Source organism: Halobaculum roseum, from assembly GCF_019880245.1.
Lineage (GTDB): Archaea > Halobacteriota > Halobacteria > Halobacteriales > Haloferacaceae > Halobaculum > Halobaculum roseum.
The window spans coordinates 169,698-221,797 of record NZ_CP082286.1 but is presented as its reverse complement, the minus strand read 5'-3'; the positions used below and the strand labels follow the sequence as shown (position 1 = coordinate 221,797).

Genomic DNA, 52,100 nt, shown 5'->3' with positions numbered 1-52,100 from the left:
GCTTACCGCAGTTCCTCGACCTTCCCGGCGATGTCGTCGATGTCCTCCTCGGCGTCGCCCGTCTCGGTGACGGCGGCGGCCGCGGAGCCGACCTCGAGGCCGGCGGCGTGGCCGACATCGTCCTGCGTCTCGATGAAGACGTAGGCGATGCCCTTCTCCTCGCACAGCTCGGGGAGGTGCATGACGATCTCTTCGGGCTCGACGTCCTCGGCGATGTACACGAGCTTGGCGTTGCCGCGCTCGACCGCCTTGGTCGTCTCGTTGGTTCCTTTCTTCACGATGCCGGTGTCGCGGGCGACCTCGAGCGCGTCGAGGCTTCGTTCCGCGAGGTCCGCAGGGGTCTCGTAGTCGACGTAGACTGACATTGTTGTGTGGCTTCCCGCTCGGTGGCTCGACACCTCCGCCGGTCGTAAGTTCCCTGACGACGGAGCGGGTCACGACCCCGAGCAGGTCGTACTCCATCGGTAGTCGGGATGGCGGTATAAACGTGTTCAATGCTTCGCGCCCGTGTGAGCCCCCACCACGACACTTCCCGGCAGCGTCCGATCGGCGGACGGGACGGCTTCCGCGCCGGCTCAGTGGGCTCGCGATGGTCACTCGGCGACCGTCCGAACCGGTGCGCCGTCGGCGTCGACGCGGAGGGGGTACGCGCGCAGCGTGAACCGCTCGGGCAGGTCCGCCGAGAGATTCAGGTTCTCGACGATGAACGTCCCCGCGCCGAGGAGTTCGTGGTGCGCCGGCACGCCCTCGGGCTCCGCGTTCGCCTCCCCGGCACGCTCGGTCGGCGTCGGGTCCGGGTTGATCGTGTCGAGCCCGACGGCGCAGTCGAGATCCGCGATGTGGCGCGCGGCCTCCGGGCGCAGGTACGGGTGGTCGAAGTAGCGCTCGTCGCCCCAGTACGCGCCCCAGCCGGTTCGGAGGACGAGCATGTCGACCTCGGCGTCGAGGTCCTCCCCGTCCGGGAGCATCGCGGGCGTGACGGGGTCGCGCGCGCCGAGCCCAGGGTCGTCAGCTGAGTCGCCGCCGGAGTCGCGGTCCCCGCCCGCGAGGTCGACCAACCGCGCGTCGAACCGGAAGTCCGCGATCCCGTACTCGTCGAGCGTCGCCCCCTCGGGCTCCATGTGCGCCGGCGCGTCGATGTGCGTCCCGACGTGGGTGGTGAACGAGAGGTGCGTGACGCGGAAGCCGTCCGAGCCCATCGTCGCGCTCGCGTCGGCCGAGACGCCGGGGTCGCCAGGGTAGACGGGCATCCCCGGCTCGATCGGTCGCGTGAGGTCCACGGGTTCCATACCCGAACGCCGCGGCCCGGTACCCTGAACGTGGCGACAGCGACTCCCGGACGGAGTCGGGACCGCCGATGGCGTGGATCCGCGGAACACCTCGATCCGGCGATGGAGTAAACCCGACTGACCGCTAACCCTGGACCGAGATGGCCGAGTCCGCGGGCGACGGGGGCGACGAGAAACAGTGCGCCGAGGACGGCTGCACGCGGGAGGCCGCCGTACGGCTGTACGTCCCGTGGGAGGCCGACCGCGACGTGTGCGCCGCCCACGGGCGGGTGCTCGTCCAGCGCGACGGCGTCGTCGCGGAACCGCTTCCCGACGGCGGGAACGGGTGGGGCTGATCAGTCGATCCGCTTGGCGAGCATGAGCTCGTCCACGTACTCGCCGTCGATCTTGTAGTGCCGCTCCCGGACGGCCTCCCGCTCCCACCCGTGGGCCACGAGGAACTCGACGGCGTCCGCGTTCGTCGCGGGCACGCTGTTGTACAGCTTCTCGAAGCCGTTGTCGGCGGCCCACGACTCGCCGCGCGCCAGGAGCGTCGACCCGATCCCCTTGCCCCTGTACTCCGGAAGGAGCCCGACGGTCAACACCGCGGTGTGGCTCAGCTTCTCCGCCTCGGGCAACTCGAGGTGGACCCACCCGATGACGTCGTCGTCGACGGCGGCGACGAAGAACAGCCGCGACCCGAGCTCGTTGTGTCGCAGGACGACCTCGTCGTGCTCGATGATGTCCGCCACCGTCTCCGCCTCGATGTAGGTCCCCTCCTCGGCGACCTCGCGGATGGCGCCGACGAGCCCGCCGAGGTCGCGCTGTGCGGCCATCCGGACCGTGTACGTGAACCCGTTCGTCTCGTGGTCGCTCGTGTCCTCCTCCTCGTAGGCGACGCTCAGGCGGTCGTCCTCCCAGGTGAGGTAGCCGTCGCGGACCAGCACGGTCGCGTGGTGGCCGAACGCCGTCGGGTCCATGTTGAGCGCCCGCCGCGCCTCGCGCTCGTGGACCGTCCCGTGCTCCTCGACGTACTCGTACAGGTCCCGCCGGTCGTCGTGGCTGAACGACAACTGCTCGGTCAGTTCCATGGCTCCTGTTAACACACCACTATACTTAATGATAGTCCGTCGGGGTCGGGGGACAGACACGTCCACCCGGCGACGGGCCGGTCCGTCGTGACCGAAGGCCCACCCGGCAGCCGGCGTTCTCCCCGGGCGTCGTCACTCGTCGCGCTCACCCGTCGCCGGGGGCGGGAACGCCCGTGAGCACCCGCGCCGTCGCGACGATGTCGTGGGTGTCGAGCAGCGCCTCCGCGGCGGTACGAACCGGAACGCCGGGGTCGCACTCGACGCCGTAGCGCCGCGCGTACACGACGAGCCAGTCGTTGCAGGCGCGGTCGAGATCGCCGAGTCCCTCCGACGAGAGGCGCTCGACGCTCCCGGTTCGCGCCTCGATGTACCGCGCGACCACGGGACCGAGCCCGTCGCGGGCGGCGTCCGCGGCCGCGGCCTCGTCCGGCTCGGCTCGCTCCCGGGCCGCCGCCGCACGGGCGGCGAGCGCGGCGATGTCCGACTCGCGGCCCGCGTCGCCGCCAGTCTCGCCGTCCCACTCGCCGCCCGTCTCGCCGTCCACCTCGCCGTCGTTCATCCGTCCGTCACCCCTGGCGGAAGTCCACGCCCTTGCCGCCGCGGGGGTGCGTCCACTCCGTGTCGGCGACGACGGCGCAGGTGCCGCACTCGACGCACGGCTGGGTGTCGAGGCTCACGACGCGCTCCTCGTCGCCGTTCGCGCGGACGGTCTCCTCGCGGTAGCAGCCGCCGCCGAAGCCCTCGGCGCTCACGGGGCACGCGGTCACTGCCGTGCCGCTGGCCTCGAATGAGTTGTCGATCAGCTCGATGTGCGGGTTGCCCACGTCCGTGTCGTAGGTGAGGTCGCCGATGCGCTCCTCCAGCGACGGCGGGTCGGCGTCGTTGTCGCCCCGAACCGGCTCGCCGAGTTCCTCCGCGAGCACCCGCGGGACGGTCGCGTAGGCGGTCCGCGTGTCGGGCAGCGCCCCCAGCAGGAACGGGGAGTTGAACGCGCGCTCGACGACGCCGCCGGCGACCCGGACGCCGAGGCGACCCAGTCGCGAACCCGCGAGGTCGTCGACCGCGTCGGCGACGGCCTCGCGCTCGCCGAACCGCCCAAGCGCCTCGTACCGCCGGGGTCTGAGCTTCCCGTACAGGCCGGAGTCGTGGAGCCGTCGCTCGTATCGCTCGCCCGCGCTCTCGGGCTGTCGGCGGTTGCGGGCCTCGATGTACGCCTCGGCGGCGAGCCCGCCCGCGGAGACGGCGTGGTTCATCCCCTTGATGATCGGCCCCTGCGCCTGCATCTGGCCGGCGGCGTCGCCGACGAGCAGCAGGCCCCCCTCGTGGGGCGAGGGATGGGCGACCTTCTTCGAGTCGGGGACGAGCTTCGCCGAGTACTCGCGCTCGTCGTACTCGTCGGGCAGCCACTGTCCGAGGTGGGGGTGGGTCAGCAGCGCGTCGAGGAGCTCCTGGGGCTCGGCGCGCTCGGCCGCGAGGCTGTCGAGGTGGAACACCGTCCCGATCGACAGCGAGTCGCGGTTCGTGTAGAGGAAGCCGCCGCCGCGGACGCCCTCGAACAGGTCGCCGGCGAACAGGCGGGCGACGCCCTCGTCGTCGTCGATGCCGAACCGGTCGTTCACCTCCTCGGGGGGAACGTCGACGACGGCTTTCACGCCCTGGAACCACTCCTCGGGCTCGTCCCAGTCCATCAGCCCCGCGTCGCGGGCGAGTTCGCTGTTCACGCCGTCGGCCGCGACGATCAGGTCCGCGCGGATCGGGTCGAGCTCGTCGCAGGTGACGCCGACGATCTCGCCGCCCTCGCGCAGGAGGCCGTTCACGCGGACACCCGTCAGGAGGCCGCCGCCGGCCTCGACGGTTCGCTCGTGGACGCGCTCTGCGACCCACGAGTCCATGGGTCGCCGGAGCACCGAGTCGCACCACGCGGTGTCGTGGTGGTGAACGCCGCCGAGGTCGACGGTGTGGACCTTCCCGTCGGCGAGGTTGTCCATGTAGTTGCGGGTGACGGGCCGTTCGGTCGCCTCGTCGCGAAAGCCCGGGAACAGCCCGTCGAGGGTGTAGGGGGCGGACTCCTCGGCGTACAGCAGGCCGCCCGAGACGTTCTTCGAGCCGGACTCGACGCCCCGCTCAAGGACGAGCGTCTCGACGCCGTTCTCGGCGAGGACCGCCGCGGCGGCCGCGCCGCCCGGACCGCCCCCGACGACGACCGCCTCGAACGACTCCCCGCCGTCGACGGCGGCCGCGGAGTCGAACCCGATCTCGTCCATGTTACTCATCGACCTCACCTCCGGTGTCGCCGGCGACGGTCCCGCCGTCGGTCGCGGGCTCCCCGGCCCCGCCGTCGGCGAGCGCCTCGGCGTCGACGCTCCCCGTCTTCACCGCCTCCGTCAGCCGCGGGAGCACCTCGAAGAGGTCGCCCTCGACGAAGTAGTCGCACCAGTCGTGGATCCGGGCGTCCGGGTCGGTGTTCACCGCGACGATGGTGTCGGACTCGTCACATCCGACCTTGTGCTGGACGGCCCCGGAGATGCCCGCGGCGATGTAGACGGACGGCTCGACGACCTGTCCGGTCTCGCCGATCTGGCGCTCCTCGGCCGTGTACTCCTCGACGTGGCCGTCGAAGCTGTACGAGCCGGTGACGATGCCGCGGGAGACGCCCACGGCGGCGTCGTCGAACGCGTCGGCCAGTTCGAGCGCGAGTTCCATCCCGCGCGTCGGGTCGTCGCCGATGCCCCTGCCGACGGCGACGACCACGTCGTGACCCGAGAGGTCGACGCCGCCGTCGAGGCGGTCGAACTCCGTCACCTCGACGCGGAACCAGCCGTCGTCCAGGTCGCCCTCGTGTTCGATCACCTCGCCCTCGCGCTCGGGGTCCGGGTCGGGAACCTCGAAGCTGCCGGGGATGACCGAACCGCCCTGCGGGTGGAACTCCCGGTCGGGGTTGTCGAGACAGAGGATGGTCGAGTACTCGAACCCGGAGAAGTCCGGCCGCTTCATGTGCAGGACGCGCTCGAACGTCCGGGTGGTCCCCGGCGCCCCGGTCTTCACCGGGTTGGAGATACCCACGTCGTCGATGAACAACCCCGAGCAGTCGGAGGCGAGCCCGGAGTCGAGTTCCGCCTGCACCTGTGCGGAGAGGTCGCGGCCGTTGTGCGTCGCCGGGAACAGCACGTATCTCGGCTCGTCGTAGTCGCGCCAGTCGGCGTCCTCGGGGGGCGAAGCCTCGCGGTCCTCGTCGCGGGCCGGCGGGTCCGCGCCCCACCGGGCCATGTCCGCGAACACTTCGCTGTACGGCTTGTGCTGGAACCGCGCGAGGCGGTCGTCCTCGTGGTAGACGACCACGTCGGCGCCGAGCGCGATGCACTCGTCGGCGTGGCCGGCCACGTCGTCGCCGATCAGGACCGCGACGACGCGCTCGTCGTCCTCGTCGTCGCCGACGTAGTCGTCGTTGTAGCCGTCCATCAGCTCCCGCGCCTTCCCGAGCATCTCGCGGGACACGTCGAGCAGGTCGCCCGCCTGCGTCTCGCAGTACACCCACATGTCGCGGTACGTGCCGTCCTCCAGCGCCCGGACGTGGCGTTTGTCCGCCGTCGGGTGGTCCAACTCGGGGTGGCGCTCCTCCGGCGGCTCGCGGTCTGTCTCCGCGCCCCCGGTCTCGCCCTCCTCTCCCCCTTCGACGGAGTCGAGGCGACGGTCGATCAGTCGGAGGACGGTGTCTCTGTCCTCGCCGTCGACCTCGCGCTCGCGGAGGTCGCGCAGGCGCTCGGGGTCGTCGACGTTCTGCAGCGCGTTGCCGATGTCCGCCACCGACATCGCGTCGAGGTCGATCTCGCCATCGTCGCCGCCGTCGTCCTCGGACACCTGCTCCAGCCTGCTCTCGATGACGGTGATCACGGCGTCGCGGTTGTCGCCGTCGCGCTCGGCCTCAAGGATCGCGCGGAGTTCCGCCGGGTCGTCGATCGACTGGACCTTCGGGCCGAGCTCGGAGACGTCGAACTCGGCGGGGTCGAACTCTGGCACGCTCAGTCACCCCCCGCGTGCGGCGTCAGTTCCTCGACGACCTCGCCCAGCGCCTCCGGGTCCGCAGGGTCGACCTCGGTGGCCTCCCGCTCGGCCGGCGCCCGCGGGATCGGGTCGACCGAGGAGACGATCGTCGGCGACCCGTCCAGGCCGACGTAGTCGGGGTCGAGGTTCAGTTCCTCGTGGTCCCAGTAGGTGACGTGCTCGTCGATGTCGGCCGCCCGCTCGCGCGCCTCCTCGCGGAGTCGCTTCCGTTCGAGGCGGTGTCGGGCGGTCCGATACGACGGCTCGAACTCGGGGTCGGCGACGACGAACGCCGGCAGCGACGTCTCCACCGTCTCGATCTCCTCGATGTCCCCCTCGACGAGTCGCTTCGCGCGCAGCGTCCGGTCCTCGGGGTCGATGTCGAGCGCGACGACGTGGGTGACGATCGGCATATCGAGGCCCCAGCACGTCTGCGGGCCGGTGTGGCCCGTCTCCCCGTCGGCCGTCTTGAACCCCGCGAACACCAGGTCCGGCTCGCCGAGGTGCTCGATGGCCGTCGCGAGCGTGATCGCCGTCGCCCACGTGTCGGCGGCGGCGAACTGCTTGTCCGAGACGAGATAGCAGTCGTCGGCGTACACCGACTCCATCGCCTCCCGGAGCACGTCCTCGTACCCCGGGGGGCCCATACTCATCACGCTCACGCGTCCGCCGTGTCGAACGCGGGTCTGGAGCGCCGCGCGCAACGCGTGCTCGTCGTTCGGGTTCATCACCGTCGGGGTGTTCCCCCGCTCTAAGTGTCCGTCCTCGTCGAAGGCGACCTTCCCCTCGCGGAAGTCGGGGACCCCCTTCGTCATCACGACTGTGTGCATTGGTACCACTAATCTATCTAATGTCACGAGTCGAAAGTAAACGTTTCTCCGCCGTCGCCCCCGCCGGCCCCCAGCGGCGCCGCTCTCGGTCCGCGTCGATCGCGGCTCCGACCTCACGCTCGGCGTCCGCCCCGGTCGCGAGTCAGATCCGCCCCGCCCGCCCCGCGTCCACGTCGATGGCGTCCACCGGACACACGTCGACGCATATCATGCAGTCGATGCACTGGTCCTCGTTGGCGGGGTCCGCCTTCAGCTCGCTCTCCGGATGGCCGGGGCTGTCCACCCACTCGAACACGTCGACCGGACAGTCCTCCAGACAGGCGCCGTCGGCGAGACAGATGTCGAAGTCGACGGCGACGTGGGTCCCGTGGATCCCCAGCTCCTCCGGCTCGTCGACCGGCCCCCAGACGGCGTGGCCCTCGTGCTCGTCGACCTGCTCGCGGTTCTCCTCGAAGCTCGGGTCTATGGGCATCGCTACCTATGCACACTCTCACACGAGTAGTTAAACATGGGTGTCGGTCCCGGCGACGGAAAGACCCAACTCGGGACGCGGGAAACCGGAGGTATGGACATCGCCGCCCTCGCCTCCCTCGCCGCCGACCTCGGGGCGGAGGCGCGTCGGACGAACCAGCGGCGCCTGCTCGTCCTCCACGGCGACCGGGACGCCTGCTTCGACGCCGCCTTCACCGCCGTCGAGTCCGCCGACATCGCGGACGAGGAGACGACGCTGTTGTCGACCCGCGAGGGGTTCCGCTTCGAGCGCCACCGGCCGAAACACGCCAAGCGACTGCTCGGGACCACCCGAGAGGCGGTGATCCTCGACGCGTTCGCGGAGTTCTCGCCCGACGTCGTCGGCCAGTCGGTCGGCGCCGTCGACGGCGGCGGCCTCTACGTTCTCCTCGCGCCGCCGCTCGACGACTGGCCCGACCGCCGCGACGACTTCGACGAGTCGCTCGCCGTCCCGCCGTTCGGCCTCGACGACGTGTCCGGTCGCTTCCGCACGCGGCTGGTCGAGACGCTCCGGACGCACCCCGGCGTCGCGATCGTCGGGGTCGGCGACGACGCCGCTGACGGCGCTGACGACGACGCTCTCGACGCCGGCGGCAACGCCGGCGACGCGGCGGATGGCACCGTCGCCGATGACACCGCCGCGGATATCGAACGGGACGGGCTCACCGGCGACGACGCGCCCCCGGCCGAACCGGGACCGACCGTCCCCGACGCCGCGGCGTTCCCGGCCGTCGCGTACGAGTCGTGTCTCACTCGGGACCAGTCGCGCGTGCTGTCGTCGCTGGAGCGGCTTCGAACCGGAACCCCCGAGCAAGCCGAGGCGGTCGTGGTCGAGGCCGACCGCGGCCGCGGGAAATCCAGCGCCGCGGGCCTCGCCGCCGCGAGCCTCGCGCTCGACGGCCGCGACGTGCTCGTCACCGCGCCCTCGTTCGGCGGCGCCGCGGCGCTGTTCGAGCGCGCCCGCGCCCTGCTCGCGGATCTCGACGCGACGTTCGCGGTCGACGAGGAGCGCCGGATCGAGGTCGGGGCGTCCGCCGACGAACCGACGGCAGATCCGACCGGACGCGGCCGGATCCGCTACCTCCCGCCAGCGGAGGCGGCCGAGGCCGCCGGCGACGCCGACGTGGCGATCGCCGACGAGGCGGCCGCGCTCCCGGTGCGCCTGCTCGCGGACCTGCTCGCGGCGCCCGCCGCGGCGTTCGTCACGACCGTCCACGGCTACGAGGGCGCCGGCCGGGGGTTCTCGGTCCGCTTTCGCGACCGGCTCGACGGGTCGGACCGCCGCGTCACCGACGTACGGATGGACGACCCCATCCGCTACGCCCGCGGCGACCCGGTCGAGGGGTGGGCGTTCCGCGCGCTCATGCTCGACGCCCGACCCCCGGTCGACGAGGCGGTCGCCGACGCGGATCCCGAGACCGTCGACTACCGCGCGCTCGACGGGGACGACCTCCTCGCCGACGAGCACCTGCTCTCGGAGGCGTTCGGCCTGCTGGTGCTCGCGCACTACCGTACCGAACCCGACGACCTCGCGCGCCTGCTGGACGCGCCGAACCTCACGGTTCGCGCGCTGACGTACGAGGGGCACGTCGTCTCGGTCGCGCTGCTGGCGCGGGAGGGCGGCCTGGACGCCGGGACCCGCGAGGCGATGTACGACGGCGAGCGCGTCCGCGGCAACATGCTCCCGGACGTGTTGACCAGCCAGCTTCGCGACCCCGAGGCGGCCGCGCCGACCGGCCTGCGCGTCATGCGCATCGCGACCCACCACGCCGTCCGGAGCCGCGGGCTCGGGTCGCGGCTGCTCCGGGAGATCGAGCGGGAGACCGGCGACGACGTGGACTACCTCGGCACGGGGTTCGGCGCGACGCCCGGCCTGCTCGACTTCTGGGCCGAGAACGGCTACCGGACGGTCCACCTCGCGACCACGCGCAACGCCGCGAGCGGCGAGCACTCGGCGCTCATGATGGCCCCGGCGAGCGACGACGGACGGGCGCTCGCGCGCCGACACGCCCGGTGGTTCCGAGAGCGGATCGGCGGGGTCCTCTCTGACGCCCTGCGCGATCTCGACCCGGACGTGGTCCGCGCCGCGCTCGCCGCCTGCGACGCCGACGGCGAGGCCGTCGTCGACGTGTCCGAGTACGAGTGGCGGCTAACCGTCGCTGCGGCGTACGGCCCCGGGCTCGCGGACGCGGCGCCGCGACCGTTCCGGCGGCTCGCGCTCGCGCACCTGCTCGACCGCGAGGCGGACCTCTCCGCCCGGGAGGAGCGCCTGCTCGTTCGGAAAGTGTTGCAGGCGCGCGAGTGGGAGCGCGTCGCCCAGGAACTCGACTACGTCTCGACGGCCGAGTGCATGCGGAGCCTCGGTCGCGCGCTCCAACCCCTCGTGGACCGCTACGGCGACGAGGCGGCGTTCGCCGAGCGCGATCGATACGAGTAGCGAGGGAGCCGGGAGGGAGCTGGGAGGGACCCCGCGGGGAGCGAGGGTGGACCAGTCGGAACCGCGCCCGAACTTATCCCCGTCGCCCGCCAACCCCGGTCCATGGTCGATCTCGTCGTCCTCGCCGCGCTCGCCCTCCTCGTCGCCGGCGTCGTCGGGAGCGTCGTCCCGCTGGTGCCGGCCGGCCCGCTCTCGGTCGCGGGCGTCCTCGTCTACTACGTCCTCGCGCCGCCGTCGGCGCCGACGCTTGGGCTCGGTTGGGTCGTCGTCTTCACGCTCGTCGGTTTGACCGCCTTCGCCGTCGAGCACCTCGGCGGTCCACTCGCCTCGAAGGCCGGCGGCGCAGAGCCCGCGACGATGGTGGCGGCCGGACTGGCGTCGCTCGTGCTGTTGTTCGTCGTCGGCCCGCTCGGCATCCTCGTCGGCACCGTCGGCGTCGTGTTCGCGGCGGAACTGCGCACGGGGAAGGCGTCCGACGAGGCAGTCCGGGCCGCCGCCTTCACCGTCGCCGGGATGCTCGCGTCGTCGGTCGCGCAACTCGCGTTGACGCTGTCGATACTCGCCGGGTTCGTCGTGGCGGTCTTCGTGCTCTGAGCGCGCGATCGGTCACCGCCCTCGCCGAGCCGCATCCGCGGCGTGGCCGGCGACGCGACCCCCCGCCCCCGAACGTCAGCGCCGCGACTCGACCCCGAGCAGGTCGCGTGCGTCCGCGGGCGACGCGACCGGTCGACCGAGTTCCTCGGCGATCCGGGCCGCCCGCGCGACGAGCGCCTCGTTCGTCGCCATTTCCCCCTTCCGGAGGTAGCTGTTGTCCTCCAGTCCGACGCGGACGTGCCCCCCGAGGATCATCGACTGGGTCGTCAGCGGAAGCTGGTGGGGACCGAAGCCGATGACGTTGAACTCCGCGCGGTCCGGGAGCTGGTCGACCGTCCGCTGGAGGTTCGCGGGCGAGGGCGGCGCGAGCGTCCCCGGCCCGAAGATGAGGTTCAGGTACGGCGGCTCCTCCAGGTCGTCGAGGATCCGGAACGCCTCGTTGAGGTGGCCGTTGTTGAACACCTCAAGCTCCGGCTTGATCCCCCGATCGCGCATCTCCGCGTGCAGGCCGTCGATCGTGTCGCGGGTGTTCTCGCTGGTGAGGCGGCGCCCGCGGTTCATCGGCCCCATGTCGAGGCTCGCCATCTCCGGAGCGGGATCCGTCCGGAGCGGCTCCGCGCGGAGGGCGTCGGGCGCGGCGGTGCCGCCCGTCGAGTGCTGGATCACGATGTCGTCGGTCGCCTCGCGCACGGCGTCGGTCACTTCCTGAAACCGCTCGGTCGAGAACGCCCGCTCGCCGTTGTCGCGGCGGGCGTGCAGGTGGACGACCGCGGCCCCGGCGTCCTCGACCGCCGCGGCCGCCTCGGCGATCTCCGCGGGCGTCTCGGGGAGCTCGGGGTGCGCCTCCTTCCCCTGGATCCCGCCCGTGAGCGCCGCGGTGATGACGACGGGCTTGCCGTCGAGGTACTCGTCGTAGGTCATTCGTCCCAGTCGAGCCCCGCGTGGTCGCGGAAGATCTCGCAGTCGGACTCCGGGTCCAGCCCGTAGCGCTCGGTGCAGATGTCGGCGTGGACCGGCTGGACGAACTCGTCGGCGACGGTGCAGAAGGCGCGGGCGGTGTCGAACGCCCGGTCGCCGTCCGACTCCCGGTATTCGAGGTGTGGACAGGCCATGTGAGCGGCAACGGCGTCCGACGCCATCAAAGCGTGCGTCGGTGACGCCGACGTTACCGGGCGGTCCGCGACGGCTCGACGGACCCGGCCGCCCGGGCGCTCACCCCAACACGACGCCCTCGAACCCGCCGGTGAGGACGACCTCGTCGCCGTCGCGGTGACAGACGACGTCGGCTTCGACCTCCGCGCGGTCGCCGTCGCCGCCGCGGTCGACGGCCTCGACGGTGACCTCGCAGACGATCCGCTGGTCAGTGTAGACGGGCCTGTGGAAGTCGAACTCCATCGTTCGCGCGAGCACGTCGAGGTCGCCGCCGATCTTCGTCGGCATCGTCGCCGTCAACAGGCCGTGAACAAGCAGCCGGCCGTCCTCGTCGGGCACCTCGTGGTGCTCGCCGCTGTCGCCCGAGAGGTCGGCGAACGCCTCGACCTCCTCCACGGTGAAGGTTCGCTCGTGGCGCAGCGTCGTCCCCGGCGACGGGAGCTCGTCGAGATCCATGCGCGTCGCGTCGGGGGCCCGAACCGTGAACGTGTTGCTACGGTCGAACCGTCTTCACGTCGCCCTCGCCGGCGCGGCGCACGACCGCGCGGACGGGGTCGCGGACGCCCGCGAGGTTGTCGGTGTCGCCGTCGAGCACGAGCAGCTTGGCGGGGCGCCCCTCCTCGATGACGCCGCAGTCGAGCCCCGCGACCGCGGCACCGTTGACGGTCGCCATCCGCAGCACCTCGACGGCGGTGGCGTCGGTGAGCTTCGCCGCGAACTCCATCTCGCGGAACATCGAGGGGCTGTTGAGCATCACGTTGTCCGTCCCGAGCGCGACCGTCGTCCGGTCGAGCAGCTCGCGCAGCGGCGCCACGCCGACGCCGGTGACGAGGTTCGAGCGCGGACAGACGACGACCGGCCATTGTGCGTCGGCGAGCCGGTCGAGGTGTGTCTCGTCGGGGTGGACCATGTGAACGATGTGGTCCGGATCGAGGTCCATCGCCGCCTCGACGTCCAGCGAGTCGCGCTCGCCGGCGTGGATGCCGAACAGCTTCCCCGCTCGGCGGGTCGCGTTGCGCTCGGCGCCGAAGTCGGCGTCGCGGGCGCCGCTGGCGCCGAAGCCGGCGGCGAAGGGGTGCTCCATCGCCTCGACCGTCTCGCGGCCGAGCACGACCGACTCGACCGGCAGGCCGTCGACGGCGGCCTCGATCCCCTCGACGCCGGCGACGCCGCCCTCCCGGAACTCCACGTGCGCGGTCGTCCCCGTCGCGTGCATGTACCGCAGCGAGCGGCGCATCGCCGCCACCTTCTCCTCGGTGCTCGTGTCCCGGAGGATCCGGTGTTTCAGTCCGTCCGGCGGCGCGACGAGGTCGTCGAGGTCGAGCCCCCGGCCGGCCTCCTTCGCGACGGAGTCGCCGATGTGGGTGTGGGCGTTGACGAACGCCGGGCAGACGATGTCGTCGCTGGCGACGGCGGCCTCCTCGATCGCCGCGATCGTCCCGTCCTCGACGACGAGGCGACCCTCGACGGCTTCGAAGTCGCCGCCGACGAGGATCGTCCCCTCGTAGGTGGTGACTCCCGGAGCGTCGTCGTCGCTCATTCGTCCACCCCCGCGGCGTCGGCCTCGAACTCGTCGAGCGTCGCGTGGACGCGCTGGCGCACGTCCGAGACGAGCGTCCCCTCGATGTCGAGCCCGAGCACGTCGACGGCCGCCTTCCCGACGCGGTCGGTCGCGTCGGCGACGGTGTACACGCCCATGCGCCACTGCCGTGCCTGGGCGGTCCGCAGGGCGGTCACGAGCGGCGAGTGGTCGCCCAGCCGGCGGACCTCGCCGCCGCCGAGCACTTCGGAGGTCGACTCGGCCATCGACGGTTCGGCCGGCACGTCGAGAACGATCTCCGACGGCGACACCGACGCGCGCTCGGCGATGTCCGCCTCCAGCTCCCGGATCGCCTCGTGGTCCGCCTCGCGCAGCGAGGCCGGGGTGTCGTCGTACTCGGCCCAGACGGCGCGCTTGAACAGGTCACGCCGGTCGTAGCGGTCGGCGAACGCCTCGGTCTCAGGGGTCATCCGTAACGCGGAGATCAGGTCGTAGTCGTCCATCCGGCGCACCGAGCGGGCGTCGATGTCAGGCGTCGCGATCAATCGCTCGGTCGCCCGGCGGAGCATCGCCTTCGAGATGCGCGCGACGGGGTGGGCGTACACGGTCGGCGTCATCAGCGCGCGCGCCATCAACAGCGACTCGGCGGTCTGGACGTTCCCCTCGTCGAGCACGAGGTCGCCGTCGGCGAACGTCAGCTCACGGACGAGGCGCTCGTGGTCGATGGTGCCGTAGGGGACGCCGGTGTGGTGGGCGTCGCGCACCAGGTAGTCCATCCGGTCCACGTCCAGCTCCCCCGACACGAGCTGGCCGTACTGTCCCTCGCCGGCGATGAGGCCCGCGATCCGTTCGGGATCCAGGTCGTGTTCGAGGAGCACGTCGCCGATCTCGGTGTCGACGAGCAGGTCCGTCACGTCGTCGTGGTACAGGCCCGTGTGACGGTGGAGCAGTTCCTCGACGTTGTGGGAGAAGGGCGCGTGGCCGATGTCGTGGAGGAGGGCGGCCGCACGGACGCGCTCGGCCTCCGTGCCCTCGATCCCCAGCGAGTCGAGCGCGCGGTCGGCGAGGTGGTACACGCCGAGCGAGTGCTCGAACCGCGTGTGGTTCGCGGACGGGTACACCAGCTTCACCGTCCCGAGCTGCGCGACCCGGCGCAACCGCTGGACCGGCCCCGTGTCGAGGAGGTCCTCGGCGACCCCGCCCACGGAGATGTGGTCGTGGACGGAGTCCTTGATCGTCGTCATTGGCCCGCGCTTCGCCGGCATCGTGTATAAACTGTGGGCGACGCGGTCGGCGCGTAGGGCGTCCGACCTGTTTGTTCCGTCACGGGTGGCCCGAAAGCACATCACCCGTCGGGCCGGAGCGGCGGACCATGGGAGCAGGCACGCGACGGTCCCTCTGGATAGCTGCCGGAGTCGCCCTCCTCGTCGTCCTCGCCGGCTGTACTGGCGGCGGCGCGCCCTACGACGGTCCGCCCTCCGCGGAGGACGTCGAGGACGGCCACGAGGAGGCGATCCGCGACGCGGGCAGCTACACCTACAACCAGACGGTGTCCGTGAACGGGAGCGTCATCGACGTCACGAGCAACACGACCGCGGCCGTCGAGTTGGACCCCGAGACGTACGTGTGGGAACAGGAAACGGGAGACGGGAGCCTCTCGGTCTACGCGCCGGCCGACGACCGGCCGTACGTCCGGACGCAGGCCGGGAACACGATCCGCTACGACCGCCCTGAGAACGAGTCGGTGCCGAACGTCAGCGGCTTCACGACGCCGCCGATGGCCGAGTTGGCGGGGGCGTTCGACTTCTCGGCCAACGGCACCGCGCAGGTCGACGGCACGCGGACGTACGTGTACGAGGCGAACGTCTCGACGCTGAACGAGTCGGCGGTCGGCCCCGTCGGCGAGGCGCTCGCGGACGCGGAGGCGACCGACGCGACCGTCCAGGTGTACGTCCGTTCCGACGGGCTGGTGAAGCGGGTCGACTGGCAGGTAGTCGTCGAAGGGGTCGGCGAGCCGACCCGGCTCTCGGTGACGATCACCTACGAGAACGTGGGATCGACGACGGTCGAGGAGCCGTCGTGGCTGGAGGAGGCCGAGTCGGCGACGAGCTGATCTGAACCGCCCGGAGCGGGGGCCGCGGACGCCGTCCGGGTTCAGTCCCGGATCGAACTCGCCCGCACGCCGAGCACGTCCTCCGCCGCGGCGGCGACGGCGTCGGTGTGTTCCGCGGGCGCGTACACGCCCATCCGCCAGCCGGCGCGCTGGGCGGCGCGCAGCCCGGAGACGAGTTCGGAGGCGTCCTCGAGCCGCTGGGGGACGCCGTCGACGACGACGCGGCTGCCGGCCTCCGTGAACGTCGGCCGGCCGGGCACGTCGACGATCACCTCGCGGTCGGCGACGCCGGCGAGGTCGGCGATCTCCCGTTCGGCGTCGCGCTCGTCCCCGTGAGCGAGTTCGACCACGTCCGCGGGCGTCGCCGACAGGTCGGCCCAGATCGCCCGCTTGTACAGGTCGCGGTACTCGATGCGCTCGCCCAGCGCGGGCACGTGCTCGCGCAGCGAGACGAGCAGGTCGTGGTCGGCCATCCGGCGGAACCGCTCCACGTCGACCCCGGCGTCGGATTCGAGCAGTCGCTCGGACGCGCGCTCCAGCATCGCGCCGGCGACCCGGGAGACGTGGTGGCGGTAGACGGTGGCGTCCATGAGCGCCCTGGCGAGCAGCAGCGACTCGGCGGTCTGAACGTTCCCTTCCGCGAGCACGAGCGCGCCGTCCTGATAGGTGAGCTCGCGGACGAGGCGCTCGTGGTCGATGGTGCCGTAGGGGACGCCGGTGTGGTGGGCGTCGCGCACCAGGTAGTCCATCCGGTCCACGTCCAGCTCCCCGGAGACCAGCTGTCCCAACTCGCCTTCCCCCCGAACGATCGCGGCGACGCGGTCGACCGAGAGTCCGTGTTCGCGGAGCACGTCGCCCGCGTCGGTGTCGCCGAGGAGGTCGCCGATCTCGTCGTGGTCGACGCCGGTGCGCCGGCGGATCACCTCCTCCGTCTGGTGGCCGTACGGCCCGTGGCCCACGTCGTGGAGGAGCGCCGCCGCGCGGAGGTGGTCGGCGCGGTCGCCGTCGACGCCGAGGTACTCCAGCGCGCGGTCGGCGAGGTGGTACACGCCCAGCGAGTGCTCGAAGCGGGTGTGTGAGGCGGACGGATAGACCAGCCGGACGGTGGACAGTTGCTTGATGTGGCGCAGGCGCTGGAGGGTGCGCGTGTCGAGGAGGTCCCTGGCGACGGGGTCGAGGGTGATGTAGTCGTGGACGCTGTCCTTGATCGCCTTCATGTCGGTCTGTCGAAGATGGCGGGGGCTGGCGTGTAGTCGTATCGGTGTCGAGCCGGCCCGTCCTCCCGGGCGACGCTGTCGGCCCAGCACCGCTCCGCGTCCGGGGAGCTGTCGTGTATCGCGCTCGATCGCTACTCCAGCGGGGTCGCCGTCGCGGTTCTACACCCCGAGACGGTCACGAGGTGATCCGCGTACTCGAAGGAGACCCGCACCGAGGAGTCGGACCCGTCGCTCCGTCGACCGGAACACAACGAGGCCAACGCGTCGGGATCGATCACGTCGTACAGAGGCGGGAGTTCGATCGGGTCCGTCCCACTGACGGAGGCGACGCTAGCGACGACCGCGTGGATCACGGTCGCCTCGTTCTCATCGATAGCCACCGGATCGACTACCGCTACCCCGTTGTTGACATCGACGGCGCTTCCGACAGTGGACCCGACCGCCACCCCCGTGTTATTCGTTCCCATACAAACGTACTATGAGACGTCTCGGGTTGTACTGCACTGCTTCACATGAAGAAGGTATTTACCGGTTCCGCCGGCTGATAGATATCCGTCAGTTCACGTATCGACGAGGGCGGCCTTGATGAGCCGTTTCGTCCCACGGCGAAGACGGGATCCGAACGACTGCCCCGTTATCCCGAATTCCGCGCCCAGCTCCTCCAGGGTTACCTGTTGCGGCGAGTCGAAGTACCCTCGCTCGTATGCAACGATCAGTGCATCGCGCTGTCGGTCGGTGAGACTGTACTCGTCGGCATTCACGAGCGGCATCAGCGCATGGAGGGTCCGCAGCTCGAGGGGAATCGACGACTCGCTGCAGTTCGCTTGAAACGCCTTGATCGCGTCGGCGTCGTCTCCCCGAACTTCCAGCGTCCATCCCTCGCTCGTTCCCTCCGCGGACACGAGCGTGACATCCGTCTCGCGGGTGGCACGCAGGATCCCGTCACCCCCGGGCGTCCATTCGACGCGGACGAGGAGTTCTCCGTCGACCTCGTCGATCACCCGGGTTCGCTTCACCTCGGGACTGTCCCTGAACGCCTCGACGACCTCCTCGGAGTCAGAGCCGTGCACCCAGAAGTACGGGATCGGATCGGAGCGCGTCGGCACGACCTGTTCCAGCCGTATCCTCGCATCCGGTCGGTTCGCGACGAGGCTTCCGAGGGGGAAGTCACCGGGGAGGACAGTGAACTCGGCGACAGTCGCCATGGAAGGGGGCGGCGCCCCGGACGGATTGGTAGCCGGGGAGTACGACGCCCCCCGCTTCGTACGGACGCGATACTCGTACCACGTCCCGAGGTCGTCAGATCGGGACGCCGGGCTCCTCGTAGTCGGTTCCGAGGATCACCATCGTCTGCGAGCGGTCGAACCCGTCCATCGTCGCGATCTGGCCGAACATGAGGTCGCGCAGGTCGTCGGTCGACTCGGCGTACACGCGCAACATCACGTCGTACTCGCCGGTCGTGAGGTGGACCTCGCGGACGCCCTCGACCTCGCGAAGCGTTTCGAGCGCGTCCTCCTCGTGGCCCTGCTGGACCCGCAGACCGACGAACGCCGAGACGCCGTAGCCGAGCGCCTTCGGGTCGACCTCCGCGCGGTACCCACGGAGGACGCCCGCCTCCTCCATGCGCGAGACGCGGTCGTGGACCGTCGCGCTCGACATGTCTATCCGTCGAGCGACCTCGCTGAACGGCGTCCGCGCGTCCTCCTGGAGGATCCGGAGGATCTCGCGGTCGGTGTCGTCGAGTTCCATAGCGGCTTCTGCCGCCTCGGGGCCTTTGCGGTTTGGGTTCCCGTGACGTGCGCCGCCGGAGACAACGCGCTACTCCTCGGCGACCGACCGCACCGCCCGCGCGGCCGCCAGCGCCTCCTCGTGGACGCCGCCGTTCGAGGCGACCAGCCCCGTCGAGTCGTGGCGCCACGGCTCGCCGTCGAGATCGGTCACTGTGCCGCCGGCGACCCGGACCATGTGGACCCCGGCGACGGTGTCCCAGGGGTTGCAGTCGACGTTCGTGATCGTCGCGTCGAGCGCCCCCTCGGCGACCATCGCGAGCGTCGCCTGCGCCGAGCCGAACCGTCGCATGTCGCCGAAGCGCTCGACGATCTCGGCGCAGGCCCGGGCGTACTCGTCGCGCGCGTCGAGGTCCCACCAGACGGTCGGCGTCGCCGCCGCGGTCTCCGGGTCCGTCCGGTCGCTGACGGTCACCCGCGTGCCGTTGCGGTACGTCGCCTCCCCGTCGGCGACGTACACGTCGTCCATCGCCGGCAGGACGTTCGCGGCCGCGACCGGCTCGCCGTCGACGACCGCCGCCACGGCCGTCGCGAACGCCCGGATGTCCCGGACGTAGTTGTTCGTCCCGTCGATGGGGTCGATCACCCACGCGGCGCCCGAGTCCGGGACCGCCTTCAGCTCGTCCTCCTCCTCCCCGACGATCACGTCCTCGGGGAAGTCCTCGCGGATCCGCTCGATGACGGCCCGCTGGCTCGCCAGGTCGGCCTCCGTCACCACGTCCGTCTTGCCGGTCTTCCGCTCCACGTCGATGCCGTCGCGGAACCGAGCGCCGGCGACTGCCGCCCCCGCCCGCGCGGCCGCCTCGGCGACTGCCGCCCGACCGGATCCGCCGTCGGGTTCGTTCGCTGTCATGCGCTCCCCCTGGGACACCAGCCCGGAATAGCCGTCGGTTCCGTACGGTTCCCGTGGGAGTTTACTCCCCCCGGCGAGAACCTCGTCGACGTGCCCGACGACGAGGACGACGCGAGCGACCCCTCGGGCCTCCCGGCGCCGTCGACGCCCGACGACCTCCCGGCGGACGTGGAGGCGGCCCTGACGCAGCTGATCGAGTCGGCGCGCGTCGCCGTCCGCGAGGGACGCCCCGACGAGGCGGTCGCCGCCGTCGACACGGCGCGGACGCTCGCTCGAAACAAGCTGCCGGACGGCGAGCGCACCGAGCGGCTCGTCCACGGCTGTGACCGCGTCGCCGACCTCGCGGCCGACGACCCCCCCGTCGCCACCGAATATCTCGACGCGATGCGCCGTCGGCTGCCGTGACCGCGCGGTGCTGCGATCGACTACTCGAAACCGAGTTGCTCCTCTTCGCCGCATCCGCCGATTTCCGCCCGAAGCGGCCGTGACGACTGTTTACTCGAAATCGACTCAGACCGGAGTTAAGTCACAGTACGTACACCCTTCATCCATGCGCCCAGGCGAGGCGGTCAGACAGATCGAGTACGTCATCGACGCGACGACGACCGACGGCGGCCGACGCTGTGCGGCCGGCTACCGCCCGGCGTTCGAACGCGTTCACGCCGCCGGGAGCGGCGACGACGTGGCCGACCTCGCGGCCGTCCTCGGCGAGGAGGTCCGCGACGGCGCGCGACCCGACCCCGCGGAGGCCGGTCGCGTCGCCGACGAACTGCTCGGCGTCGCGACCGACGGCGGGGAGTAACGACACCCTACTCTACGTCGACGCCCATCGGTCGACAGACGAAACTCGATCCAGCCGTCCCTCCACCGCGTTCGCTCACACCCCGAGCCGTGGGGCCGTCGATCTCGCTCCCCGTCAGCGTCGCGCCCGAACCGGGTTCCCGGCGCTGATGAACGGCTCGTCTCCGTCCTCGGCGACGAACGACAGCCGGTCACCGTTCCGGCTGACTTCCCACTTCGGCAACTCCGGAACCCCGTGATCGGCGGGGTCGCCGTAGCAGCCCGCGATCACCCACGTTCGCGCGAGCATCGTCGATCGTTCCGCTCTCGGTCGATCCGTCACATCGTCGCGACCGTTCTCGCGTCTCGATACCGGGCGTTCGTCCCGGCCCGCCTCTCTCGACATATGATTTAGGCCAGCCTAATCGAATAAGTCGGTTTCGAAGTTTAGGCGGGCCGAAACCAACGGGCGGTTCGTCGGTCGGTTCGATCGCCGTTCGCTGCACCCCTCGGTGTGCTCGCAGCGCCTATAGAGAAGCGAATCTGAGATCACGGTGAACCTGCGGCTCGTCGGTGTTCCGAGTGAGTTTTGCGAGGGAAGAGCGCTCCGAGAGCGTCTTCCGCATCACGGGGAGTGACCCCGGCGATGCGAGGGAAGGGATTTGAACCCTTGGACCTCTACAGGAGCGGATCTTGAGTCCGCCGCCGTTTCCAGGCTTGGCTACCCTCGCACGCAGTTACGGGAGGGGTCCCCCCGAGGGTTAATGCTCCGATTTTCGACGACCGCCGTGACGCCGGCGCGTCAGCGCCCTCGCCGCGGCGCGGTCCCGGCCTGGCGCAGCGACATGTACAACACGGTCCCGAACGACCCCAACAGCAGTCCGAACTCCACCCCGTCCGGGTCGCCGCCGTCGCCCGAGAGAAACAGGAGGAAGCTCGCCGCCGCGGCGCCGAGCGCGAGCGCGTACAGCACGGCCGGACGCGACCCCGGATCGCTCACCACGCGCCACGTCCGGATCGCGTCGTTTCGGGCCCGTCTACCGATCGACCGAACCCACGCAGCAACTCGTCGGAGGAATCCCATCGGATACGCGTTCTTCGACACCGCGACAGTAAAACCGTTCGTCGGGTTCCACGCCCGCGGCGACGCCGCTGTCGACGACGACCCGTCCTGGACGATGGTGTTAGGAACCTCGCGCGCGGACTCGACGGCATGGACGACCACACGCGCGACCTGAGCGTCGCGCCGCCGCTCGGCGACCCGACCGGGTGGCGCGCCGACGAGCGCGTCTGGGAGCACGCCACCCTCAGACGGGCGACCGAACACGGCGTCCGCCTGTTCAACGCCGGCGACTACCACGAGTCCCACGACTGCTTCGAGGACGAGTGGTACAACTACGGACGCGGCTCCGTCGAGAGCGCCTTCCTCCACGGGATGGTGCAGGTCGCCGCCGGAGGGTACAAACACGTCGACTTCGAGAACGACGACGGCATGCGCAGCCTCTTCGAGACGGCGCTGCAGTACCTCCACGGGGTTCCCGACGACTTCTACGGGGTGAACGTCGACGACGTTCGCGGGACGCTCCGTCGGGCGCTCGACGACCCGGCCGTGCTCGACGGCTGGCGGATCGAACTCGACGGACAGCGCGTGACCGCCTACGAGGCCGACTACGAGTACGTCGAGTCGCTGGATCACTGAGCGGTCGTCGGTTCGTCGTTCCCGGATACCGCCCCGGATCGGCCGCGACCCCCGCGCTTTTCGCCCCGCGAGCGAACCGGCGAGCATGGACGGATTCGACCTCCTCCGCGACCTCACCGAGTCCCACGGCCCCGTCGGCTACGAGACGGAACCGCGCGAGATCGTCGTCCGCGAGTTCGAGCGCGCCGTCGACCGCGTCCGGACCGACGCGATGGGCAACGTCGTCGGCACCGTCGAGGGCGACGACGACGCGCCGGAACTCCTGATCGCCGCACACATGGACGAGATCGGGTTCATGGTCCGCCACGTCGACGACGACGGCTTCGTCCGCGTCAGTTCCCTCGGCGGCTGGAACCCCGAGATCCTCCGCTCGGCGCGCGTTCGCGTTCATGCTGACGAGGGGGCCGACCCTGTCGACGGCGTCATCGGCGCGATCCCGGCCCACGTCCGCGACACCGAGTCCGAACAGGACGTCGAGGACGTCGCGATCGACGTCGGACTGGATGCCGAGGCGGCCCGCGAGCGGATCGCCGTCGGCGACGTGGTGACGATGCGCGCGCCGACCGAGCGGGTCGGCGAGTGCGTCGGCGGGAAAGCGCTCGACGACCGCGCTGGCGTCTGGGCGATGCTGCGGGCGGCCGCGCGGGCCGATCCCGACGCGACGGTCCACTACGTCGCGACCACCCAGGAGGAGGTCGGGCTCCGCGGCGCCGAGGCCGTCGGCATCGACGTGGATCCCGACCTCGCAATCGCGGTCGACGGCACGCTCGAACGGGGCGTCCCCGGCGTAGACGAGGCGGACCGCGTGACGACGCTCGGCGACGGCGTCGCGGTCAAGCGAAAGGACGCCACGGTCGTCCCGACGCCCGCGGTCGTCCGTCGGTTGGAGGCGCTCGCGGAGGAGCGCGACATCCTGTACCAGCGGGAGGTGGCAGCGAACATCGGTACCGACACGGGCGCGCTGCAGACGGCCGCGGGGTCGACGCCGGTCGGCGCCGTCTCGATCCCGGTCCGATACCATCACTCGACGGTCGAGACGGCTCACGTCGACGACCTGGCCGCGACGGTGGACCTCCTGACGGCCGCCGTCGAGGCGGCCCCCGACGGCCTCCGATAGAGCGGGCCGGCGCTCGGCGAGCCGGGCACCGCTCTTCCACCGGTGAGTCCGCCGGTACGCTCATGGCGATCGGAGTGCGTGGTGTGAGATGACAGCACATGCCCGACATGCCCGAGGATCCGGACCGCCTGCTGACGGTCGCCGTCGTCGGCGTCGCCGCCGTGTTCGTCGTCGCGCTGGGGGTGCTGGGGTACGTCGCGGCCTCGGGGGACGCCTCGACCGCCGAGCCGATGCGTGACGTGCAGTGGCGCTTCGACCGGGTGAACGACAGCCACGCGCGGATCGTCCACGACGGCGGGCCGACGGTTTCCCCCGACGGCCTGATGGTGTCGGTCGACGACATCGAACGGCACCCGACGTGGAGGTCCGAAACCCTCTCCGAGGGCGACTCGGGCGTCTTCAGGGCCGACGCCGGCTCGGACGTCGCGCTGCTGTGGGAGCGCAACCGGGTCGATCGCGTCGTGCTCGTACGCTGGACCGTTCCGGACGGCGGCGAGGGCTGAGTGCGGGGCGGAACTGTCGAGGCTCGGCCGTCGTGCGTGTCAGTTTCTGGCAAGGATTATATCGGAGGGGGTCGAACGTGTTCGACATGGCTTCGACGGCGTATCTGGTCAGCACGCTCGTGACGGGGCTGGTGCTGGTCGCGGTCGGGGCGTACGTCGCCCGGGCGTTCGCCTGGCGGAGTTGGGTTCGGGCGACCGGCGCGGGCGTCGGGAGCGACGACGGGTCGGCCCCGGAGCTTCCCGGCGAGACCGCCGACCCCTCGGTGGCCCCGCTGGCGGTCGGCGGCGTGTTGGTCGTCGCGGCCGGCGCCGGCGTCGGCGCGGCGGTGGTCGCCGAGACCCCGGCGTTGGGCGCCCTCTTCGGGCTGTTCGCGGGCCTGCTCGCGCTGTACGTCACCTGGGGGGTTTACCACATCTGCCGGTCGCGGGGGATGACCTACGCGCAGGCGTTCGGCGCGGGCATCTGGCTGCTCGCGACGGTGTTCCTCGCGGGCATCGTCGCGAAGCTCCTCGTCGGGTGATCGACGGTGTCCGGTGACGAGGGCGTCCCCGCCGACGGACGGGGACTGGCGGCGGCGGGCGGGTCGCGGCTCCGGAGCGCGCTGTCCGACCACGGCGACCGGGGGACCGCCCTGCGGTGGGCGGTCCTCCTCTGCGTCGAGGCCGCGCTGCTTCTCGCGTACTTCGGGCTCACCGACGCGACGGTGATCCGCCTCGGCTACGTCCTCGCGCCCTTCGTCTGGATCAACGCCGGCCTCTGGGCGCTCGTCCGCGTCGACGCCCCGCCGGCGCCGCGTCGCCGCCGCGTCGCCGCGGGCGTCGCCGCCGTCGGCTACTTCCTCGTCCTCCTGACCGTGACCGGGCTCCTCGGCGGCGGCACGGGCGGTCCGCTCGGGTGGATCGACGTGGGGATGGCCTCCCCCGGCTGGGGGCCGGTCGTCCGCTTCGCGGGGACGCTGTTCTCGTTCACGCTCGTCCCGTATCGACTGATCGGGTACCTCGCGCTGTCGTACCTCGTGTACGCCCGGTTGCTGTCGGCGACGGCGGCGGCGCTGTCGGGCGTCGTGGGGCTCGCCTCGTGCGTGAGCTGCGGCTTCTCGGTCGTCCTCTCGCTGGTCGCTGGCGTCACCGGCGGGTCGTCCGCCGCCCTCGGCGCGGTGTACGCCGCCTCCGTCGAGGTGTCGACGGCGGCGTTTCTGTTGGCGGTCGCGCTGCTGGTCGTGGATCCGAGTCGATTCGGCCGGTCTTGAGGAGTGGGTGGTGTGTCGCGCGGTCGGCGGCGGGGGCTCGACGACCGCGCTCGGAGCCTCAGATGATAGAGTACGCCGCGGCGAACGTCAGCGCGAGCGCGCCGACTAGCCCGGCCAGCACAACCAGCGTCACCGCGCGGGGCTCGTACTTGAGGTGCTGGTAGTAGCCGACGACGAACAGCGCCTTCACCGCCGACAGCACCAGTATCGCCACGAACGCGGTCCAGTACATCGAGTCCAGGAAGCCGGCGCGCTCGACGGCCACCTGCGCCGTCGCGATGACGAACAGGACCACGTATATCGCCGTGTACAGTTTGAGTGATGTCATGTTTCGGTCACCTCACACGATGTAGAACAGCGGGAACAGGAACAGCCACACCACGTCCACGAAGTGCCAGTAGAGCCCGAAGTACTCGATGGGCTCCTCCTCCCCGAGGTACGCGCCGCGGGCGGCGCGAACGATCATGTACAGTGTGATCAGAAGCCCGACGGCGACGTGCGCGCCGTGGAGCCCAGTCGTCAGGTAGAACGTCGACGATGCGATGTTCGTCGACAGCCCCCACCCGTCGGGGAAGCCGGCCTCGTGGACGTGGAACAGGTGGCTCCACTCCATCGCCTTGTTGATCAGGAACCCGACCCCCAGCAGGAAGGTGGCCGAGAGGCTCCCGACCACCCACAGTTGCTTGCGCCGCTGCGCGGCGACCATCGCGATCACGACGGTGAAACTGCTCGTGAGCAGGAGGTAGGTGTTGATCAGCCCCGGGAGTGGGACGTGCGCGGCCGGGATCATGTGGTGCCACGACTCCCAGCCGTACGCGACTCGGACGAACGCGTACGCGCCGATGAACGCGCCGAACAGCACCACGTCCGAGGCGAGGAACACCCACATCCCGAGCTTCGTGTTCTCCACGTCGCCGAAGGGCCACTGGGCGGCCCACTCGACCACGGGCCCGTCGAAGGGCTCCATCGTCATCGCCACGAGCGAACTCACCGTGACGATGCCGCCAGCCACGAGGAAGCCGAGGTACACGTCCCCGGCCATCCCGTCGACGAACGACCCCTCGCTGATCCCCGAGGCGCCCACGAGGGTGAGGAACGCGCCCAGCGAAACGATCACCGGCCAGACGCTCGCGTGGCTCACGTGGCCGTCGTGTTCCGTCTCGACGGGCGTCGCCGCCGGCGTCGCGCCCTCGCGTGTCACGACCGCCCCCCCGTCGGACGCCGCGGTTCCGCCGTCGGCGGCGGCCGTGGCGCCGTGGGCGTCGCCGCCGGCCGTCTCCGCGTGGACCTCCTCCTCGTCGCGGAACTCGAGTTCGCCGGACGTGTAGTCGGGGTACCCCGGGAAGTTCTCCAGCGGCGGCGGCGACGGCACCGTCCACTCGGCGGTGCTTGCGTACTCCCACGGCCGGGCGGACGCCTCATCGCCGTCCCACGCGCTCCGGTAGAGGTTGTAGAACATCACGAGGAACGACGAGCCGAGCAGGAAGCCCCCGATCGTCGCGATCTGGTGCCACGGCTCCAGCTCCGCCTGGTAGGCGAACACCCGGCGGGGCGTCTCCCAGGCGACGAACATCGGGAAGTAGAGCAGGTTGAAGCCCACGAAGTACATCACGAAGTGGACCTTCCCGAGGAACTCGTCGTACATCCGGCCGGTGAGCTTCGGGAACCAGTAATAGAGCCCGCCCACGAGCGCGGTGACGCCGCCCACCATCACGTAGTGGAAGTGCGCGACCACCCAGTAGGTGCCGCGGAACTCGTAGTCGAGGACGACCGCCCCGAGGAACACGCCGGTGATCCCCCCGAGGATGAACAACACGAGCGCGCCGAAGTTGAACAGGAACGGCGTCGAGAAGCGGATGTCGCCCTTCTTCATCGTGTAGATGAGCGCGAAGACCATCAGGTCGAACGGCAACGAGATGCCGATGGTCGTCGCCATGAACACCGTTTTGGCGTTCAGCGAGATGCTCGTGAGGAACATGTGGTGCATCCACACGAAGAAGCTCTGCAGCGCCACCAGCACCATCGAGGCGATGAACCACTTGCGGCCGACGATCCGCCGGCCCGTGAACGTCTGGAACGTCTCGGCCATGATGCCCAGCGCCGGGAAGAACACGATGTACACCTCCGGGTGGCCGAAGAACCAGAACAGGTGGGTCCACAGAAGCGACCCGCCGGGACTGGTCTGGGCGAAGTAGGTCGTCCCGAGGATGCGATCCGACGAGAGGATGAGCAGCGCCGCCAACAGCGCGGCGAACGCGAACAGCATCATCCAGACGGTGAGGAGGATCGTCCACGAGAACAGCGGCATGTTCCACAGCGACAGCCCCTTCGCGCGCATCCGATGGATGGTGGTGATGAAGTTCACCGACCCGACCGTCACCGAGGCGGTGAACAGTATCAACGCGAGGATCGTCGCCGTCGCGCCGACGCTCGGGAGGAACGTCGGCACGCTCAGCGGGGCGTACATCGTCCACCCGCCCGAGAACGACGACCCCTGGAAGAACGACACGCCGAACAGCAGCCCGGAGAAGAGATACAGCCAGTAGCTCAGGGCGTTCAGGCGCGGGAACGCCAGGTCCTTCGCGCCGATCTGGAGGGGGACGATGTAGTTCGCGAAGCCGAACGCGAACGGCGAGAGGAACCAGAACACCATCAACAGGCCGTGGGCCGACACCGCCTGGTTGTACGCGACCGGGCCGAGCAGGCCTTCGCCCGCCGCACGCGACACCCACATCTGGCTCCGCATCAACAGCGCGAGCACCCCGCCGAACACGAGGAAGAACAGCGACGTGCCGAGGTACAACAGGCCGATGTCCTTGTGGTTCGTCGTGACGAACCACCGCTTCAGGGTCTTCGAATCCGGGAGATCCGGCGTCGCGAGGACGCTCCTCCGGTCGTCGGGAGCGCTCACGCGCCCACCCCCGCCGGCGCTGCGATCCGGTCGATCGTCGTCGAGACGCTCGCGTTCGTCTCGGCCCCGCCGTCACCGGCGGATCCGTTCGGCGCCGACGTGTTCGCGTACCACGCCTCGAACGCGTCCTCCTCCATGATCACCACCTGCGCGTCCATGTAGGAGTGTCCCGACCCGCACAGCTCGTAGCAGTGGGCCTGATACCTGCCCGGCTCGTCGGCGACGAACCAGGTCTCGGTGGTCTGACCCGGGATGGCGTCGGATTTCACCCGCAACTCCGGTATCCCGAAGTTGTGGAACACGTCCCGCGAGCTGACCACCAGGTGAACGTCGGTGTCGGTCGGCGCGCGCAACACGTCGCTCTCGTGGCCGTTCGGATAGATGAACGTCCAGGAGAACTGCCCGCCGACGACCTCGACCTCGATCGCCTCGGGGTCGGCCGCGGTCGACCCGGGGTCCTCGACGTACAGCAGCGTGAGGTACGTCCAGGAGATGAGCGAGACGACGATGACCGCGCTCATGCCGAAGGAGACGAACAGCTTCCCGCCCCCCTCGCTTCCCTTCGGGAGTTCGCCCAGTTGCGGCCGCTCGACGTCGTCGTGGTCGTGGTCGGCGCCGCGCCGGTACTGGTACGCCTTCAGCCCCATGTAGCCGAGCACGACGACGCCCACAGCCACCCCGAGAATCAGGAACACCTCGAAGATCCGATCGAACACCTGGGCCCTCGTACCTCGGGGGACGAGTCCGCTCCCGCCCGTGTGGAGGAGCACGGCGTGGACTGCCGCAGCGTCACACGGTATCATGCCACACTACCAATTACGGCAAGTATTGATAGAACTATCGCCGATCGCACCCCGGTTTGCCCCCCGTTTCCCTTGGGTTCGCTCGCGTTCGCAACGCCGCCAGCGAAGTCAGACCTCGTGTTGTGGGATCCCGACCGTCCGGTCGAGCACGCCGGCGAGGACGGCTCCGTACACCCAGTGGGCGACCAGCGAGACGACCAGGAAGGTCCCGGCGATGACGGCCGACCCCTCCGGCATGAACGCGGGGACGAACCCGGTCCAGAAGATCGTCGCGAACGTCACGCCACGGAGGTACCGCGGCCCCTCCGGCGGGAGGTACGCGCCGACGACGAGGAACACCATCGGCAGCAGCACGGTCCCCATGGCGGCGAAGAGCGCGAGGCCGAGCGTGAGCGTCGGCTCGATGCCGAGCAGCTCCGTGAGGGGGACGAACTCCGCGATCGGGTCGGGACGGAACAGCCCCAGCGCCGCCGGGATCCCCACCAGTACCGGGATCATCGTCAGCATCCCGAGCAGCCCGCCGAGCATCCCGACCCCGAGCACCTTGACGGTGATCGGGATCGCCAGCTCCGAACCGGACTCGATCACCGTCGACTCGCCGCCCGCGATCTCGGTTGGCTCGCTCATTGTCGCGAAGATGTTCGCCGCCGTGCATGTTAACTGTTATCAATGGACACTTTTCGGACCGGTCCGATCGCGGACACGACGCGCCCGGAACCGCGTTCCTCAAATGCGTACCGGGCGGAGATCGGGTATATGCGAATTCGCCAACTGGGGACGGGCGTCCCCGAGGTGGCCGTCGTCGCCGGGATCCACGGCGACGAGCCCTGCGGACCGCGGGCCGTCGAGAGACTGCTCGCCGCCGACCCCGACGTGGAGCGCCCGGTGAAGCTGATCGTCGCGAACGAGGAGGCGCTCGAGGCGGGCGTTCGCTACACCGAGGAGGACCTGAACCGCGCGTTCCCCGGCGACCCGAACGGCGACACCCACGAGTCGCAGTTGGCCCACCACCTCATGGCCGAACTGGAGGGCTGTACGGCGCTCGCGCTCCACTCGACGCAGTCGACGGCCGAGCCGTTCGCCGTCGCCGAAACCGTCGACGAGATCGCCCGCGCCATCGTCCCGCATCTGTCGGTGACGAAGCTGCTGCAGACGGAGGGGCTCGCGGAGGGGCGGCTCATCCGGCACCCGCACACCATCGAGGTCGAGTGCGGGCTCCAGGGAACCGACGAGGCCGCCGAGAACGCCTACCGACTGGTTCGCGGGTTCCTCGCCGCGACGGGGGCGCTTCCGGACGCGACCCCGGCGACGGCGGCGCCGAGCGGCGTCACCGATCGCGAATCCGCGTCCGATGGCGAGTCCGACATCGGGGCCGACGCCGCCTCCGACGGCGGCACGGCGGCGCACGTGGAGGTGTTCGAACTCGTCGACCCCGTGCCGAAGCCGCCGGCCGACGAGTACGAGGTGTTCGTCGAGAACTTCACCGAGGTGGCCGTGGGCGAACGCTTCGCCGCCGCCGACGGCGAGGTGTTCACCGCCGACACGTCCTTCTATCCGGCGCTGATGTCGCCGTACGGCTACGCCGACCTGTTCGGCTACGCCGCCGACCGCGTCGGCGTGCTCGACGACTGACTCTCGTCGACGTCCGCTGCGATCGACCCGCGTCGGTGTCCGCTGCGACTGATCCGCGCCTGCGTCGGGATGAGCCGACTCAGGCTTCCTCGTCCAGGTCCTCGAGCTCCTCGATCGGTTCGAGGTCGTCGCTCAACAGTTTCTTCGCGCCGACCGCGAGGGCGACGAGCAGTGCCACCGCCACGAGGATACCGACCGCCTTCCCGGCACCCGATCCGGACGAGTCGTCCTCGTCGTCCGCCTCGCCCGCATCGAGGGCCTCGGCCGCGTCGCTCCCGTCCGTTCCGCCCCCGATCGAGGAGGGGCCGACGTCGATCCCGTCGTGAAAGTGCAACTCGAACAGCGTGATGTCCGCCATGTCCGACGGATCGTTCGGCGACCTGTTATCGGTTTGGATCGTGTCGTCTCGCCGGCGGCTGGCGCCCGCCGTCGCGTCGCCGGATCAGAACCGGTCCCACTCGTAGAACCACCACGCGGCCCCCAGCAACAGCAGCCCGGCGCCGAACGCCGAGGTCGCCGGCTCCGGGAACACGAACAGCAGGAAGCCGAGGACGAGGACGGTCGTCGGGGCGATATCGTCCGACAGCGATGACCAGGAGAGATCCATCGTGGAACACGTCGCGGCCGACGTACTTGTCGGTTTTCGCCGTTCCCGTGCCGATGCGTTCGGACGGTCGGGCCGACCGATCACCGCCGGCGCAGTTCGATCTCCTGTCCCTCGATGTCCTCGAAGGCGGCGACGAGGCCGCCGACGCTCACGCGGCCGCCGTCGGGGTCGTCGACGGTAAAGGAGGCGACCTGCTCGGAGGCGTCGTACTCGTAGTCGACGACGGTCCCCTCGACGCGGATCTCGTTGCCGGTCTCCACGTCGCGGCCGGTGACGGCCGCCTCGAAGTCGCCGTCGAGCTCGTGGATGTCCTTCACGGCCCGACGGATGGAGGCGTAGGTGCGGGGGAACGGCCGGCTCTCCCCGTCGGCCGAGAGCGTCTCGGCCGTCGACCAGAGGACGGTCCCGAAGAACCCGCTCACGAGGAACCCGAGCGCCGAGCGGTTGAAGATGACGCCGTAGCGGTCGCGGTCGTCCCGGAGGGCGTCCTGGGTGGCATACACCGAATACTCCCCGTCGGCGACGGCGATGACGGGCGTGGTGATGCCGCGGCGACCGCGCGCCTCTGTCGCGACGGCGTCGTAGTCGAACTCGCCGGGCGAGGGCGCCCGGGACGCGGGGGTCACGAGCAGTTCGACGGCGACGCCGTCCTCGATGCGCTGCTGGAGGATCCCCCGGAACCGCCGCAGCAGGTCGGGCGTCAGCGAGACGGCCAGCTCGTACTCGGCCGACTCGATGACCTCCTCGAGATACCGGAGGATCGTCGAGCGGGACTTCACCAGCGATACCGCCTCGGTGTCCCGTGTCGGGGCGGTGTATCGCGCCTCCAGCTCGTCGACCATCTCCGAGAGCGACGAGCGGATGTCGCCGAACGCCTCGTCGGGATCGACCGCGACGATCTTCATCGGACGCGACTCCCGAAGCTCCACCAGCCCGCGGTCCGAGAGGCTTCGAACCGTGTCGTACACGCGCGGCTGCGGGATATCGGTCTCGGTGGCGATCTCCGAGGCCGTGAGCTCGCCGTGTTCCAACACCGCGAGATAGGCGTCGATCTCGTACTCCCCGAGGTTGAACCGCTCGCCGACCCGCTCCATCGTCGTCCTGAGATCGTCGGTCATACCTCCCTGTTTGCACCCTTCCCTAAGGGTTTTACTGAAGACCGAGTTGTACCCGTTTTCGAAAGGGAGTTCACCACGGTCGGGCGGCTCGCGGCCCGCCCCTCGTCGGCTACATGTACATCCGGTCGGACGGCTGCTCCTCCTCCGAGTGTTCTTCCAGCCGTTCCGCGAGGCTCCGGTAGTGTTCGCCGACCTGGTCCGCGAACGCCTCGAGCGGTCCGGTGTCGACGTCCAGGCCGTACACCGCCTCGACCGCCTCGACGAGCCGGAGCGCCGCGTCGACATCCGGTACCTGCGGGTGGACGGGCGTGACGTACACGCACCCGCGGAGGTCGGACTCCATCGATCGGGCCATCAACGCCGCGTTCGTCCCGTCGAGGAAGCCGTTCGCCATCGGCTGCACGGTCCCCGGATCCGTCGGCTCCGTCGGTTCCTCGGATTCGGTTGTCCCTTCCGACTCCGCCGGTTCCGCCGCGTCGGATACGTCGACCGTGCCGGCCGCGTCGGTCGCGCCCGACGCCGCGACCGTCCCCCCCGCTCCTCCGACACCACCTTCGGCGGGGTCGCCGGCGGCCGGCCCGGCGTCGGGGTCGTCGTCGGGGAAGTGTGCGGCCCGGTAGTCGTCGCTGGCGACGTAGAACGCGCGGTGCTCCGCCGGCCCGTGCGGGAACGGCGCCCCGGACAGGACGGCGATCTCGTCGACGCTCGCCCGTTCGGTCCAGTCGAGGACGGCCCGCGAGAACGGCTCCGCCAACGAGTTCGGGACGAACAGTTCCCCCACGAGCATGGTCACGTCGAGGCCCTCGCGCGAGAAGAGGCGGGTAGGGTATCGCGGTCGCCCGTTCTCGAACGGCGTGATCGTCGGCAACCCCTCCGCCCTGATGTGGCCGGTCTGTTCGAGTCCGAGGTGGTCGACGAGGTAGTCGACGGCGGTCAGGCCCGCGAGCCCGAACTGAGAGAAGCCCGCGATGACCGTGCTTGCGGGCTCCCGGTCGGTCGCGACGTGGAACGTCGTCGGTTCGGCGTGACGGCTCATGTCAGCCGGTACGAACGGTTCCGTGTTAGCAGTACCGGGCGTACGACCCTGCGCCAGTACCGTGTGTTCCGACCCGGCGTCAGTCGAACACGCGTCGGTCGGACGCCCGAGGGTCCCCGCCCCGACCGCGTGAGGGGGAACGTTTTTTCACGCCGACGCCGACGCCCGCTGTATGTACACGGGGACGGCGGCGGCGGTCGCGACCGCGACGCCGCTCGCGACGACCGTCGCGGGCCTGTTGGACGGGCTGGCCGACGCGTACCAGTCGGCGCTGGCCGTTCCCGGCGTCGCGATCGCCGTGATCGTCCTGTTCCTCGCGCTCGGGGCGGTCGTCTCCACCTACGCCCTGCGCCTGCTCGGGCGGCCCGTCGCCCGTCGGTTCGCCCGCGAGTCGGTCGCGCACGTCATACTCAGGGGGATCCGTCTGGTGGTCATCCTGCTGTTCGGCGCGGCGGGCCTCTCGGCGGCGGGCGTGGAACTAGGTAACATCGTCCTCTCGGTCACGGTGTTCTCGGCGGTCGTCGCGGTCGTCCTCGCGCCGATCGTGGGGTCGATCATCAGCGGCGTGTTCGTCCTCGCCGACCAGCCGTTCGAGATCGGCGACATGGTCGAACTCCCGGACGGCACGCGGGGGTTCGTCGACGACATCACCCTCCGGTACACGAAGGTGTTCACCGTCGACAACACCTTCGAGGTGATCCCGAACTCGTACATCCGCGATCACCGCGTCACGAACCTCTCCGCGGAGGACGAGCGTACGCGCCTCTCGCTGCCGATCCTCGTCACGTACGAGTCGGACATCGACCGCGCGCGGTCGCTCATCGAACGGGCGGCAGCCTCCTGCGAGGCGGTGATCGAGGGCGGTCCCGACATCCGGATCGGGGTCGCCCGGTACCCCGCGAGGCCCACGTGCTACATCGACAGCTTCGGCGACCACGGCGTCGAGATCACCCTGCGTTACTGGGCGAAGAACCCGTTCAAGCCGCTGACCGTCCGATCGCAGGTCCAGACCGCCGTCTGGGATATCCTCGAGGACGACGACTCCATCGACGTGGAGTTCGCCTACCCGCACAGCCACCTCGTGTTCGACGACACGAGCGGCGTCGCGCAGGTGACGATGCGCGAGGAGGCGGCCGTCTCGCACGAGCGCGCGACACACGAGTCACACGCCGCGCCCGAGGAGGACGGCGTCGCCGACGGCGCGGGCTCGACACCCGAGGAGAACTGAGCGTCCGGAGCCGTTTACTCCTGCAGCTCGAACGCGACCTCGACTTCCGCCTGGTACTCCCGACCCTCAACGGAGGCGACCTCGACCCCGAACTCCTCCACTTCGACCCAGTGGACCTCGTCCAGCGTCTCCTCGGCGCGGTCGATCGCGTCGTCCGTGGCGGCGTCGAAACTCTCGGTACTCCGGCCGATCAGCGTGATCTTCTTGAAGACCATCTCACACGTTCGCTCTCCGGCGGGATCCAAAAAGGTATCCGCGGCCCCGGGTCGTCTCGGGCATCGGGACCGCACCACCCACCGTGGCGACGGCGTCCGGTCGGCTCCTCCCCGTTAGCGCGTTCCGCGCCGACGGTCGATCCGCTCGGTCACCGCGTCGGCCACGTCGGTGAGGTGGGCGGTCCCCCAGACGGCGACGATGACGGCGCCCGCCAGGTCGAACACGAGGTCGTAGATCGTGTCCTCCAGCCCGTACTGGGTGAGCACGCTCCCGGAGCCGACGGCCGCGGCCGCCCCGCTGATAGCGAACTCCAGCACCTCCCAGAACACGCCGAAGGCGGCGACGAACACCAGGATGAACACGAACATGAACCGCGACGGGAGGTACACCGCCTCGGTGTGTTCGTCGATAGCCCGCGCGACGGTGTAGCCCACCGCCGCGACGACCGACGCTGACAGCGCGTGGGTGATGTGGTCCCAGAACGGGATCGGGCTCGCCTCGGCGTAGAGGTTCCCGGTCAGTCCCGGTATCCCGGCCACGCCGAGCGCGTGCAGGAAGACGGCCGAGGTGATCCACAGCGTCAGCCCGGCGTCCATCGGGAGGTCGTACTCGCGCTCCAGCGCCGCGGGGAGGAACGTCACCCCGAGCGCGACGAGGCCGTTGACGATCAGCCCCGTCGAGCCGCGCTCGATCCCGATCCCGAGGAACATGACCATCAGTACCTGCATCGCGCGGGTCGCCTGTTCCTGTCGCTCGGGGGAGATCCCGAGCGCGTCGCGGAGTTTCACGCCTCGGCCACCTCCACGTCGACCCGGTCGGTTCCGGCGGCGCGGCGACGGAAGTAGTACTCGAACAACAGGCCCGCGAGGACGCCGGCGACGGTGGCCGCGACGAAGTCCCACATCATCGCCGTCTCGATCGCGTGTTCGGGGCGCCCGTCGAGCAGATGGCGGGTGCCGAGGAGCGTGTCCGAGAAGTACCTGACGACCGCCCACACCCCCGCCGCGGCCATCGTCGCGATGGTCACGAAGAAGACGGCGAACGAGTGCGTCATGCGGACGGGGGTGAACACGTCCAGTTCGACGGCGAGGATGAGCGCGACCGTCGCCACCGCGAGATACGTCGTCACCCGTCCGGTGAACGTGATCCCGCCGACCGTCTCCCCGACGATCAGCGTCCGGCCGACCGCCGGCAGCGACGACAGCGCCAACACCTCCCAGGGGAGCATCGCGGTGGCGTTCCGGAACGCGACCGGCGGCACGAGCGCGACGGCGACCAGTGCTAACACGAGCGCGCCCCACACCTGCTGCCCGAACAACAGCTCGCTCCCGCCGCTGGCGACCAGGAACGCGAGCACCGTCCAGCCGATCACCGCGTTCGCCCGCCGGTCCTCGACGACGGTCCGAAGCCCCGACTGCGTCATGGAACTCGCTATGCGGCGCCGGGGTGTAAAACGGTCGGCCGGTGGCGCACGACGGTCGGGCCGCGGTTTCCGCCGCGTCGCCCGGTCAGGCGACGCCCGCGAGGTACGCGAGCAGGTAGGCCAACCACGCGATGGTCACCGCGGCCAACCCGGTGAACAGGGCGCGTTCGGGCCCCGGTCGTGCGAACTCGGGCGAGAGCGCGGCGCGCCCCCGGCGACGGATCCGAACCGGCGCGACCCCCACGGCGCCGACCGCGAGCACCGAGAAGACGAAGGGGTACGAGAGGTCGAGCGTGGGCGCCGGAATCAGGAACGCGCCGGCGGCATACCCGGCTCCGGCGACGGCGAGCGGATCGACGCGGCGTGGAACGTCGAACGCCCGGTTGGACCGTCCGTCCCGTTCGGCGCGGAGGTGGCTCCACGCCAGCACGGCCGCCCAGACGGTCGCAAGCTCCAGCGCGAACGCCCCCAGGAGGTGCAGCGTCGGATCCGCCGACAGCGCCACTCTGGCGGTCACCACGTCCGTCGAGAGGGGGTAGAGGAACGCCGGCGGTTCGCCGGTGAACAGGTCCCCGAAGGGATGGGAGGCGAGACCCGCGAGCGCGAGCGCGAACGTCGCCCGCGGCGTCAGCTCGGTCCGCCGGCGGATCGCCGCCGCCAGCGCGAGCGCGGTCGCGACGAACGCGACGGTCACGACCGCCCCGAGCACGCCGCTGACGGTCGCTGTCACCGCGACGAGGCCGGCGACGAGCGCGAGCGCGACGGCGCGGGCGCTCCCGCGGCCGTCGACCCACGCGGCGGCCGCGAGCGCGACGATCGGGGCGACGACCAGCGAGTGGGTCACCGCGCGGTGGACGAGGTTCCCCGTGGACCAGAACGACTCGGCGAGGCCCAAGGCCCCGGTGCCCGCGCCGAGTCCGGAGACGACGCCCACCAGCGCGTACCCGATGTCGACGTCGGGCGCGGCGGCGAACAGCGCGGCGACGACGCCCAGCGTGAGCGCACGCGCCGGTCGCTCGCCGAGGCGCCGCGCGACGAGCGCGACGAGCGCGAACGCCGCCAGCGCGTGTCCCACGAACATAGGCGGACTACCACCTCATCGGATTTAAACTCGCGGCAGAACGTGTGACACGGTAGCGCGCGACAAGCTAGCCGGGACGACGATCGACCCCCGAGTCACGCTCCCTCCGGAGTCCGCCCCCTCACGCGTCCCGGATCCGGCCTCTCAATCGTCCGGACGCCCTCAATCGCCCGCGGGCGCCGGTGTCTCCTGATCCGTCCCGGCGTCGCCGATCTTCGTCCACTTCTTCTCGATCTCGGCGTTCCCGCGGACGACGGTGTCGTCCTCGACCGCGAGGCGGGTCTTGCGGAGTTCGATCGACTTCACGACGCCGACCGTGCCGCCGATGTCGACGATGTCGCCGGGGTTGAAGTCCTCGTCGCGAAGGAGGTAGACGCCGGCGACGGCGTCGGCGATCATCCCCGAGGTCGCGTAGGAGATACCGAGCGCGACGAACCCCGCGGCCGTGCCCAGCGAGGTGGCGATGCCGTCGAGGCCGACGATGGAGAGAAACGAGAGGCCGACGCCGAACCACAGGAAGACCGCGACGATGGTGGCGATGAACTGTCGGTAGACCGGCGACTCGCCGGCGATGGTCCGCTTCAGTGCCTCCCGAAGGACCGTCATGAACACCTTCATCGCGACCCCGGCGATGAGCAGGAAGACGACGCCGGCGATGACGCTCGGCAGGGCGTCGGCGACATCGGTCAGGAACCGTTCGATCGCCTCCCGGACCAGTCCAGTCCCCGACTGGGCGATGGGGAGTTCGAGCATGGCCCCGACTGCGACCGGCTGCCACTTATCTCCCGTGTTCGTTCCTTTTGTCCCCGTCTCGCGTGCTCGACACCGCCTCATCTCGGCGGAACGGTCCGTCGGTCGCTTCGGGGACGCTATCCTTCCGGGCGGCTCGGGCCACAGACCTCGTCGCCGACCGGCCGTCGTCTCGTTCGCTACGCTCGCTCGACGGCGCTATCCTTCTGGGCGGCTCGGGCCACGCGACCTCCCTTCGGTCGATCGCGCACACCTCGCCGCCGACTTGCCGTCGTTTCGCTCGCTACGCTCGCTCGACGACGCTATTCTTCTTGACGGCTCGGCCCGCAGACCTCGCCGCCGTTCGCCGAGGCGGTCGCTCCGTTCGGTCGCTCCCGCCTCGCTATTCGTGCGCGGCGTCCCACTCGTCCGGCTTGCGCATGTTCCCACACTCGTTGCACTCGATGCGACCCATCGAGTCCATCGCGTTGTTCACCGTCTCGCAGTTCCCGCAGAAGTAGCCCCACCTGGTCTCGCCCGCCTCGTCGGCGTACACGTGGAAGAACGGCGCCTTCGACCCGCGTTCGCCGTCCGCACGGTCGACGAAGAGCTCGCCGGCGGCCGTCTCGACGACTTCGAGATTCATACCCGAGGGAGGCGACGCTCGCTGTTAAACCGTCTGGGTCGACCCCGAACGCGACGGCTTACGTCCGGAACGACTCGCCGCAGCCGCACTCGGCCTCGACGTTCGGGTTCTCGACGTGGAAGCCCGCCGCCTGCAGGCCGGACTCGTAATCGAGCGTCGAGCCGCCGATGTAGTTCATCGAGGACGGGTCGACGAACACGCGCAGGCCGTGGTGCTCGGTCACGCGGTCGTCCTCCTCTGGCTCGTTGTCGAAGCGCATGCCGTACGAGAGGCCCGCGCAGCCGCCCTGCTGGACGAACAGGCGAAGCCCGCCGACATCGGTGTCCATCCCCTCACCCTCCATGAGGGAGATGGCCTCCTCGGCGGCCTTCGGCGTCACCGTGACGGGGACATCGGGCTCGCCGCCTCCGGACGCGTCAGTGCTCATGGTGGGTTGATCCCGGCACAGGGGTATAACCTTGACGCAGGGTAGCAGGGACTCGGGCGTCGCAAGGGCGTTCGCCCGCCGCCCGCGTCGTCGACCATCGCGGGTCGGTCACTCGTCGCCGGCGTCCTCGAACCGGACGCGCACGCTCTCGGCGTGCGCCTCCAGCCCCTCGGCCTCCGCGAGCGTCGTCACCGTCCCAGAGAGGTCGCGCAGGCCGTCCTCCGAGAGCCGCTGGACGGTCGACGACCGGAGGAACGTGTCCGTCGAGAGCCCGCCGAACGCCTTCGCGCCCCCGTTCGTCGGGAGCACGTGGTTCGTCCCGGAGGCGTAGTCGCCGGCGGCGACCGGGGTGAACCGGCCGAGGAACGCCGAGCCGACGTTCGAGATCCGGTCGAGCAGCGCCTCGTCGTCCTCGGCCTGGATCGAGAGGTGCTCGGCGGCGTACTCCTCGGCAAACAGCACCGCCTCGGGCATCGAGCGCGCGACGAGCACGCCCGAGGCGTCGTTGTCGAGGGCGGACTCGATGGTTTCGGCCCGTTCGCGCTCAGGCGCTCTCGCCTCGATCTCCCCGCAGACAGCCTCCGCGACCGCCTCCGAGTCAGTCACCGCCACGACGGACGCGTTCGGGTCGTGTTCCGCCTGCGCGATCAGGTCGCTCGCGACGGCCGCGGGGTCGGCGGTGTCGTCGGCGAGCACCAGCACCTCCGAGGGGCCCGCGAGGAAGTCGATCTCCACGTCGCCGCGGACCTCCGCCTTCGCGGCGGTCACCCACTTGTTGCCCGGCCCGACGACCTTCCGGACGCGCGTCACCGTCTCGGTGCCGAACGCGAGCGCGGCGACGCCCTGCGCGCCCCCGACGGAGTAGACGGCGTCGGCGCCGGCCTCGTGGATCGCCGCCAGCGTCGCGGGGTTGATGTCCTCGGCCGGCGGCGTCGCGACGGCGACGTGCTCGACGCCGGCCACCTTCGCGGGGACGACGCCCATGATCGCCGACGAGGGGTACGCCGCGGTACCGCCGGGGACGTACACGCCGACGCGATCGAGGGGGCGGAAGCGCTTCCCGAGTACGCGGCCGTCGTCGAACTCGCGGGTCCAGTCCTCGGGGACCTGTGCCTCGTGGAACTCGCGGACGTTCGCGATCGATTCGCGGATCGCCGCGAGCACCTCGTCGTCGACGGCGTCGACGGCGCGCTCGGCCTCGTCGGTGATGTCGACGTTCGCCACCTCGACGCCGTCGAACTCGCGGGAGAACTCCCGGACCGCGGCGTCGCCCTCGTCGCGAACGCGTTCGACGATGTCGCGTACGTCGCCCCGAACCGCGTCGACGCCGGCGTCGCGCTCGAAGAACGCACGCCGCTCGTCCGGCGAGAGGTCGGCGACCTGTCTCGACTCCATACGCGTCCTCTCACGTCCCGGGGGTAAACCGTTCCCGGAACGCGTATCGGGATGGCCCCTGGTTGGGGGCGTATGAGCGACGACCCCGCCCCAAGCGCCGCGGGCGCCGGTGCCGAGCGCGACGACCCCGCGGACCGTCCCCCGGACGGCCGGCCCGCACGCGACCCGCGCCGCGAGTACGACGACCTGATCGTGAACCGTGTCGAGTCGACGCGGTCACCCGAGGAGCTTCGACGGCTCCGCGCCGACAACGAGGCGATCCGCGAGGGTTGGGTCGCCGCCGGTGTCGTGTTGGACCCCGCAGATCGCGTGCTCGTCGTCGACCTCGCCGACCGCGGCTGGGCGCTTCCCGGGGGCACGGCGCTGCCCGACGAGCCGCTGGCGGCCACGGCCGAGCGCGAGGTCCGCGAGGAGTCCGGCGTCGTCGCCGACGCGGTGCGGCCGCACGCGGTCCACGACGAGGTGATCGCGGCCGCCGACGGGTCGGTCCCGGAGACGCCGTTTCGGGTCGTTCACTTCGAACTCCGCGCGAGAGAGCCGACCGTCGCCGACGACCCCGCGGCGTTGGGCGACGACGACGAGACCGTTCGGGCGGTGGAGTGGCGCGAGGGGCTCCCCGAAGAGATCTACGGCGACGACTGGACGAAGCGCGTCTACGAACGGATCGTCGGATAGTTCGTCGCCGCTGATCGGCTCAGGCGCCCAACTCGTGATCGTCGGTTCCGGGTGCCGCGTCCCCCGGATCGGCCGGATCATCCGTGGATCCGCCCGGATCCTCCGTCGATTCGCCCGCCTGATCGTCCGGATCCTCGGCCGACTCGCTCACGTCGCGCCAGTAGAAGCGCGGTCCGAGAACCAGGTAGCCGAGCGCGAGAAACAGCAGCGCGAACGCGAACGACTCGCCGGCCATCCCGGTCAGGAGGATCGCACACGCCTGCACGACTCCCATCACGAGCGCGTCCTGCGGGTGTAGATCCGGATACCGAACCGGCGTCACCATCAACGGTGCCGAGACGGCAGCGAGTCCGAGCACCACCGCGGGCGAGTCCAACCCCGCGAGCACCGACGCCGCGATCACCGTCGCGGCGAGCGTCGTCTGAACCCCGTGTGTCGTCTTCGCGCCCTCGTCCTCGACGTTGTACACGGCGAGCCGGATCACCGCGAGCGCGACGTACGCGGCCGGAACGACCAGCCCGGCGGCGTACACCGCCGGCGCCGAATCGAGGGGGTACGAACCGGTCACCGTCGCGGCGACGATGAGCGCGGGGGCGACGCCGAAGGAGGCAACGTCCGCGAGCGAATCGAGGTGGGGGCCCACGGGCGTGCCGCCGTAGCGGCGCGCGAGCACGCCGTCGAGCCCGTCGGCGACCGCCGCCAGGAGGACCAGCCGCGCCGCCAGCGTCGGGTCGACCGCCGCCGCGACGGCGGCGAGCGTCCCGAGGGCGGCGTTCCCGGCGGTCACGGCGTCCGCCAGCCCCAGCCGGGAGAGGAAGCGCGGCCGGTCGGTCATTGTCGGGGCGACGGCACCGCCGACCGTATGGCTTTCCATCCGATTCGACGCCCGGACCAATCCGCATAAAGCGGTCCGTCCCCACCGTTCGGACATGGACCGACGCCGCTTTCTCGCGACCGCGGGCGCCGCAGCGTCGCTCTCGCTGGCGGGCTGTGCGGCCGTGCTCCCCGGGTCGGAGGGCGACGATTACGACGTCGGCATGACCGCGGAGGCGTTTCGCCCGTACGAGGTCACGATCTCCGTCGGCGAGACGGTGGTCTGGGAGAACACCTCGACGCGCGCGCACTCGGTGACCGCCTACGAGGATCAGATCCCCGAGGACGCCGAGTACTTCGCCACCGGCGGATACGACACCGAGGCAGCCGCGCGCGAGGCCTGGGACGGAAACGAGGGGGCGATCTCCGCCAACGGACGCTTCGAGCACACCTTCGAGGTCCCCGGCGACTACACGTACTTCTGCATCCCGCACGAACAGGCGGGAATGGTCGGCGTCGTCCGCGTCGAGGAGTGACCCGTCGGCCGGCGCCACGACCCGTCGAACGATCCGGCACAAGACGTTTACTCGATCGTGTCAACTAGTGCCATACCGATGTCGATGCGAATCGTCGACCGGGTCGCCGCCGTCCTCGCGCCCGAGCGTGCGGACGTGTACCGGTGCGGCAGCTGCGGCGAGCGGGTGACGGCGTCCGTGGGCGCGGTCGTAGACGAGTGCCCCGAGTGCGGGTCGGCGGACGTGGCGCTCATCACCCGTCGCGTGACGCTGTGACCCGGTCGCGCCGCTCGGTCGCGGGTCGGCACAAAAATCGGATCGTCGTCGGTCGGGTGCCTACTCGTCGACGGCGACGTCGTCGTCGTCCACGTCGACGGCGGCCTCCTCCTCGGCGGCGATCTCCTCGGGACGCGCCTCGAGCGAGAGCTTCTGGACCTCGACGCGGCGAAGCGGGTACACCGTCTTCGCCTCGCCGTAGATCGCCGACGAGAGGCGTCCCTCGACGACGGAGTCGATGAGCTCCGAGAACGAGCGGTCCTCGGCGGCCTGCTCGACCAGGTCGATCATGATCTGGCGGATGGCCTGCTCCTGGGAGCGGTCGGCCTTCTTGGTCGTGAACGCCACCGGGCTGACGCGGACGCGGTAGTCGTCGGTCGTGCGCACGGTGATGTGCAGGTCGACCTTCGAGGCGCCGCGGCGCACCATCGAGCGGAGGTAATCCCGCGTGAGTTCGTGCTGGACGAACTCGGTGTAGGCGGCGTCCGAGCCCACGTCCGTGATCTTGAACGTCAGCTTGACGTTGTCCTGTCCCTGGTCGCCCGTGATCTCGCCGAGCGTGGTCTCGACCGTCCGGCCGACGACCTGCTCGGGCTCCTCGGCCATCGTGTCGCCGAGCTCGGCTCGGTCGAACTGTTCGGGCGCGAGGACGGTGTACCAGCGTTTCCCCTGTCGTTGTCGTGAGACTGATCGTTCGCTCATGTGTCGTGTGTGTCCGTGTCTGCGGTGTCGCGTGTGTCGTCTGCGTCGCGGAACTCGTCCGCGCCGTTCGCGTCGCGGAGTCCGTCCGCGTCGTTCGTGTGGGTCGATTCGCCGTCCGTCCCCCTCCCCGTCGCGACCACGTCGTCGGCCACGTCGAGGTTCACGAGGTAGTCGTCCACCGAGGCGAGGAAGCCGCCGGTCGTCCCCCGCGAGACGCGGGTCGCGACCGTCGCTCCGTCCGCCTCCGTCCGAATGTCGTCCGTGTTGTCCGGCGAGATGGCCGCCGCGATCGTCGCCGCGGCGTCCGCGTCGGCGTGTGTCGTCTCGACGGTCGCGGTGCGCGCGAGGTCGTCGTGGGAGTCGCCGTCGTCGGCGGACCGGTCGCGACCGGTCATCGCAGGGCCTCCCTGAACGCGCCGATGAACGCCTGTACGTCGCCGCCGGCGAAGCGTGCCTCGCCGAGGCGGGCGTCGCCGGTCACGTCGACCGAGTCGCCGTCGCGGGTCGTCCCCTCGGCGCGGTCCGTGTCGCCGGCGCTCGCGTCGTCCGGATCCGTGTCCGATGTCGCCTCGACACCGGCCCGGAGCGCGGCGGTCGCGTCGGCCGCGCCGTCGCCGGCGGCGGCGGCCGCGTCGTCGGAGACGACGAGCGCGACCGGCTCGGGCGAGGCGTACTCGCGGACGAGCCGCGCGGCGGTCGCCAGCGCCGGCGCGTCCGCGGGCGACGCCTCCACGCGGGCGACGAACGCGCCGTCGTACCGGCCCGTCGTCGGGTCCGCGAGCGCCGCGTGGACGCGACCGGCGTGGTCGCGCCACGTCGACAGCGCCGCGTCGGTCACGTCCGCGCCCAGCGCCATCGCCACGCCGAGCCCCGGGCGCTCGCGAGCGAGCGCGTCGAACACGTCCGCGTGACCGCCGAGCGTGGCGAACGGCCCGGTCGGCGTTTCGTACGGTCGCAGCGCCCGCTCGACGGCCGTCACCGCCCGTTCGGTCGCGTCGGCGGTCGCGTCGAGCGCGACCGCCGAGGCGAGTCGGCGGTGGTCGTCCTCGTCGCGGTCGGCGGCCCCGTCGGCTCCGGTCTCGATACCGAGGTCGGCGAGCAGCTCGCGAGCGGCGTCCGGATCGCCGGAGTACGGCGTCCAGATCCGCGTCGAGTGTGCGAGCCCGTCGGCGAGGTCCGCCGTGGGGACCGCGACGCCCGGGCGTCGGTCGACGACGCCGCGCCGTTCGGCCTCCTCCAGCAGGCTTCCGCTGCCGCCCTCGCCGGGGACGGTCCCGGCGGCGACGACGCCGGCCAGCCCGACGATCGGGTCCGGCTCGACGCCGACCGCGTCGGCGACGGCGGCCGCGACGGCCGACACCGGACGCGAACCGGACGGGATGCCCGTTCCGTTCGGCGGGGTCCAGCCCAGCGCGAGCGCGTTCCCGTCGCCGTCGGGGACCGCACTGTCGCGCGTGGATCGGATCTGGAACGGCGTCCCGCGCTCGTCGAGCGCGCGGCCGAGTAGGCCCGCAGCGGCGAGCGCGTCGCCGGTCGGTCGCGGGTAGACCCGGACGAATTCCGCCGTCGACAGCGCCGATGCTACCCGTTCGGGGTCTGCGTCGGTCGGCGCGTCGGCGGCGGTGGACATCTGTGGGTCTCGTGGTGGGGTCGGGGTCGTCGTTACGCGTCGTCCTCGAGGAGGTCGACGGCGACGTCGTAGCTGTAGGTGAACTCCTCGTCGAGTTCGTCGCCGCGGTAGTAGTCGACCAGGCGACGGATCTTCGACTCGGTGTTCTGGAGCGCGCGCTTGTTCTGCGCGTCCTGCTGGTTCTCCTCCATGTGCTCACGGAGGCGCACCGCGCGCTCCATGAGGTTGTGGAGGTCCTCGGGGAGGTCCTTGCCGGCGTCGTGCTCCTCGAGGATCTCGGTGACCTTCTTGCCGGTCGCGAGCTTCACGTTCGGAACCGGCGTGCCCTTCACGCCCTCGTCGCGCAGCTTCAAGCCGATGACGCTCGGGTCGTGGCCCTGTTCGGCCAGCTCGACGACGCGTTCCTCGACGTCTTCGGCGTCCACGTCGCTCCATTCCGGGGGTTCGTCTGCCGCGGGGTTGTCCGAACCGGACGACCCTCGACGGCGGGTGTGCATTCGTGCCATTGTCTGAAGTTGGAACGTCGGCCGCAGAAGCGAGCCACCGTCGGCTGTCGCTCCCGAACGCGCCGTCGGGCGCGAGCGGGCAGTCCGACGGGGGCACATCCGCAATCCCAAGCCCACCGCGGGCGAGTCAGAGTTGCGGCCGTGCTGTTCCCATCGGGGTCCTCTCGGTCGCGGGCCTAATGGCTTTCCATCCGCGGCTCGACCGTGGTGATCCGTAGCGAGGACGCGCGCAGTCGAAGCCCTTAACTACCGAACCGCGATACGAAGTAGTGCAGGCGGGCTCGTAGATCAGTGGTAGATCGTTCCCTTGGCAGGGGAAAGGCCGTGGGTTCAAATCCCACCGAGTCCACTCGAAATTTACCTTCCGGAGCGGGAGCGCCGTCCCGGAATTCTCGACTTCTCACGCGTGTTTTCGAGCGAAGTCCGTCGACCGTGAGCGACATCCGCGTCCGTGTACGGACAAATCAGTACCCATGTTGTTACCGACAGTGACGGGTCGGGTATTCACCATTAGCTATCATATCTGATTCTGTCGACGACACAATTATTACACAGAAGGGTCGTACCGTATCAACACAGTACCGCCGGGGGGCGACTCCCTTCGGGGAGGGCTGTGGAACGAGAACAAATGAACTTCAACGCACTCTTCGACGACGACCGTGCAGTTAGCCCGGTGATCGGCGTGATCCTGATGGTGGCGATCACGGTGATCCTCGCGGCTGTCATCGGTTCGTTCGTCTTAGGTCTGGGGAACAGCGTGCAGCAAACGGCACCGAACGCGAACTTCCAGTTCGACTACAATGACAGCAATGGTGTGGCGGCCACTCACACCGGCGGCGACTCGATTCCGGAGAGTCAACTCAACGTAACGACTAGTGCCGAGACCACCAGTACTTGGAGCGGAAGTGGCGATGTCTCCGCTGGAGACAACTCCAGTTACATCGTTTACGGCACCGATGACACCGTCCGCGTGATCTGGACCTCGGAGAACGGCGACACGACCCAGACGCTCGCGCAGGAGTCGACGCCCTGAACCACGATGAATTTCAAACAACTCCTCGACGACGACCGCGCGGTTAGTCCGGTGATCGGTGTGATCCTGATGGTCGCCATCACGGTGATCCTCGCGGCAGTGATCGGCTCGTTCGTCCTCGGGTTGGGGAACAGCGTCCAGCAGACGACGCCGAACGCGAACTTCCAGTTCGACTACAGCGAGACGGACGGCGGTGACTACAACGTCACTGCCACTCATACCGGGGGAAGCACGCTGAACGACCAGAACACGGGTCTGGTTTCGTTGAACGCCAGCGACGGCCCGTCAAAGGCGTTCGGGCTCCCTGTATCCGCTGGGACCTCAGCCAATCTTAGCACCGACCACGGTGGAAATGTCTCCGCCGGGACCACCGTCCGCGTGCTCTGGACCTCGCAGAACGGCGAGACCTCGCAGGCGCTCGCAACCGGGGAGACGCCCTCGTAACGTCCCCGACAGTCTTTTCGCCAGTTATCGCCGACGAACGGAACTCGCCACAGCAATCAACCCTAATACTCGGGGACGAACGTTTATTTCACAGGCCGCCGTCGGTACGACGATGCCTTCGTGGGGGGATGACGACCGACGGGCACAGGGCGACGTGATCAGCGTCGTCCTCCTGCTGGCGATCACCATCGCTGGCGCGACGACGGTCGTCGCGCTCGGCGGCGACGCCATCGGCGGCGTCCAGCAGTCGGCGACGACGGGTGCGGCCGAACAGTCGATGACGCAGCTCGACTCGAAGGCGAGTCTCGTCGCCCACGGCGAGAGCGACACCCAGCGGGTGCGGCTGGCCGGAAGCGCCGACGCGACGCGGCGCATCGACGCCGACGCGGGGTGGATGAACATCTCGGTGTACAACGCCAGCACGGGCGACTTCGAGTACGAGATCACGAACACGACCCTCGGCGCGGTCGTCTACCGCGACGGCGACACGTCGGTCGCGTATCAGGGCGGGGGCGTCTGGCGGCGGTCGGGCAACGGCAGTTCGATGGTGTCGCCGCCGGAGTTCCACTACCGCGGCACGACGCTGACGCTCCCGCTCGTGTCCGTCGGCGGCGACGAGCGTCTCGACGGCGAGGTCGTCGTCCGGCGCTCGAGCGACCCGGCCGCTGTGTACCCGGACGGGGACTCCGACCGCGCGAACCCCCTCGACGAGGGGGTCGTCGTGATCACCGTCGGCAGCGAGTACTACGACGCGTGGGGGCGGTTCTTCGAACAGCGCACCAGCGGCGACGTGACGGTGTACCACGGGAACCGAACCGCACGGACGGAGCTGGTCGTCCCGTTCGAGACCGAGTTCGACAACGTCGTCGCCTCGACCTCCGCGGGCGGGATCTCGGCCAATCCCGGGCCGCCGCCGGAGCCGTACCGCGACGGGGTCGTGCAGCCGTCCGCCGACGACGTCATCGAGTCCCATATCGAGGAGTGCGAGACGGAGCCGGACGCCTGCATCAACGAGACTGAGAGCGACTTCGACACCGACGACATGGACGGCGGCGAGACGTACTTCCTCGACGGGGACTACGGCGGCGACCTCTCGATCGACACGTCCGACGGGAACGTCTCCGTCGTCGTCGACGGCGACTTCGACGCCGGCGACGTGGACGTGACCGGGGGGAACTCGACTACCTGGTACGTCCGCGAGGACTTCTCCGTGAGCGGCGATGTCAACCCCGACGGTCCCGCGAGTCAACTTCGCGTGCTGGTCCACTCCGACGGGGACGTCTCGTTCGACGGAAACTACCTGTTCGTCGGGTTCGTGTACGCCCCCGGGTCGGATGTCGACCTCAACGGTGGCGGCGGGCCGGGGACGAACTTCGAGGGCGGCCTCGTCGGCGACACGATCGACGTGAACGGGCAGCCGAACGACTTCGAGTACGACGAGAGCGTCGGAACGATCGATCTCGACGTGAGCGCGTCGAACGCCCCACGGATCACCTACCTCCACGTTTCGGTCACCGAGATCGAGGTCGACGAGGACTGAGCCGCACCGGTGCCGGAGGCAGCCGCCGCCCGCCGCCTCGCTGTCTCTCACCGCCGCCGTCGTTACCCCTCCAACTCCACCGAGACGGTCGTCTGCTGGACGACCACGCTGTCCACCTCGAACCGGTAGGTGACCTCGCCGTCGGCTGGGTTACCGTCGACTGCGGTCAGTCCCTCGGCCTCGAAGTGGCGCTTCCAGGCGTCCGCCCGTGGCGACTCGACCGTGACGGTCACAGTCACGTCGTCGCTGTCGCCGGCGACGACTTCGCCCGCGATCCCCCGCCCCGTCACCTGCCCACGGATCAGCACGGTCGAACTCCCGCCGAACGCGACCCGATCGCCGGTTCGGTCGGTGACGACCAGCGGGATCAGCGCGTGGTCGTCGTCGACCACCCACCCCGGCTCCGAGCGCATCACGGCCGCGTCGCCGTCCTGGCGGAACACCGCGCCGTGTGCGGAGACGACGGTCGTGTCGCCCTCGCTGTAGGTGATCGGCGTGCTCTCGTCGGAGACGGTGAAGTTCTCGCCCCTGACCGGATCCGTCGTCGTCGCGTTCACCGTGATCGTCGTCGACCCGTTCACCGCCAGCGTTCCCCCGTTGAGCTTGATCTCGGTCGCGCGGCTGGGCGCGCCCTCGCGCGTGAGGTCGTCCAGGTTGTCGTCGAGCACCTCGAACGCTCGCTCCATGTTCTCGAGCTGTTCGCCGGTCCGGAACTCCTCCAACGCCGGGTAGCCCGCGGCGTACACGGTCCCGACGGTGAGGACGATCAAGGAGAACACCAGCACGAACCCGATCGCGTCGCTTTGCGCGCGGCTCACGCCTCCCGCACCTCCAGTTGGCCGCCGACGTACACGATCTCCACGTCGCCGCCCGACACGGTCGTCTCGGCGACGGGCGTGCGTGCCGGGGCCGCCACCGTCACCGAGACACGTGTGCCGGTCGCGGTCAACTCGATCGTCGCCGGCGACCCGGGCTCCACGGCGATCGAGTAGGTGCTTCCGGCGACCGTCCCGGGGTACGCACCGCGGACGGCGACCTCGCTCCCGCCGGCGGCGACGAGGCGGTCCGCGGCCATCAGCCGCGAGGAGAGCTGCTGGCCGACCACCTCCATCGTCTCGCGCGTCGTGTCCTCGCGCTGGCTCTCGACGGCGCCCCCTGCTGCGACGAGCAGGCCGCTGATCAACAGCGCCGTGATCCCGAGCGTCAACACGTACGAGAGGGTCGTCGCGGTCCCGCGGTCCCGGCGGGATCGCGACCTCGCCCCGTCCGATCGCGTTCGGGCGCCCGGTCGACGGGGGTCACTCATCGCGTTCCCCCGGCGCGACACGGACGGTCTCCGCGTACGTCACCTCGCTGGTCCAGTAATCGATCGGCACCTCGACCGCGTACACCGCAGGGACGTGATACGGGTCGTCGGCCGACGGTCCGTCAGTGACGTTCTCGTCCGAGACGGAGCCTGAGCCGACCGTCCGGACCGTCAGGTCGTAGCCGCCGGCCGCGCGGTCGCCGTTGCGGACGACCACGTCGTACCCGTCGGTCGTCGCGCTGCCGGCCACCTCGCCGCCGAACGCCAGACCGGGGCAGTCAACGCCTCCGAGCGTCCCCCCGGTGAAATCGACCGTCGCGTTCGACGCCGACACCGAGCAGACCTGGCTCGTCGCCGATGCGGACTCGCCGGCCGGCTTGACGGCGACGGCGATCGCTCCGCTGCTGCTGTTCTCGTACACGTACGCGTGCCACGCCGCGCTCCCGTTGGTCACCACGACGTGGAAAGCTTCGTCGGGGTCGCCCGCGGAGGCCGATGCGAGCGAGGAGTTCGTCACGACGGCGATGAACCCGCGCGTCGCGCCGCCGTCGCCGTCGCGTTCCAGGTCGGTCGCGACGGTCCAGTCGGCGTCGTCGCTGACGTTCGTGAACTGCCGCGGGTCGTCCGCAGTCCCGTTCTGCCGCACCAGCGATCCGTTGGTGTAGGTCGCGGCGTCCACGTCAGCGCGGGCGCTGGCGGCGCGCCGGGCGGCTGACTCGCGCAACTGCGAGTCGAGGGCGGCGAGCCCCGCGGTGACGTTCTCCTCCAGGGGCTCACGGTCGTCGTACTCGGCGGTGTTCTCCCGGTCGACGATCCCACCGGCGCCGTCGACGACGGACGAGCGATAGCCGAGTACGTCGCGCTCGCCGACGCCGTTGTCGCGGGTCGCGAGGTTCTCGGTGAAGATCGCGGTGTTCGCGAGCAACACCAACGCGACGAGCACGATCGCGAGCGCGAACCCCGCGACGAGCACGAGCTGTCCGCGGCCGTCGCCGTCCATCAGATCCGCCATACGACGATGCGCACCTCCATGACCCCGTACAGCGGCCCGTCGTCCGTATCGTCCGCGTAGAACTCGTGGTCCGGGTCGGACGCGACCTCCGCGAGCGTCCCGGAGCCGTCGCCCACGGGGTCGTCGTCGAACAGCACTACCGTCCGGGTCGCCGCGACGGCGTTGTCGCTGGGCGAGCCCATGTACACCATCCGCGTCCGACCGCGCCCGCCGGTCGTTCGATAGCTCACCTCGACGTTGAACGCGATCCGGTCCTCGCCGAACGTCTCGTTCAGCGTGTGGCCGAACGGGGTCGGCGGACCGCCGGCGGTGTACACCCCGTCGGAACCGGAGCCGCGGAACCGCTCGCCGGACGTGTTCCAGTTCAGCAGTGTCGGCGCGAGCGTCCCGTTCGCCTCGGCGGCGGCCAGCGTCCCCTCGGCGACGGCCGCCTGCTGGTTCTCGATGTGTTGGTTCGAGGTACTCGCGGTCAGCGGCGTCACCGCGGTCGCCTGCAGCGCGAAGAGGACGCCGCTCAACACGATGACCGCGGCCGCGAACCCCTCCAGCGTGTGTGCCTGTGCGCGCATTGTTACCACACCCGTACAACCACGGACGCGTCCGCCCCGTCGAGCAGGACTGCCCGGCGGGCGACCGACACGTCCGCGCCCCGCGGCGGCGACGGTCCCGCCGCGAGCGTCGTCTCGCCGCCGACGACGGTCACGTTCACCGTCCGTGCCGGCGAGATCACTCCGAGCGTTCCCTTCAGGTCCGAGGCGTTCGCGTCGTAGCGGCAGTCGTCCGAGCGGTCCGGCCCGTCGGTGTCGAAGAACGCCCCGGTACAGGTGGCGTTCAGGACCGCCGGGTTCGCCGGATCCTCGACGAGCAGGTCGTTCGCGACCCGGTCGGCCGACCGGTCGGCGACGACGACGGCGTCGGTCGCGTCGCCGGTGAACGGCGCGGTGAGCGACGGGGCGAACGCGAACACGAACGCGACGACCAGCAGGAAGACGCTCACCCCGACGGCGTAATCGATCGTCGTCTGTCCGCGACCGGCGGCGTCGCCACCCGGGTCCGCGGCGTCGCCACCGCGGTCGCGTCCGTCACGCTCCGGTCTCTCGCCGGCGCTCCCCTCCGAACTCCACGGGTCGTCGCTCACGCCACCACCACCCACACGCCGAGTGCGACGGTGAGCAACACGATGACGAACTTCATCCCGCTCACGATGTCGGCGCTGCGGATGTACCCCGCGATGACCCCCGACAGCACCGCCTGGATCGTCACCGCGTGGAAGAACAGCACCGACAGTCGGTCCACGTCGACGTTGCCGCCGAACCCGCCGGACCCGAGCCCGCCGCCTCCGCCGCTCGCGGCGCCGCCCCCGCCGCCGCCGCCCGCCTGCGCGGTCAGCCCCGCGAGCACGTCGAGGAACCGGAGCTTCAGGATAGCCATCACGGCCAGCAGCGTGAGGTACGTCATCAGGATGATCGCCACCTGCATCCGGGTGCGGGACTTGCGCTCGCGCTCGATGTCGTCCTGGTTCTCCGAGGCCTGTGCCGCGGTCGTCAGCACGTCCGTGATCTGGCTGGACGCCTGCTGTGCCTCCGAGATGAGCTTCACCGTCCGCGCGAGCCG

Annotated in this window: 66 protein-coding genes and 2 tRNA genes (1 of these 68 only partly in view); 20 read left to right on the top strand and 48 right to left on the bottom strand. The window is 70.4% G+C overall.

Annotated elements, in window-relative coordinates; genetic code table 11:
- Positions 1–2 precede the first annotated feature (2 nt).
- Both rpl7ae and K6T36_RS01155 read right to left on the bottom strand, forming a co-directional pair.
- Positions 3–365, bottom strand: coding sequence for a 50S ribosomal protein L7Ae (rpl7ae, locus tag K6T36_RS01160; RefSeq protein WP_159669356.1), 363 nt, complete (start codon positions 363–365; stop codon positions 3–5).
- Between the two features lie 228 nt (positions 366–593).
- Positions 594–1,289 carry a cyclase family protein gene (locus K6T36_RS01155; RefSeq protein WP_222922233.1) on the bottom strand — a complete coding sequence of 232 codons (696 nt, stop codon included), beginning with the start codon at positions 1,287–1,289 and terminating at the stop codon, positions 594–596.
- Between the two features lie 140 nt (positions 1,290–1,429).
- On the opposite strand from K6T36_RS01155, the gene K6T36_RS01150 reads away from it, so the two are divergent.
- Positions 1,430–1,624, top strand: coding sequence for a DUF8014 family protein (locus K6T36_RS01150; RefSeq protein ID WP_222922232.1), 195 nt, complete (start codon positions 1,430–1,432; stop codon positions 1,622–1,624).
- Here the strand turns inward: K6T36_RS01150 and K6T36_RS01145 are convergent, their stop codons facing one another.
- The 6 genes from K6T36_RS01145 to K6T36_RS01120 form a co-directional block, all read right to left on the bottom strand.
- Positions 1,625–2,359 (bottom strand): GNAT family N-acetyltransferase, encoded by a 735-nt coding sequence (locus K6T36_RS01145; RefSeq protein WP_222922231.1) that lies wholly within the window; start codon positions 2,357–2,359, stop codon positions 1,625–1,627.
- A 145-nt stretch (positions 2,360–2,504) separates the two neighbouring features.
- Positions 2,505–2,918 carry a DUF8055 family protein gene (locus K6T36_RS01140; RefSeq protein WP_222922230.1) on the bottom strand — a complete coding sequence of 138 codons (414 nt, stop codon included), beginning with the start codon at positions 2,916–2,918 and terminating at the stop codon, positions 2,505–2,507.
- Between the two features lie 7 nt (positions 2,919–2,925).
- Positions 2,926–4,632 (bottom strand): FAD-dependent monooxygenase, encoded by a 1,707-nt coding sequence (locus tag K6T36_RS01135; protein ID WP_225935153.1) that lies wholly within the window; start codon positions 4,630–4,632, stop codon positions 2,926–2,928.
- Positions 4,625–6,376 (bottom strand): electron transfer flavoprotein subunit alpha/FixB family protein, encoded by a 1,752-nt coding sequence (locus K6T36_RS01130; RefSeq protein ID WP_222922229.1) that lies wholly within the window; start codon positions 6,374–6,376, stop codon positions 4,625–4,627. The genes K6T36_RS01135 and K6T36_RS01130 overlap by 8 nt, the downstream gene beginning before the upstream one ends.
- A gap of 2 nt (positions 6,377–6,378) precedes the next feature.
- The gene (locus K6T36_RS01125) at positions 6,379–7,230 is read right to left on the bottom strand and encodes an electron transfer flavoprotein subunit beta/FixA family protein (RefSeq protein WP_222922228.1); all 852 of its coding nucleotides are present in this window, start codon (positions 7,228–7,230) and stop codon (positions 6,379–6,381) included.
- Positions 7,231–7,372: 142 nt separating this feature from the next.
- Positions 7,373–7,702, bottom strand: a complete 330-nt coding sequence (locus K6T36_RS01120) for a 4Fe-4S dicluster domain-containing protein (protein WP_222607655.1) — start codon at positions 7,700–7,702, stop codon at positions 7,373–7,375.
- Positions 7,703–7,795: 93 nt separating this feature from the next.
- Here K6T36_RS01120 and tmcA point away from each other — a divergent pair, with 93 nt between their 5' ends.
- Together tmcA and K6T36_RS01110 are read left to right on the top strand one after the other, a co-directional pair.
- Positions 7,796–10,177 carry a tRNA(Met) cytidine acetyltransferase TmcA gene (gene tmcA, locus K6T36_RS01115; protein WP_222922227.1) on the top strand — a complete coding sequence of 794 codons (2,382 nt, stop codon included), beginning with the start codon at positions 7,796–7,798 and terminating at the stop codon, positions 10,175–10,177.
- A 102-nt stretch (positions 10,178–10,279) separates the two neighbouring features.
- Positions 10,280–10,771 carry a DUF456 family protein gene (locus tag K6T36_RS01110; RefSeq protein ID WP_222922226.1) on the top strand — a complete coding sequence of 164 codons (492 nt, stop codon included), beginning with the start codon at positions 10,280–10,282 and terminating at the stop codon, positions 10,769–10,771.
- 75 nt (positions 10,772–10,846) lie between these two features.
- Here K6T36_RS01110 and K6T36_RS01105 read toward each other — a convergent pair whose 3' ends face one another.
- The 5 genes from K6T36_RS01105 to K6T36_RS01085 form a co-directional block, all read right to left on the bottom strand.
- A complete protein-coding gene (locus K6T36_RS01105) occupies positions 10,847–11,692 on the bottom strand; it encodes a beta-keto acid cleavage family enzyme (protein ID WP_222922225.1) in 846 nt (281 codons plus the stop codon).
- Positions 11,689–11,883 (bottom strand): hypothetical protein, encoded by a 195-nt coding sequence (locus K6T36_RS01100; RefSeq protein WP_222922224.1) that lies wholly within the window; start codon positions 11,881–11,883, stop codon positions 11,689–11,691. The genes K6T36_RS01105 and K6T36_RS01100 overlap by 4 nt, the downstream gene beginning before the upstream one ends.
- Before the next feature lie 100 nt (positions 11,884–11,983).
- On the bottom strand, positions 11,984–12,379 hold the full coding sequence (locus tag K6T36_RS01095; RefSeq protein WP_222922223.1) for a hotdog family protein: 396 nt from the start codon (positions 12,377–12,379) through the stop codon (positions 11,984–11,986).
- A 37-nt stretch (positions 12,380–12,416) separates the two neighbouring features.
- Positions 12,417–13,463 carry an amidohydrolase family protein gene (locus tag K6T36_RS01090; protein WP_222922222.1) on the bottom strand — a complete coding sequence of 349 codons (1,047 nt, stop codon included), beginning with the start codon at positions 13,461–13,463 and terminating at the stop codon, positions 12,417–12,419.
- A complete protein-coding gene (locus K6T36_RS01085; protein WP_222922221.1) occupies positions 13,460–14,707 on the bottom strand; it encodes an HD domain-containing protein in 1,248 nt (415 codons plus the stop codon). The genes K6T36_RS01090 and K6T36_RS01085 overlap by 4 nt, the downstream gene beginning before the upstream one ends.
- Positions 14,708–14,835: 128 nt before the next feature.
- Between K6T36_RS01085 and K6T36_RS01080 the strand changes: the two genes are divergently transcribed.
- Entirely contained in the window at positions 14,836–15,576 is a 741-nt protein-coding gene (locus tag K6T36_RS01080; protein WP_222922220.1) for a DUF7537 family lipoprotein, read from the top strand.
- 41 nt (positions 15,577–15,617) lie between these two features.
- Here the strand turns inward: K6T36_RS01080 and K6T36_RS01075 are convergent, their stop codons facing one another.
- The 5 genes from K6T36_RS01075 to K6T36_RS01055 all read right to left on the bottom strand — a co-directional run bounded on the left by K6T36_RS01075 (position 15,618) and on the right by K6T36_RS01055 (position 19,433).
- On the bottom strand, positions 15,618–16,793 hold the full coding sequence (locus tag K6T36_RS01075) for an HD domain-containing protein (RefSeq protein ID WP_222922219.1): 1,176 nt from the start codon (positions 16,791–16,793) through the stop codon (positions 15,618–15,620).
- 131 nt (positions 16,794–16,924) lie between these two features.
- The gene (locus tag K6T36_RS01070) at positions 16,925–17,173 is read right to left on the bottom strand and encodes a HalOD1 output domain-containing protein (protein ID WP_225935152.1); all 249 of its coding nucleotides are present in this window, start codon (positions 17,171–17,173) and stop codon (positions 16,925–16,927) included.
- Positions 17,174–17,353: 180 nt separating this feature from the next.
- Complete coding sequence (locus K6T36_RS01065) at positions 17,354–17,998, bottom strand: helix-turn-helix domain-containing protein (protein ID WP_222922217.1); 645 nt, start codon at positions 17,996–17,998, stop codon at positions 17,354–17,356.
- Positions 17,999–18,092: 94 nt separating this feature from the next.
- Positions 18,093–18,542, bottom strand: coding sequence for an Lrp/AsnC family transcriptional regulator (locus K6T36_RS01060; RefSeq protein WP_222922216.1), 450 nt, complete (start codon positions 18,540–18,542; stop codon positions 18,093–18,095).
- A gap of 69 nt (positions 18,543–18,611) precedes the next feature.
- Positions 18,612–19,433: an inositol monophosphatase family protein gene (locus K6T36_RS01055; protein WP_222922215.1), complete on the bottom strand. Its 822-nt coding sequence runs from the start codon at positions 19,431–19,433 to the stop codon at positions 18,612–18,614.
- Positions 19,434–19,523: 90 nt separating this feature from the next.
- Here K6T36_RS01055 and K6T36_RS01050 point away from each other — a divergent pair, with 90 nt between their 5' ends.
- Together K6T36_RS01050 and K6T36_RS01045 are read left to right on the top strand one after the other, a co-directional pair.
- Positions 19,524–19,838 carry a DUF8101 family protein gene (locus K6T36_RS01050; protein ID WP_222922214.1) on the top strand — a complete coding sequence of 105 codons (315 nt, stop codon included), beginning with the start codon at positions 19,524–19,526 and terminating at the stop codon, positions 19,836–19,838.
- A 145-nt stretch (positions 19,839–19,983) separates the two neighbouring features.
- Positions 19,984–20,235, top strand: a complete 252-nt coding sequence (locus tag K6T36_RS01045; RefSeq protein ID WP_222607641.1) for a hypothetical protein — start codon at positions 19,984–19,986, stop codon at positions 20,233–20,235.
- Positions 20,236–20,349: 114 nt separating this feature from the next.
- Here K6T36_RS01045 and K6T36_RS01040 read toward each other — a convergent pair whose 3' ends face one another.
- The 3 genes from K6T36_RS01040 to K6T36_RS01030 form a co-directional block, all read right to left on the bottom strand.
- A complete protein-coding gene (locus K6T36_RS01040) occupies positions 20,350–20,523 on the bottom strand; it encodes a hypothetical protein (RefSeq protein WP_222922213.1) in 174 nt (57 codons plus the stop codon).
- Positions 20,524–20,860: 337 nt separating this feature from the next.
- Positions 20,861–20,944, bottom strand: a tRNA-Leu gene (locus K6T36_RS01035).
- A gap of 71 nt (positions 20,945–21,015) precedes the next feature.
- The gene (locus tag K6T36_RS01030) at positions 21,016–21,213 is read right to left on the bottom strand and encodes a hypothetical protein (protein ID WP_222922212.1); all 198 of its coding nucleotides are present in this window, start codon (positions 21,211–21,213) and stop codon (positions 21,016–21,018) included.
- 213 nt (positions 21,214–21,426) lie between these two features.
- Between K6T36_RS01030 and K6T36_RS01025 the strand changes: the two genes are divergently transcribed.
- The 5 genes from K6T36_RS01025 (at position 21,427) to K6T36_RS01005 (ending at position 24,782) form a co-directional block, all read left to right on the top strand.
- Positions 21,427–21,912, top strand: coding sequence for a DUF309 domain-containing protein (locus K6T36_RS01025; RefSeq protein ID WP_222922211.1), 486 nt, complete (start codon positions 21,427–21,429; stop codon positions 21,910–21,912).
- 85 nt (positions 21,913–21,997) lie between these two features.
- The gene (locus K6T36_RS01020; protein WP_222922210.1) at positions 21,998–23,029 is read left to right on the top strand and encodes a M42 family metallopeptidase; all 1,032 of its coding nucleotides are present in this window, start codon (positions 21,998–22,000) and stop codon (positions 23,027–23,029) included.
- Between the two features lie 98 nt (positions 23,030–23,127).
- Positions 23,128–23,532, top strand: coding sequence for a hypothetical protein (locus K6T36_RS01015; RefSeq protein ID WP_222922209.1), 405 nt, complete (start codon positions 23,128–23,130; stop codon positions 23,530–23,532).
- 86 nt (positions 23,533–23,618) lie between these two features.
- Positions 23,619–24,053 (top strand): hypothetical protein, encoded by a 435-nt coding sequence (locus K6T36_RS01010; RefSeq protein ID WP_222922208.1) that lies wholly within the window; start codon positions 23,619–23,621, stop codon positions 24,051–24,053.
- 6 nt (positions 24,054–24,059) lie between these two features.
- Positions 24,060–24,782, top strand: coding sequence for a DUF7546 family protein (locus K6T36_RS01005; RefSeq protein ID WP_222922207.1), 723 nt, complete (start codon positions 24,060–24,062; stop codon positions 24,780–24,782).
- A gap of 58 nt (positions 24,783–24,840) precedes the next feature.
- Here K6T36_RS01005 and K6T36_RS01000 read toward each other — a convergent pair whose 3' ends face one another.
- The 4 genes from K6T36_RS01000 to K6T36_RS00985 form a co-directional block, all read right to left on the bottom strand.
- The gene (locus tag K6T36_RS01000; RefSeq protein WP_222922206.1) at positions 24,841–25,110 is read right to left on the bottom strand and encodes a cytochrome C oxidase subunit IV family protein; all 270 of its coding nucleotides are present in this window, start codon (positions 25,108–25,110) and stop codon (positions 24,841–24,843) included.
- A gap of 12 nt (positions 25,111–25,122) precedes the next feature.
- Positions 25,123–27,693, bottom strand: coding sequence for a cbb3-type cytochrome c oxidase subunit I (locus K6T36_RS00995; RefSeq protein WP_222922205.1), 2,571 nt, complete (start codon positions 27,691–27,693; stop codon positions 25,123–25,125).
- Positions 27,690–28,496, bottom strand: a complete 807-nt coding sequence (gene coxB, locus K6T36_RS00990; protein WP_222922204.1) for a cytochrome c oxidase subunit II — start codon at positions 28,494–28,496, stop codon at positions 27,690–27,692. Before coxB ends, K6T36_RS00995 begins: the two co-directional genes overlap by 4 nt.
- A gap of 108 nt (positions 28,497–28,604) precedes the next feature.
- Positions 28,605–29,123 carry a DUF6789 family protein gene (locus tag K6T36_RS00985; protein WP_225935151.1) on the bottom strand — a complete coding sequence of 173 codons (519 nt, stop codon included), beginning with the start codon at positions 29,121–29,123 and terminating at the stop codon, positions 28,605–28,607.
- A gap of 129 nt (positions 29,124–29,252) precedes the next feature.
- On the opposite strand from K6T36_RS00985, the gene K6T36_RS00980 reads away from it, so the two are divergent.
- Complete coding sequence (locus K6T36_RS00980) at positions 29,253–30,128, top strand: M14 family metallopeptidase (RefSeq protein ID WP_222922203.1); 876 nt, start codon at positions 29,253–29,255, stop codon at positions 30,126–30,128.
- A gap of 79 nt (positions 30,129–30,207) precedes the next feature.
- Here the strand turns inward: K6T36_RS00980 and K6T36_RS00975 are convergent, their stop codons facing one another.
- From K6T36_RS00975 to K6T36_RS00960, 4 genes are all read right to left on the bottom strand, one after another.
- On the bottom strand, positions 30,208–30,486 hold the full coding sequence (locus tag K6T36_RS00975; protein ID WP_222922202.1) for a hypothetical protein: 279 nt from the start codon (positions 30,484–30,486) through the stop codon (positions 30,208–30,210).
- Between the two features lie 84 nt (positions 30,487–30,570).
- Complete coding sequence (locus K6T36_RS00970; RefSeq protein ID WP_222922201.1) at positions 30,571–30,735, bottom strand: hypothetical protein; 165 nt, start codon at positions 30,733–30,735, stop codon at positions 30,571–30,573.
- 80 nt (positions 30,736–30,815) lie between these two features.
- A complete protein-coding gene (gene trmB, locus K6T36_RS00965) occupies positions 30,816–31,853 on the bottom strand; it encodes an HTH-type sugar sensing transcriptional regulator TrmB (protein WP_222607627.1) in 1,038 nt (345 codons plus the stop codon).
- 109 nt (positions 31,854–31,962) lie between these two features.
- A complete protein-coding gene (locus K6T36_RS00960; protein ID WP_222922200.1) occupies positions 31,963–32,889 on the bottom strand; it encodes a proteasome assembly chaperone family protein in 927 nt (308 codons plus the stop codon).
- Positions 32,890–33,061: 172 nt separating this feature from the next.
- On the opposite strand from K6T36_RS00960, the gene K6T36_RS00955 reads away from it, so the two are divergent.
- On the top strand, positions 33,062–34,117 hold the full coding sequence (locus K6T36_RS00955; RefSeq protein ID WP_222922199.1) for a mechanosensitive ion channel family protein: 1,056 nt from the start codon (positions 33,062–33,064) through the stop codon (positions 34,115–34,117).
- Between the two features lie 14 nt (positions 34,118–34,131).
- On the opposite strand, the gene K6T36_RS00950 is transcribed toward K6T36_RS00955, so the two are convergent.
- The 8 genes from K6T36_RS00950 to hisD form a co-directional block, all read right to left on the bottom strand.
- Positions 34,132–34,332, bottom strand: coding sequence for a dodecin (locus K6T36_RS00950; protein ID WP_222607624.1), 201 nt, complete (start codon positions 34,330–34,332; stop codon positions 34,132–34,134).
- Between the two features lie 114 nt (positions 34,333–34,446).
- Entirely contained in the window at positions 34,447–35,121 is a 675-nt protein-coding gene (locus tag K6T36_RS00945) for a DUF2238 domain-containing protein (protein ID WP_222922198.1), read from the bottom strand.
- On the bottom strand, positions 35,118–35,756 hold the full coding sequence (locus tag K6T36_RS00940) for a hypothetical protein (protein ID WP_222922197.1): 639 nt from the start codon (positions 35,754–35,756) through the stop codon (positions 35,118–35,120). The genes K6T36_RS00945 and K6T36_RS00940 overlap by 4 nt, the downstream gene beginning before the upstream one ends.
- 85 nt (positions 35,757–35,841) lie before the next feature.
- Positions 35,842–36,837, bottom strand: a complete 996-nt coding sequence (locus tag K6T36_RS00935; protein WP_222922196.1) for a metal-dependent hydrolase — start codon at positions 36,835–36,837, stop codon at positions 35,842–35,844.
- A 162-nt stretch (positions 36,838–36,999) separates the two neighbouring features.
- Positions 37,000–37,590: a mechanosensitive ion channel domain-containing protein gene (locus tag K6T36_RS00930; protein ID WP_222922195.1), complete on the bottom strand. Its 591-nt coding sequence runs from the start codon at positions 37,588–37,590 to the stop codon at positions 37,000–37,002.
- 379 nt (positions 37,591–37,969) lie between these two features.
- Positions 37,970–38,212, bottom strand: a complete 243-nt coding sequence (locus tag K6T36_RS00925) for a DUF5816 domain-containing protein (protein ID WP_222922194.1) — start codon at positions 38,210–38,212, stop codon at positions 37,970–37,972.
- A gap of 58 nt (positions 38,213–38,270) precedes the next feature.
- Entirely contained in the window at positions 38,271–38,639 is a 369-nt protein-coding gene (locus tag K6T36_RS00920; protein WP_222607535.1) for a HesB/IscA family protein, read from the bottom strand.
- A gap of 108 nt (positions 38,640–38,747) precedes the next feature.
- Entirely contained in the window at positions 38,748–40,034 is a 1,287-nt protein-coding gene (gene hisD, locus K6T36_RS00915; protein ID WP_222922193.1) for a histidinol dehydrogenase, read from the bottom strand.
- Positions 40,035–40,106: 72 nt separating this feature from the next.
- Between hisD and K6T36_RS00910 the strand changes: the two genes are divergently transcribed.
- Positions 40,107–40,709 carry an NUDIX hydrolase gene (locus K6T36_RS00910; RefSeq protein ID WP_222922192.1) on the top strand — a complete coding sequence of 201 codons (603 nt, stop codon included), beginning with the start codon at positions 40,107–40,109 and terminating at the stop codon, positions 40,707–40,709.
- A gap of 19 nt (positions 40,710–40,728) precedes the next feature.
- Here K6T36_RS00910 and K6T36_RS00905 read toward each other — a convergent pair whose 3' ends face one another.
- A complete protein-coding gene (locus K6T36_RS00905) occupies positions 40,729–41,544 on the bottom strand; it encodes a protein sorting system archaetidylserine synthase (protein ID WP_222922191.1) in 816 nt (271 codons plus the stop codon).
- A gap of 94 nt (positions 41,545–41,638) precedes the next feature.
- Here K6T36_RS00905 and K6T36_RS00900 point away from each other — a divergent pair, with 94 nt between their 5' ends.
- Positions 41,639–42,058 carry a cupredoxin domain-containing protein gene (locus K6T36_RS00900; RefSeq protein WP_222922190.1) on the top strand — a complete coding sequence of 140 codons (420 nt, stop codon included), beginning with the start codon at positions 41,639–41,641 and terminating at the stop codon, positions 42,056–42,058.
- Between the two features lie 78 nt (positions 42,059–42,136).
- A complete protein-coding gene (locus K6T36_RS00895; protein WP_222607540.1) occupies positions 42,137–42,313 on the top strand; it encodes a hypothetical protein in 177 nt (58 codons plus the stop codon).
- A 60-nt stretch (positions 42,314–42,373) separates the two neighbouring features.
- Here the strand turns inward: K6T36_RS00895 and K6T36_RS00890 are convergent, their stop codons facing one another.
- Genes K6T36_RS00890 through K6T36_RS00875 form a run of 4 tightly spaced genes read right to left on the bottom strand, consistent with a single transcriptional unit; the run spans position 42,374 to position 45,151 of the window.
- Entirely contained in the window at positions 42,374–43,015 is a 642-nt protein-coding gene (locus K6T36_RS00890; RefSeq protein WP_222607541.1) for a 30S ribosomal protein S3ae, read from the bottom strand.
- The gene (locus K6T36_RS00885; RefSeq protein WP_222922189.1) at positions 43,012–43,410 is read right to left on the bottom strand and encodes a KEOPS complex subunit Pcc1; all 399 of its coding nucleotides are present in this window, start codon (positions 43,408–43,410) and stop codon (positions 43,012–43,014) included. The genes K6T36_RS00890 and K6T36_RS00885 overlap by 4 nt, the downstream gene beginning before the upstream one ends.
- Complete coding sequence (locus K6T36_RS00880) at positions 43,407–44,645, bottom strand: exonuclease RecJ (RefSeq protein ID WP_222922188.1); 1,239 nt, start codon at positions 44,643–44,645, stop codon at positions 43,407–43,409. Before K6T36_RS00880 ends, K6T36_RS00885 begins: the two co-directional genes overlap by 4 nt.
- 32 nt (positions 44,646–44,677) lie before the next feature.
- Positions 44,678–45,151, bottom strand: a complete 474-nt coding sequence (locus K6T36_RS00875; protein WP_222922187.1) for a 30S ribosomal protein S15 — start codon at positions 45,149–45,151, stop codon at positions 44,678–44,680.
- 277 nt (positions 45,152–45,428) lie between these two features.
- Between K6T36_RS00875 and K6T36_RS00870 the strand changes: the two genes are divergently transcribed.
- From K6T36_RS00870 to K6T36_RS00855, 4 genes are all read left to right on the top strand, one after another.
- Positions 45,429–45,500, top strand: a tRNA-Ala gene (locus K6T36_RS00870).
- A 279-nt stretch (positions 45,501–45,779) separates the two neighbouring features.
- The gene (locus tag K6T36_RS00865; protein ID WP_222922186.1) at positions 45,780–46,184 is read left to right on the top strand and encodes a type IV pilin domain-containing protein; all 405 of its coding nucleotides are present in this window, start codon (positions 45,780–45,782) and stop codon (positions 46,182–46,184) included.
- 6 nt (positions 46,185–46,190) lie between these two features.
- Positions 46,191–46,628, top strand: a complete 438-nt coding sequence (locus K6T36_RS00860; RefSeq protein ID WP_222922185.1) for a type IV pilin domain-containing protein — start codon at positions 46,191–46,193, stop codon at positions 46,626–46,628.
- 112 nt (positions 46,629–46,740) lie between these two features.
- The gene (locus K6T36_RS00855) at positions 46,741–48,168 is read left to right on the top strand and encodes a DUF7289 family protein (protein WP_222922184.1); all 1,428 of its coding nucleotides are present in this window, start codon (positions 46,741–46,743) and stop codon (positions 48,166–48,168) included.
- Positions 48,169–48,230: 62 nt separating this feature from the next.
- Here the strand turns inward: K6T36_RS00855 and K6T36_RS00850 are convergent, their stop codons facing one another.
- The 6 genes in view from K6T36_RS00850 to K6T36_RS00825 are tightly spaced (at most 2 nt apart) and all read right to left on the bottom strand, a layout consistent with a single transcriptional unit that may run on beyond the window.
- A complete protein-coding gene (locus tag K6T36_RS00850) occupies positions 48,231–48,986 on the bottom strand; it encodes a DUF7289 family protein (protein WP_222922183.1) in 756 nt (251 codons plus the stop codon).
- Positions 48,983–49,474 carry a DUF7266 family protein gene (locus K6T36_RS00845; RefSeq protein ID WP_222922182.1) on the bottom strand — a complete coding sequence of 164 codons (492 nt, stop codon included), beginning with the start codon at positions 49,472–49,474 and terminating at the stop codon, positions 48,983–48,985. The genes K6T36_RS00850 and K6T36_RS00845 overlap by 4 nt, the downstream gene beginning before the upstream one ends.
- Positions 49,467–50,486 (bottom strand): DUF7261 family protein, encoded by a 1,020-nt coding sequence (locus K6T36_RS00840; RefSeq protein WP_222922181.1) that lies wholly within the window; start codon positions 50,484–50,486, stop codon positions 49,467–49,469. The genes K6T36_RS00845 and K6T36_RS00840 overlap by 8 nt, the downstream gene beginning before the upstream one ends.
- Complete coding sequence (locus K6T36_RS00835) at positions 50,474–51,055, bottom strand: DUF7288 family protein (protein WP_222922180.1); 582 nt, start codon at positions 51,053–51,055, stop codon at positions 50,474–50,476. Before K6T36_RS00835 ends, K6T36_RS00840 begins: the two co-directional genes overlap by 13 nt.
- A 2-nt stretch (positions 51,056–51,057) precedes the next feature.
- The gene (locus tag K6T36_RS00830; protein WP_225935150.1) at positions 51,058–51,624 is read right to left on the bottom strand and encodes a DUF7287 family protein; all 567 of its coding nucleotides are present in this window, start codon (positions 51,622–51,624) and stop codon (positions 51,058–51,060) included.
- A protein-coding gene (locus K6T36_RS00825; protein ID WP_222922179.1) for a type II secretion system F family protein crosses the window boundary here: on the bottom strand, positions 51,621–52,100 show its 3' portion. It continues 1,575 nt past the right edge of the window; only the last 480 of its 2,055 coding nucleotides appear in the window; its start codon lies beyond the right edge, outside the window; it ends in the stop codon at positions 51,621–51,623. The genes K6T36_RS00830 and K6T36_RS00825 overlap by 4 nt, the downstream gene beginning before the upstream one ends.

Bases quoted from the DNA above. Each gene is read 5' to 3' on its own strand.
- rpl7ae (WP_159669356.1), bottom strand. From the start codon at position 365: ATGTCAGTCTACGTCGACTACGAGACCCCTGCGGACCTCGCGGAACGA.
- K6T36_RS01155 (WP_222922233.1), bottom strand. From the start codon at position 1,289: ATGGAACCCGTGGACCTCACGCGACCGATCGAGCCGGGGATGCCCGTC.
- K6T36_RS01150 (WP_222922232.1), top strand. From the start codon at position 1,430: ATGGCCGAGTCCGCGGGCGACGGGGGCGACGAGAAACAGTGCGCCGAG.
- K6T36_RS01145 (WP_222922231.1), bottom strand. From the start codon at position 2,359: ATGGAACTGACCGAGCAGTTGTCGTTCAGCCACGACGACCGGCGGGAC.
- K6T36_RS01140 (WP_222922230.1), bottom strand. From the start codon at position 2,918: ATGAACGACGGCGAGGTGGACGGCGAGACGGGCGGCGAGTGGGACGGC.
- K6T36_RS01135 (WP_225935153.1), bottom strand. From the start codon at position 4,632: ATGAGTAACATGGACGAGATCGGGTTCGACTCCGCGGCCGCCGTCGAC.
- K6T36_RS01125 (WP_222922228.1), bottom strand. From the start codon at position 7,230: ATGCACACAGTCGTGATGACGAAGGGGGTCCCCGACTTCCGCGAGGGG.
- K6T36_RS01120 (WP_222607655.1), bottom strand. From the start codon at position 7,702: ATGCCCATAGACCCGAGCTTCGAGGAGAACCGCGAGCAGGTCGACGAG.
- tmcA (WP_222922227.1), top strand. From the start codon at position 7,796: ATGGACATCGCCGCCCTCGCCTCCCTCGCCGCCGACCTCGGGGCGGAG.
- K6T36_RS01110 (WP_222922226.1), top strand. From the start codon at position 10,280: ATGGTCGATCTCGTCGTCCTCGCCGCGCTCGCCCTCCTCGTCGCCGGC.
- K6T36_RS01105 (WP_222922225.1), bottom strand. From the start codon at position 11,692: ATGACCTACGACGAGTACCTCGACGGCAAGCCCGTCGTCATCACCGCG.
- K6T36_RS01100 (WP_222922224.1), bottom strand. From the start codon at position 11,883: ATGGCCTGTCCACACCTCGAATACCGGGAGTCGGACGGCGACCGGGCG.
- K6T36_RS01095 (WP_222922223.1), bottom strand. From the start codon at position 12,379: ATGGATCTCGACGAGCTCCCGTCGCCGGGGACGACGCTGCGCCACGAG.
- K6T36_RS01090 (WP_222922222.1), bottom strand. From the start codon at position 13,463: ATGAGCGACGACGACGCTCCGGGAGTCACCACCTACGAGGGGACGATC.
- K6T36_RS01085 (WP_222922221.1), bottom strand. From the start codon at position 14,707: ATGACGACGATCAAGGACTCCGTCCACGACCACATCTCCGTGGGCGGG.
- K6T36_RS01080 (WP_222922220.1), top strand. From the start codon at position 14,836: ATGGGAGCAGGCACGCGACGGTCCCTCTGGATAGCTGCCGGAGTCGCC.
- K6T36_RS01075 (WP_222922219.1), bottom strand. From the start codon at position 16,793: ATGAAGGCGATCAAGGACAGCGTCCACGACTACATCACCCTCGACCCC.
- K6T36_RS01065 (WP_222922217.1), bottom strand. From the start codon at position 17,998: ATGGCGACTGTCGCCGAGTTCACTGTCCTCCCCGGTGACTTCCCCCTC.
- K6T36_RS01060 (WP_222922216.1), bottom strand. From the start codon at position 18,542: ATGGAACTCGACGACACCGACCGCGAGATCCTCCGGATCCTCCAGGAG.
- K6T36_RS01055 (WP_222922215.1), bottom strand. From the start codon at position 19,433: ATGACAGCGAACGAACCCGACGGCGGATCCGGTCGGGCGGCAGTCGCC.
- K6T36_RS01045 (WP_222607641.1), top strand. From the start codon at position 19,984: ATGCGCCCAGGCGAGGCGGTCAGACAGATCGAGTACGTCATCGACGCG.
- K6T36_RS01040 (WP_222922213.1), bottom strand. From the start codon at position 20,523: ATGCTCGCGCGAACGTGGGTGATCGCGGGCTGCTACGGCGACCCCGCC.
- K6T36_RS01025 (WP_222922211.1), top strand. From the start codon at position 21,427: ATGGACGACCACACGCGCGACCTGAGCGTCGCGCCGCCGCTCGGCGAC.
- K6T36_RS01020 (WP_222922210.1), top strand. From the start codon at position 21,998: ATGGACGGATTCGACCTCCTCCGCGACCTCACCGAGTCCCACGGCCCC.
- K6T36_RS01015 (WP_222922209.1), top strand. From the start codon at position 23,128: ATGCCCGACATGCCCGAGGATCCGGACCGCCTGCTGACGGTCGCCGTC.
- K6T36_RS01010 (WP_222922208.1), top strand. From the start codon at position 23,619: ATGGCTTCGACGGCGTATCTGGTCAGCACGCTCGTGACGGGGCTGGTG.
- K6T36_RS01000 (WP_222922206.1), bottom strand. From the start codon at position 25,110: ATGACATCACTCAAACTGTACACGGCGATATACGTGGTCCTGTTCGTC.
- coxB (WP_222922204.1), bottom strand. From the start codon at position 28,496: ATGATACCGTGTGACGCTGCGGCAGTCCACGCCGTGCTCCTCCACACG.
- K6T36_RS00985 (WP_225935151.1), bottom strand. From the start codon at position 29,123: ATGAGCGAGCCAACCGAGATCGCGGGCGGCGAGTCGACGGTGATCGAG.
- K6T36_RS00980 (WP_222922203.1), top strand. From the start codon at position 29,253: ATGCGAATTCGCCAACTGGGGACGGGCGTCCCCGAGGTGGCCGTCGTC.
- K6T36_RS00975 (WP_222922202.1), bottom strand. From the start codon at position 30,486: ATGGCGGACATCACGCTGTTCGAGTTGCACTTTCACGACGGGATCGAC.
- K6T36_RS00970 (WP_222922201.1), bottom strand. From the start codon at position 30,735: ATGGATCTCTCCTGGTCATCGCTGTCGGACGATATCGCCCCGACGACC.
- trmB (WP_222607627.1), bottom strand. From the start codon at position 31,853: ATGACCGACGATCTCAGGACGACGATGGAGCGGGTCGGCGAGCGGTTC.
- K6T36_RS00960 (WP_222922200.1), bottom strand. From the start codon at position 32,889: ATGAGCCGTCACGCCGAACCGACGACGTTCCACGTCGCGACCGACCGG.
- K6T36_RS00955 (WP_222922199.1), top strand. From the start codon at position 33,062: ATGTACACGGGGACGGCGGCGGCGGTCGCGACCGCGACGCCGCTCGCG.
- K6T36_RS00950 (WP_222607624.1), bottom strand. From the start codon at position 34,332: ATGGTCTTCAAGAAGATCACGCTGATCGGCCGGAGTACCGAGAGTTTC.
- K6T36_RS00940 (WP_222922197.1), bottom strand. From the start codon at position 35,756: ATGACGCAGTCGGGGCTTCGGACCGTCGTCGAGGACCGGCGGGCGAAC.
- K6T36_RS00935 (WP_222922196.1), bottom strand. From the start codon at position 36,837: ATGTTCGTGGGACACGCGCTGGCGGCGTTCGCGCTCGTCGCGCTCGTC.
- K6T36_RS00930 (WP_222922195.1), bottom strand. From the start codon at position 37,590: ATGCTCGAACTCCCCATCGCCCAGTCGGGGACTGGACTGGTCCGGGAG.
- K6T36_RS00925 (WP_222922194.1), bottom strand. From the start codon at position 38,212: ATGAATCTCGAAGTCGTCGAGACGGCCGCCGGCGAGCTCTTCGTCGAC.
- K6T36_RS00920 (WP_222607535.1), bottom strand. From the start codon at position 38,639: ATGAGCACTGACGCGTCCGGAGGCGGCGAGCCCGATGTCCCCGTCACG.
- hisD (WP_222922193.1), bottom strand. From the start codon at position 40,034: ATGGAGTCGAGACAGGTCGCCGACCTCTCGCCGGACGAGCGGCGTGCG.
- K6T36_RS00910 (WP_222922192.1), top strand. From the start codon at position 40,107: ATGAGCGACGACCCCGCCCCAAGCGCCGCGGGCGCCGGTGCCGAGCGC.
- K6T36_RS00905 (WP_222922191.1), bottom strand. From the start codon at position 41,544: ATGACCGACCGGCCGCGCTTCCTCTCCCGGCTGGGGCTGGCGGACGCC.
- K6T36_RS00900 (WP_222922190.1), top strand. From the start codon at position 41,639: ATGGACCGACGCCGCTTTCTCGCGACCGCGGGCGCCGCAGCGTCGCTC.
- K6T36_RS00895 (WP_222607540.1), top strand. From the start codon at position 42,137: ATGTCGATGCGAATCGTCGACCGGGTCGCCGCCGTCCTCGCGCCCGAG.
- K6T36_RS00890 (WP_222607541.1), bottom strand. From the start codon at position 43,015: ATGAGCGAACGATCAGTCTCACGACAACGACAGGGGAAACGCTGGTAC.
- K6T36_RS00885 (WP_222922189.1), bottom strand. From the start codon at position 43,410: ATGACCGGTCGCGACCGGTCCGCCGACGACGGCGACTCCCACGACGAC.
- K6T36_RS00880 (WP_222922188.1), bottom strand. From the start codon at position 44,645: ATGTCCACCGCCGCCGACGCGCCGACCGACGCAGACCCCGAACGGGTA.
- K6T36_RS00875 (WP_222922187.1), bottom strand. From the start codon at position 45,151: ATGGCACGAATGCACACCCGCCGTCGAGGGTCGTCCGGTTCGGACAAC.
- K6T36_RS00865 (WP_222922186.1), top strand. From the start codon at position 45,780: ATGAACTTCAACGCACTCTTCGACGACGACCGTGCAGTTAGCCCGGTG.
- K6T36_RS00860 (WP_222922185.1), top strand. From the start codon at position 46,191: ATGAATTTCAAACAACTCCTCGACGACGACCGCGCGGTTAGTCCGGTG.
- K6T36_RS00855 (WP_222922184.1), top strand. From the start codon at position 46,741: ATGCCTTCGTGGGGGGATGACGACCGACGGGCACAGGGCGACGTGATC.
- K6T36_RS00845 (WP_222922182.1), bottom strand. From the start codon at position 49,474: ATGAGTGACCCCCGTCGACCGGGCGCCCGAACGCGATCGGACGGGGCG.
- K6T36_RS00840 (WP_222922181.1), bottom strand. From the start codon at position 50,486: ATGGCGGATCTGATGGACGGCGACGGCCGCGGACAGCTCGTGCTCGTC.
- K6T36_RS00835 (WP_222922180.1), bottom strand. From the start codon at position 51,055: ATGCGCGCACAGGCACACACGCTGGAGGGGTTCGCGGCCGCGGTCATC.